General features: G+C 56.4%; 49 protein-coding genes (1 of these 49 cut by a window edge). 37 read left to right on the top strand and 12 right to left on the bottom strand.

Features of this window, described 5'->3' with window-relative positions; genetic code table 11:
* The first annotated feature begins 224 nt into the window (after positions 1 to 224).
* Both mltA and tcdA read left to right on the top strand, forming a co-directional pair.
* On the top strand, positions 225 to 1,322 hold the full coding sequence (gene mltA / locus IM317_RS07325) for a murein transglycosylase A (RefSeq protein WP_033146436.1): 1,098 nt from the start codon (positions 225 to 227) through the stop codon (positions 1,320 to 1,322).
* A gap of 75 nt (positions 1,323 to 1,397) precedes the next feature.
* Positions 1,398 to 2,204 carry a tRNA cyclic N6-threonylcarbamoyladenosine(37) synthase TcdA gene (gene tcdA / locus IM317_RS07320; protein WP_033146435.1) on the top strand — a complete coding sequence of 269 codons (807 nt, stop codon included), beginning with the start codon at positions 1,398 to 1,400 and terminating at the stop codon, positions 2,202 to 2,204.
* Here the strand turns inward: tcdA and csdE are convergent.
* Both csdE and csdA read right to left on the bottom strand, forming a co-directional pair.
* Positions 2,195 to 2,641: a cysteine desulfurase sulfur acceptor subunit CsdE gene (gene csdE / locus IM317_RS07315; protein WP_033146434.1), complete on the bottom strand. Its 447-nt coding sequence runs from the start codon at positions 2,639 to 2,641 to the stop codon at positions 2,195 to 2,197. The two genes, tcdA and csdE, sit on opposite strands and share 10 nt — an antisense overlap.
* Positions 2,641 to 3,846: a cysteine desulfurase CsdA gene (csdA, locus tag IM317_RS07310; RefSeq protein ID WP_033146433.1), complete on the bottom strand. Its 1,206-nt coding sequence runs from the start codon at positions 3,844 to 3,846 to the stop codon at positions 2,641 to 2,643. The genes csdE and csdA overlap by 1 nt, the downstream gene beginning before the upstream one ends.
* A 192-nt stretch (positions 3,847 to 4,038) precedes the next feature.
* Here csdA and IM317_RS07305 point away from each other — a divergent pair, with 192 nt between their 5' ends.
* The 4 genes from IM317_RS07305 (at position 4,039) to rlmM (ending at position 7,061) form a co-directional block, all read left to right on the top strand.
* Positions 4,039 to 4,266 (top strand): YgdI/YgdR family lipoprotein, encoded by a 228-nt coding sequence (locus IM317_RS07305; RefSeq protein WP_008499648.1) that lies wholly within the window; start codon positions 4,039 to 4,041, stop codon positions 4,264 to 4,266.
* A gap of 349 nt (positions 4,267 to 4,615) precedes the next feature.
* A complete protein-coding gene (gcvA, locus tag IM317_RS07300; protein ID WP_023309032.1) occupies positions 4,616 to 5,533 on the top strand; it encodes a glycine cleavage system transcriptional regulator GcvA in 918 nt (305 codons plus the stop codon).
* 39 nt (positions 5,534 to 5,572) lie between these two features.
* Positions 5,573 to 5,968, top strand: a complete 396-nt coding sequence (locus tag IM317_RS07295; protein WP_023309031.1) for a DUF423 domain-containing protein — start codon at positions 5,573 to 5,575, stop codon at positions 5,966 to 5,968.
* Positions 5,961 to 7,061 (top strand): 23S rRNA (cytidine(2498)-2'-O)-methyltransferase RlmM, encoded by a 1,101-nt coding sequence (gene rlmM / locus IM317_RS07290; protein ID WP_023309030.1) that lies wholly within the window; start codon positions 5,961 to 5,963, stop codon positions 7,059 to 7,061. The genes IM317_RS07295 and rlmM overlap by 8 nt, the downstream gene beginning before the upstream one ends.
* A 54-nt stretch (positions 7,062 to 7,115) precedes the next feature.
* Here the strand turns inward: rlmM and xni are convergent, their stop codons facing one another.
* The 5 genes from xni to queF all read right to left on the bottom strand — a co-directional run bounded on the left by xni (position 7,116) and on the right by queF (position 13,550).
* Positions 7,116 to 7,871, bottom strand: a complete 756-nt coding sequence (gene xni / locus IM317_RS07285; protein WP_033146432.1) for a flap endonuclease Xni — start codon at positions 7,869 to 7,871, stop codon at positions 7,116 to 7,118.
* Between the two features lie 112 nt (positions 7,872 to 7,983).
* Positions 7,984 to 9,351: an L-serine ammonia-lyase gene (locus IM317_RS07280; protein WP_033146431.1), complete on the bottom strand. Its 1,368-nt coding sequence runs from the start codon at positions 9,349 to 9,351 to the stop codon at positions 7,984 to 7,986.
* Between the two features lie 65 nt (positions 9,352 to 9,416).
* Positions 9,417 to 10,712, bottom strand: a complete 1,296-nt coding sequence (locus IM317_RS07275; RefSeq protein WP_029741560.1) for an HAAAP family serine/threonine permease — start codon at positions 10,710 to 10,712, stop codon at positions 9,417 to 9,419.
* 514 nt (positions 10,713 to 11,226) lie between these two features.
* Positions 11,227 to 12,591 carry a nucleotide 5'-monophosphate nucleosidase PpnN gene (ppnN, locus tag IM317_RS07270; protein ID WP_023309027.1) on the bottom strand — a complete coding sequence of 455 codons (1,365 nt, stop codon included), beginning with the start codon at positions 12,589 to 12,591 and terminating at the stop codon, positions 11,227 to 11,229.
* A gap of 116 nt (positions 12,592 to 12,707) precedes the next feature.
* Positions 12,708 to 13,550: an NADPH-dependent 7-cyano-7-deazaguanine reductase QueF gene (queF, locus tag IM317_RS07265; RefSeq protein ID WP_033146430.1), complete on the bottom strand. Its 843-nt coding sequence runs from the start codon at positions 13,548 to 13,550 to the stop codon at positions 12,708 to 12,710.
* A 69-nt stretch (positions 13,551 to 13,619) separates the two neighbouring features.
* On the opposite strand from queF, the gene syd reads away from it, so the two are divergent.
* The 8 genes from syd to IM317_RS07225 all read left to right on the top strand — a co-directional run bounded on the left by syd (position 13,620) and on the right by IM317_RS07225 (position 21,933).
* A complete protein-coding gene (gene syd / locus IM317_RS07260; RefSeq protein WP_033146429.1) occupies positions 13,620 to 14,165 on the top strand; it encodes a SecY-interacting protein in 546 nt (181 codons plus the stop codon).
* Positions 14,166 to 14,795: 630 nt separating this feature from the next.
* Complete coding sequence (locus IM317_RS07255; RefSeq protein ID WP_033146428.1) at positions 14,796 to 15,125, top strand: YqcC family protein; 330 nt, start codon at positions 14,796 to 14,798, stop codon at positions 15,123 to 15,125.
* Entirely contained in the window at positions 15,122 to 15,898 is a 777-nt protein-coding gene (truC, locus tag IM317_RS07250; protein ID WP_033146427.1) for a tRNA pseudouridine(65) synthase TruC, read from the top strand. Before IM317_RS07255 ends, truC begins: the two co-directional genes overlap by 4 nt.
* 24 nt (positions 15,899 to 15,922) lie before the next feature.
* Entirely contained in the window at positions 15,923 to 16,372 is a 450-nt protein-coding gene (locus IM317_RS07245) for a flavodoxin (protein WP_023333248.1), read from the top strand.
* Between the two features lie 295 nt (positions 16,373 to 16,667).
* Positions 16,668 to 18,023 carry a galactarate/glucarate/glycerate transporter GudP gene (gudP, locus tag IM317_RS07240; protein ID WP_033146426.1) on the top strand — a complete coding sequence of 452 codons (1,356 nt, stop codon included), beginning with the start codon at positions 16,668 to 16,670 and terminating at the stop codon, positions 18,021 to 18,023.
* Positions 18,023 to 19,363: an enolase C-terminal domain-like protein gene (locus IM317_RS07235; RefSeq protein WP_033146581.1), complete on the top strand. Its 1,341-nt coding sequence runs from the start codon at positions 18,023 to 18,025 to the stop codon at positions 19,361 to 19,363. The genes gudP and IM317_RS07235 overlap by 1 nt, the downstream gene beginning before the upstream one ends.
* Before the next feature lie 15 nt (positions 19,364 to 19,378).
* Positions 19,379 to 20,716, top strand: a complete 1,338-nt coding sequence (gene gudD, locus IM317_RS07230; protein WP_033146425.1) for a glucarate dehydratase — start codon at positions 19,379 to 19,381, stop codon at positions 20,714 to 20,716.
* A 77-nt stretch (positions 20,717 to 20,793) separates the two neighbouring features.
* Positions 20,794 to 21,933 (top strand): glycerate kinase, encoded by a 1,140-nt coding sequence (locus IM317_RS07225; protein ID WP_033146424.1) that lies wholly within the window; start codon positions 20,794 to 20,796, stop codon positions 21,931 to 21,933.
* Between the two features lie 95 nt (positions 21,934 to 22,028).
* Here the strand turns inward: IM317_RS07225 and barA are convergent, their stop codons facing one another.
* On the bottom strand, positions 22,029 to 24,788 hold the full coding sequence (gene barA / locus IM317_RS07220; RefSeq protein ID WP_033146423.1) for a two-component sensor histidine kinase BarA: 2,760 nt from the start codon (positions 24,786 to 24,788) through the stop codon (positions 22,029 to 22,031).
* A 57-nt stretch (positions 24,789 to 24,845) separates the two neighbouring features.
* On the opposite strand from barA, the gene rlmD reads away from it, so the two are divergent.
* The 5 genes from rlmD to eno all read left to right on the top strand — a co-directional run bounded on the left by rlmD (position 24,846) and on the right by eno (position 32,528).
* Positions 24,846 to 26,144 (top strand): 23S rRNA (uracil(1939)-C(5))-methyltransferase RlmD, encoded by a 1,299-nt coding sequence (rlmD, locus tag IM317_RS07215; protein ID WP_033146422.1) that lies wholly within the window; start codon positions 24,846 to 24,848, stop codon positions 26,142 to 26,144.
* Between the two features lie 51 nt (positions 26,145 to 26,195).
* Positions 26,196 to 28,427 carry a GTP diphosphokinase gene (gene relA / locus IM317_RS07210; RefSeq protein ID WP_033146421.1) on the top strand — a complete coding sequence of 744 codons (2,232 nt, stop codon included), beginning with the start codon at positions 26,196 to 26,198 and terminating at the stop codon, positions 28,425 to 28,427.
* 67 nt (positions 28,428 to 28,494) lie between these two features.
* Positions 28,495 to 29,286 carry a nucleoside triphosphate pyrophosphohydrolase gene (gene mazG, locus IM317_RS07205; RefSeq protein WP_033146420.1) on the top strand — a complete coding sequence of 264 codons (792 nt, stop codon included), beginning with the start codon at positions 28,495 to 28,497 and terminating at the stop codon, positions 29,284 to 29,286.
* 223 nt (positions 29,287 to 29,509) lie between these two features.
* Complete coding sequence (gene pyrG / locus IM317_RS07200; protein ID WP_023309013.1) at positions 29,510 to 31,147, top strand: glutamine hydrolyzing CTP synthase; 1,638 nt, start codon at positions 29,510 to 29,512, stop codon at positions 31,145 to 31,147.
* Positions 31,148 to 31,229: 82 nt separating this feature from the next.
* On the top strand, positions 31,230 to 32,528 hold the full coding sequence (gene eno / locus IM317_RS07195; protein ID WP_023309012.1) for a phosphopyruvate hydratase: 1,299 nt from the start codon (positions 31,230 to 31,232) through the stop codon (positions 32,526 to 32,528).
* A gap of 53 nt (positions 32,529 to 32,581) precedes the next feature.
* Here the strand turns inward: eno and IM317_RS07190 are convergent, their stop codons facing one another.
* Together IM317_RS07190 and IM317_RS07185 are read right to left on the bottom strand one after the other, a co-directional pair.
* Positions 32,582 to 33,691: an SDR family oxidoreductase gene (locus IM317_RS07190; protein ID WP_033146419.1), complete on the bottom strand. Its 1,110-nt coding sequence runs from the start codon at positions 33,689 to 33,691 to the stop codon at positions 32,582 to 32,584.
* A 358-nt stretch (positions 33,692 to 34,049) separates the two neighbouring features.
* The gene (locus IM317_RS07185) at positions 34,050 to 34,874 is read right to left on the bottom strand and encodes a MurR/RpiR family transcriptional regulator (protein WP_033146418.1); all 825 of its coding nucleotides are present in this window, start codon (positions 34,872 to 34,874) and stop codon (positions 34,050 to 34,052) included.
* 165 nt (positions 34,875 to 35,039) lie between these two features.
* Between IM317_RS07185 and IM317_RS07180 the strand changes: the two genes are divergently transcribed.
* From IM317_RS07180 to queE, 3 genes are read left to right on the top strand one after another with little or no spacing between them, the layout of a single operon-like run.
* Positions 35,040 to 36,599: a PTS transporter subunit EIIC gene (locus IM317_RS07180; RefSeq protein WP_033146417.1), complete on the top strand. Its 1,560-nt coding sequence runs from the start codon at positions 35,040 to 35,042 to the stop codon at positions 36,597 to 36,599.
* Positions 36,599 to 37,306, top strand: a complete 708-nt coding sequence (locus IM317_RS07175) for an N-acetylmannosamine-6-phosphate 2-epimerase (protein ID WP_033146416.1) — start codon at positions 36,599 to 36,601, stop codon at positions 37,304 to 37,306. Before IM317_RS07180 ends, IM317_RS07175 begins: the two co-directional genes overlap by 1 nt.
* 54 nt (positions 37,307 to 37,360) lie before the next feature.
* A complete protein-coding gene (queE, locus tag IM317_RS07170; protein WP_023333236.1) occupies positions 37,361 to 38,032 on the top strand; it encodes a 7-carboxy-7-deazaguanine synthase QueE in 672 nt (223 codons plus the stop codon).
* Between the two features lie 28 nt (positions 38,033 to 38,060).
* Here queE and queD read toward each other — a convergent pair whose 3' ends face one another.
* Positions 38,061 to 38,423: a 6-carboxytetrahydropterin synthase QueD gene (gene queD / locus IM317_RS07165; protein ID WP_023309002.1), complete on the bottom strand. Its 363-nt coding sequence runs from the start codon at positions 38,421 to 38,423 to the stop codon at positions 38,061 to 38,063.
* 306 nt (positions 38,424 to 38,729) lie between these two features.
* On the opposite strand from queD, the gene cysJ reads away from it, so the two are divergent.
* The 3 genes from cysJ to cysH are packed head-to-tail and all read left to right on the top strand — an operon-like array spanning position 38,730 to position 42,997.
* On the top strand, positions 38,730 to 40,535 hold the full coding sequence (cysJ, locus tag IM317_RS07160; protein WP_033146415.1) for an NADPH-dependent assimilatory sulfite reductase flavoprotein subunit: 1,806 nt from the start codon (positions 38,730 to 38,732) through the stop codon (positions 40,533 to 40,535).
* Entirely contained in the window at positions 40,535 to 42,247 is a 1,713-nt protein-coding gene (gene cysI, locus IM317_RS07155; RefSeq protein ID WP_033146414.1) for an assimilatory sulfite reductase (NADPH) hemoprotein subunit, read from the top strand. The genes cysJ and cysI overlap by 1 nt, the downstream gene beginning before the upstream one ends.
* A 15-nt stretch (positions 42,248 to 42,262) precedes the next feature.
* On the top strand, positions 42,263 to 42,997 hold the full coding sequence (gene cysH / locus IM317_RS07150) for a phosphoadenosine phosphosulfate reductase (RefSeq protein WP_033146413.1): 735 nt from the start codon (positions 42,263 to 42,265) through the stop codon (positions 42,995 to 42,997).
* Positions 42,998 to 43,101: 104 nt separating this feature from the next.
* Here cysH and IM317_RS07145 read toward each other — a convergent pair whose 3' ends face one another.
* Complete coding sequence (locus IM317_RS07145; RefSeq protein WP_033146412.1) at positions 43,102 to 44,145, bottom strand: aminopeptidase; 1,044 nt, start codon at positions 44,143 to 44,145, stop codon at positions 43,102 to 43,104.
* A 237-nt stretch (positions 44,146 to 44,382) separates the two neighbouring features.
* Here IM317_RS07145 and cysG point away from each other — a divergent pair, with 237 nt between their 5' ends.
* The 12 genes from cysG to nlpD all read left to right on the top strand — a co-directional run.
* Complete coding sequence (gene cysG / locus IM317_RS07140; protein ID WP_033146411.1) at positions 44,383 to 45,741, top strand: siroheme synthase CysG; 1,359 nt, start codon at positions 44,383 to 44,385, stop codon at positions 45,739 to 45,741.
* A 9-nt stretch (positions 45,742 to 45,750) separates the two neighbouring features.
* Entirely contained in the window at positions 45,751 to 46,659 is a 909-nt protein-coding gene (gene cysD / locus IM317_RS07135) for a sulfate adenylyltransferase subunit CysD (protein ID WP_010434549.1), read from the top strand.
* 9 nt (positions 46,660 to 46,668) lie between these two features.
* Positions 46,669 to 48,093, top strand: coding sequence for a sulfate adenylyltransferase subunit CysN (cysN, locus tag IM317_RS07130; protein WP_033146410.1), 1,425 nt, complete (start codon positions 46,669 to 46,671; stop codon positions 48,091 to 48,093).
* Complete coding sequence (cysC, locus tag IM317_RS07125) at positions 48,093 to 48,698, top strand: adenylyl-sulfate kinase (protein WP_010434543.1); 606 nt, start codon at positions 48,093 to 48,095, stop codon at positions 48,696 to 48,698. The genes cysN and cysC overlap by 1 nt, the downstream gene beginning before the upstream one ends.
* A 58-nt stretch (positions 48,699 to 48,756) precedes the next feature.
* Entirely contained in the window at positions 48,757 to 49,083 is a 327-nt protein-coding gene (locus IM317_RS07120) for a DUF3561 family protein (RefSeq protein ID WP_033146409.1), read from the top strand.
* A gap of 166 nt (positions 49,084 to 49,249) precedes the next feature.
* On the top strand, positions 49,250 to 49,561 hold the full coding sequence (gene ftsB / locus IM317_RS07115; RefSeq protein WP_008499609.1) for a cell division protein FtsB: 312 nt from the start codon (positions 49,250 to 49,252) through the stop codon (positions 49,559 to 49,561).
* A 19-nt stretch (positions 49,562 to 49,580) separates the two neighbouring features.
* Positions 49,581 to 50,291 carry a 2-C-methyl-D-erythritol 4-phosphate cytidylyltransferase gene (gene ispD / locus IM317_RS07110; RefSeq protein WP_033146408.1) on the top strand — a complete coding sequence of 237 codons (711 nt, stop codon included), beginning with the start codon at positions 49,581 to 49,583 and terminating at the stop codon, positions 50,289 to 50,291.
* Positions 50,291 to 50,770, top strand: a complete 480-nt coding sequence (ispF, locus tag IM317_RS07105; RefSeq protein WP_029741541.1) for a 2-C-methyl-D-erythritol 2,4-cyclodiphosphate synthase — start codon at positions 50,291 to 50,293, stop codon at positions 50,768 to 50,770. Before ispD ends, ispF begins: the two co-directional genes overlap by 1 nt.
* Complete coding sequence (truD, locus tag IM317_RS07100; protein WP_033146407.1) at positions 50,767 to 51,816, top strand: tRNA pseudouridine(13) synthase TruD; 1,050 nt, start codon at positions 50,767 to 50,769, stop codon at positions 51,814 to 51,816. The genes ispF and truD overlap by 4 nt, the downstream gene beginning before the upstream one ends.
* Positions 51,797 to 52,558: a 5'/3'-nucleotidase SurE gene (gene surE / locus IM317_RS07095; protein ID WP_033146406.1), complete on the top strand. Its 762-nt coding sequence runs from the start codon at positions 51,797 to 51,799 to the stop codon at positions 52,556 to 52,558. The genes truD and surE overlap by 20 nt, the downstream gene beginning before the upstream one ends.
* Positions 52,552 to 53,178: a protein-L-isoaspartate(D-aspartate) O-methyltransferase gene (locus IM317_RS07090; RefSeq protein ID WP_023333224.1), complete on the top strand. Its 627-nt coding sequence runs from the start codon at positions 52,552 to 52,554 to the stop codon at positions 53,176 to 53,178. Before surE ends, IM317_RS07090 begins: the two co-directional genes overlap by 7 nt.
* Positions 53,179 to 53,294: 116 nt before the next feature.
* On the top strand, positions 53,295 to 54,394 hold the 5' portion of the coding sequence (nlpD, locus tag IM317_RS07085; protein ID WP_033146405.1) for a murein hydrolase activator NlpD. It continues 25 nt past the right edge of the window; the window shows 1,100 of its 1,125 coding nt (coding positions 1–1,100); the start codon lies at positions 53,295 to 53,297; its stop codon lies beyond the right edge, outside the window.

Genomic DNA, 54,394 nt, shown 5'->3' with positions numbered 1-54,394 from the left:
GCTGCTCCACCCCGCGTCCGTGGATGCGCACTATACTCGGATAGGTTTGTGATGCAACCCCTTTTTCACATAAATCATGATTTTGTATGCAAATTGAACGACATGGCTCTGTTCGGACTATTTTTTGCGCAAAATTTGCCAAAGGGCATGCGATCGCATTTCATTAGCCCTGGCGGTTTGTTATCTTCATCACGCGGAAATGGGCAACTTAAAGACGAGATATAATGAAAGGACGTTGGGCGAAGTATCTGATGGCGGGCGCAATGGTAGCGATTCTTGCGGCCTGTTCTTCCAAACCGACCGATCGCGGTCAACAGTATAAAGACGGGAAGTTATCCCAGCCTTTCTCTTTAGTTAATCAGCCTGATGCCGTCGGCGCACCGATTAATGCCGGTGATTTCTCCGAGCAGGTCTACCAGATCCGCAACGCGTCGCCGCGTCTGTATGGCGCCCAGAGTAGCGTGTATAACGCGGTCCAGGACTGGCTTAAAGCAGGCGGCGATACGCGCAACATGCGCCAGTTTGGTATCGACGCCTGGCAGATGGAAGGGGCCGATAACTACGGCAACGTCCAGTTTACCGGTTACTACACCCCGGTTATCCAGGCACGACACTCGCGTCAGGGCGAGTTCCAGTATCCTATCTATCGTATGCCGCCAAAACGCGGTCGTCTGCCGTCTCGCGCTGAGATCTACGCCGGTGCGCTGAGCGAAAACTACGTTCTGGCCTACAGCAACTCCCTGATGGATAACTTCATCATGGACGTTCAGGGCAGCGGCTACATTGATTTTGGCGACGGGTCGCCGCTTAACTTCTTCAGTTATTCCGGTAAAAACGGCCACGCCTATCGCAGCATCGGTAAAGTGCTGATCGACCGCGGTGAAGTGAAGAAAGAAGATATGTCGATGCAGGCGATCCGCGAGTGGGGCGAGAAACACAGCGAAGCCGAGGTGCGCGAGCTGCTGGAGCAGAACCCGTCGTTCGTCTTCTTCAAACCGCAAAACTTCGCGCCGGTGAAAGGAGCGAGTGCAGTTCCCCTGATTGGCCGCGCGTCGGTAGCATCGGATCGTTCGATTATTCCTGCAGGCACCACGCTGCTGGCTGAGGTTCCTCTGCTGGACAATAACGGCAAGTTCAACGGTCAGTATGAGCTGCGTCTGATGGTGGCGCTGGACGTCGGCGGGGCGATTAAAGGCCAGCACTTTGACATCTATCAGGGCATTGGCCCTGACGCAGGCCATCGCGCGGGCTGGTATAACCACTACGGACGCGTGTGGGTACTGAAGGCAGCTCCGGGAGCTGGAAACGTATTCAGCGGCTGATTGTGGTATTCTGAGCGCAATACGGATTACTGTTCAGGGTGAGGAAAACCTCACCCTTTTTACATCTGAGGTTTTATGTCTGTGGTAATCAGCGACGCCTGGCGCCAGCGTTTTGGCGGGACGGCACGTTTATATGGTGAAAAAGCCCTGCAGCTGTTTGCGGATGCGCACGTCTGCGTCGTGGGCATTGGTGGTGTGGGGTCGTGGGCGGCAGAAGCGCTGGCGAGAACCGGTATTGGCGCAATCACGCTGATTGACATGGATGACGTTTGCGTCACCAACACCAACCGTCAAATCCACGCCCTGCGCGATAACGTCGGCCTGGCGAAGTCTGAGGTCATGGCGGATCGTATTCGCCTGATAAACCCGGAATGTCGGGTCACGGTGATTGATGATTTTGTGACGGCAGATAACGTCGCGGAGTACATGAGCAAAGGCTACAGCTATGTGATTGACGCCATCGACAGCGTGCGGCCAAAAGCGGCGTTGATCGCTTACTGCCGTCGGTACAAGGTGCCGCTGGTCACGACGGGCGGTGCGGGCGGGCAAATCGATCCGACGCAGATCCAGGTGACCGACCTGGCGAAAACGATCCAGGATCCGCTGGCGGCCAAGCTGCGTGAGCGGCTGAAGAGCGATTTTAACGTGGTGAAGAACAGCAAAGGCAAGCTCGGCGTCGACTGCGTGTTCTCGACCGAAGCGCTGGTCTACCCGCAGGCGGATGGCTCAGTCTGCGCGATGAAAAGCACGGCGGAAGGGCCAAAACGAATGGATTGCGCCTCAGGTTTTGGTGCGGCCACCATGGTGACCGCCTCCTTCGGCTTTGTGGCGGTGTCTCACGCCCTCAAGAAAATGCTGGCGAAGGCGGAACGTCAGGCCTGAGCCTGACGTGCGGCATCCAGTACCGCGTCGCTGAGCGCGATCAACCCCTGACCGCGCGAGGCGCTGAGCTGCGCGCGCAGCCCCAGCTCATCAAATAACGCCAGCGGCGAATGTGCCAGCAATTCCGCCGCGCTTTTCCCTTCCACAGCGGTCAGCAATACGGCCAGCAGGCCCCGGACGATGCGGCCTTCGCTGTCGCCGAAGAAGTGCAGCTTCCCGCCGGAGACGCTCACGCCCAGCCAGACGCGGTTTTCACAGCCTGCAATCTCTTTCGCCTGTGCTTTAAGATCGTCTGAAAGGGCCGGGAGCTGTTTACCCAGCAGGATCAGCTGTCGATATTTATCTTCCCACTGCTGGAGCGGGGCGAAGGTCTGTTTTAAGGTCTCTTCTGTGATGACCGTGCCAAACGGATGTCCGGCTAAAGCAGCGCTAGTCATTAATCCACCAGTATTTCAAGGGCGCGGTCAACGGCGGCAACCAGCGCGTCGACATCGCTTTGGGTATTGTACGGCGCAAACGAGGCGCGCAGCGTACCGTTAACGCCAAGCGCCGTCAGCAGCGGCTGGGCGCAGTGCTGTCCGGCACGCAGGGCAATGCCGTACCCGGCCAGCAGCGTCACCATGTCGCTATGGTGAACGCCCGCAAAATCAAAGGCGAGCAGGCTTGAGTCCTGAACGCGGAACGAGCGGAAACCCGGGCGCTTTTTGAGCTCTTCCTCTGCCAGCGTCGCCAGCCCCCGGCTCCAGCTTTCTGCCTGAACGATGTCTGTTTCTGCCAGCCACTCCAGCGCTGCGCTTAAGCCAATCACCCCCGCCACGTTCGGCGTACCGGCCTCCAGGCGATAGGGAACATCCTGAGTTTTGAAGCCATCGAACGACACTTCGGTGATCATTTTGCCGCCACCGAGCCACGGCGTCATTTTTGCCAGCAGTTCTGGCTTGCCGTACAACGCCCCAATACCGGTTGGCCCGTAGAGCTTATGTCCTGAGAAGGCATAGAAATCGATATCAAGCGCCTGCACATCAGCGGGGAAATGCACCACGCCCTGAGCGCCGTCGACCATCACCACCATCCCGCTGGCATGGGCTATGCGAATAGCCTGAGCCAGGTCCGGGCAACCACCCGTGACGTTCGACATCTGTCCGAGCGCCAGAATGCGGCTGCGGGGGGTAATCAGCTCTGGGAGACGGGCAACGTCGGGAAGAAGGTCTGCACCCAGTGGAAGCTTCACCACGCGTGCACCCGTTTGCTCTGCCACCATCAGCCATGGCACCAGGTTGGCGTGATGTTCCGCCTCGCTGACGACGATCTCATCGCCCGGCTGAAGCAGCGGGCGCGCGTAGCACTGGGCCACCATATTGATGGCTTCGGTCGCGCCGCGCGTCCAGACGATGTTTTTCCCGCTTTCGGCATTGATCAGGCGTGCGACCTGATCGCGTGCGGCTTCATAGCGCGCGGTTAATCGCTGCGCTTCGGCAAACTGGCTGCGATGCACGTTCCCGGCGCTCAGGCTGTAGAACTGCTGCGTGGCCTCAATCACCGCCTGTGGCTTAAGGGCGGTGGCGGCGCTATCCAGGTAAATACCGGCATCGGCCAGGGCCGGAAACTGTGCGCGGAACTGCGCAGGACTGAAAGCGTTCATGGGATTCCTCATTTCAATATAGCGATCGTCGCGCAATTTCAGCGGCAGGGCAAGGAGGTTGATATCTATCAGAATTGTCTGCTTATCCTTACGGCCTCAAAAAAGCAGGTTATGCTAAATAGTGTTGGGCGGATGTTTTAGCCTGTTATAAATCGAGGTTTGAATAGCATTAATTGCTAAAGGAGAATAATCATGAATAAGACAGCTGCAATCATTTCTGCCTGTGCGTTTACTTTTGCCCTGAGCGCCTGTTCCGGTAACAACTACGTGATGCACACCAACGATGGTCGTTCTATCGTTTCGGAAGGGAAACCGACTACCGATAATGATACCGGGATGATTTCGTACAAAGATGCTAACGGGAACAAGCAGCAGATCAACCGCACGGACGTGAAAGAGATGAAAGAGATCGAGCATTAACAGATCGCAGGCGAAAAAAAAGCACCGCAAATTGGCGGTGCTACATTAATCACTATGGACAGACAGGGTAAATGTACAGGAAGTGAAAAATTGGTAGCGTTGCTACCGTGGTCTGAATCGCAGACCAATTGCAAACACAACAACACAACATCACAACCGTAAGCCAAAAGCCCTTCAGAACACGCATTCCGAAAAAAGCTCTTCGTTCCGGCTCAGGAAGTGCCGCCACTATAGGTATTTGCTGGTAGTTCCTCAACGGACAAATTATAATGGCTCAGATAAAAAAAACTAATAGGTTAAACGTTGTTTCCTGTTTGTTAAAATCCGTTAACATCTAAGCCAGATAACCATGTCAAAGCGATTGCCACCTCTTAATGCATTACGAGTTTTTGATGCAGCAGCACGTCATCTGAGCTTTACCCGCGCAGCAGATGAGCTTTTTGTGACACAGGCCGCAGTAAGTCACCAAATCAAGTCTCTGGAGGATTTTCTGGGCCTTAAGCTGTTTCGTCGACGCAACCGTTCGTTGCTGTTGACCGAAGAGGGGCAGAGCTATTTTCAGGATATTAAAGAGATTTTTTCCCAGCTTACGGAAGCCACGCGTAAGCTGCAGGCTCGCAGTGCAAAAGGTGCTCTGACCGTCAGTTTATTGCCCAGTTTTGCCATTCATTGGCTGGTGCCAAGACTCTCAAGCTTTAACTCAGCTTATCCGGGGATCGACGTTCGAATCCAGGCGGTAGATCGTCAGGAGGACAAGCTGGCCGATGACGTGGATGTCGCCATTTTTTATGGTCGCGGTAACTGGCCGGGCTTGCGCGTTGAAAAATTATACGCAGAATATCTCCTGCCGGTCTGTTCTCCCCTGCTGTTAACAGGTGAGAAGGCGCTGAAGTCACCCGCCGATCTGGCTCAGCATACGCTTTTGCATGATGCCTCTCGCCGCGACTGGCAAACTTATACCCGTCAATTAGGTCTTACACATATTAACGTGCAGCAGGGACCCATTTTTAGCCACAGTGCGATGGTGTTACAGGCTGCCATTCACGGGCAGGGCGTGGCGTTGGCGAACAACGTCATGGCCCAGTCCGAAATTGAGGCAGGCCGCCTGGTTTGCCCTTTTAATGATGTACTGGTCAGCAAGAATGCGTTTTATCTGGTTTGTCATGACAGTCAGGCAGAACTGGGTAAAATAGCCGCCTTCCGGCAGTGGATACTGGCGAAAGCGGCAACCGAGCAAGAAAAATTCCGCTTCAGGTATGAGCAATAACGTTTGTGTGCCGGGCACGCATCAACTCAGGACTTAAACATGACCAGCCGATTCATGCTGATTTTTGCCGCGGTGAGTGGCTTTATTTTTGTTGCACTGGGCGCCTTTGGCGCACATGTATTAAGCAAGTCTTTAGGCGCAGTAGAGATGGGCTGGATCCAGACCGGCCTTGAATATCAGGCGTTCCACACGCTGGCTATTTTTGGGCTGGCGGTGGCGATGCAGCGTCGTATCAGTATCTGGTTTTACTGGAGCAGCGTGTTTATGGCGCTGGGTACCGTGTTGTTTAGCGGTAGCCTGTACTGCCTTGCGCTCTCACATCTGCGCCTGTGGGCGTTCGTTACACCTGTCGGCGGCTTCAGCTTCCTGGCGGGTTGGGTATTAATGTTTATCGGAGCTATCCGTCTGAAACGCAAGGGCGTTGTTCATGAATAAGGTTGTTTTATATTGTCGCCCGGGGTTTGAGAAAGAGTGCGCCGCGGAAATTACCGATAAAGCGGCGAAGCGCGAAGTCTTCGGCTTTGCCCGCGTAAAAGAAAACGCGGGCTATGTGGTTTTCGAGTGCTATCAGCCTGAAGACGCGGACAAGCTGGCGCGCGAGCTGCCGTTCAGCTCGCTGATCTTCGCTCGCCAGATGTTTGTCGCGGGTGAGCTGCTGAAGGATCTTCCGCCGGAAGACCGCATCACGCCTATTGTCGGCATGCTGCAGGGCGTGGTGGAGAAGGGCGGCGATCTGCGCGTTGAAGTGGCGGATACCAACGAAAGTAAAGAGCTGATGAAGTTCTGCCGTAAGTTCACCGTGCCGCTGCGTGCGGCGCTGCGTGATGCGGGCGTGCTGACGAACTACGAAACGCCGAAGCGTCCGGTGGTGCATATCTTCTTTATCGCACCGGGCTGCTGCTATACAGGCTATTCGTACACCACCAACAACTCTCCCTTCTTTATGGGTATTCCGCGTTTGCGCTTCCCGTCCGATGCGCCAAGCCGTTCCACGCTTAAGCTGGAAGAGGCGTTCCACGTTTTTATCCCGGCAGATGAGTGGGATGAGCGTCTGGCAAACGGCATGTACGCCGTCGACCTTGGCGCTTGCCCGGGCGGCTGGACCTATCAGCTGGTGAAACGCAATATGTGGGTATCGTCCGTTGATAACGGTCCAATGGCGCAAAGCCTGATGGACACCGGGCAGGTTACCTGGCTGCGGGAAGACGGTTTCCGCTATCGCCCGAACCGTAACAACATCTCGTGGATGGTGTGCGATATGGTTGAGAAGCCGGCAAAAGTCGCCGCGCTGATGGCCTCCTGGCTGGTGAACGGCTGGTGTCGTGAGACCATTTTCAACCTCAAGCTGCCGATGAAAAAGCGCTATGAGGAAGTATCGCAGAACCTGGCCTACATTCAGGAGCAGATGGACGAGCACGGTATTAACGTGGAGATCCAGGCGCGTCAGCTGTATCACGACCGTGAAGAGGTGACGGTGCATATTCGTCGCTGGTGGGCTGCGGTTGGCGGACGTCGCGACGAGCGATAGTACGTGCTTTGTTTTGCCCGGTGGCGCTACGCTTACCGGGCCTACAGAAAAGCGTTAACGCTCTAATCTCAACTGCTGTAAATTCCCGTCCAGCTGTAAATCCGTCTGTAGCGTTGCGATTTCCCGGCAGATAAACGCCATCTCTTTATGCGCCTCCAGCTTCTTGCGCCACTTTTCTGGCACCTCATCCAGACGGGCGTAAATCCCTTCCAGACTCTGAAAATCCTTCAGCAGCTGCGCGGCGCTCTTCGGCCCAATACCGGCGACACCCGGAACCTTAGAGCTGCTGATGCCTGCCAGCCCCCAGTAATCCGGCAGTTGCTCAGGCGAGACGCCGAACTCGCTGGCAATAAACGGCGCGTCCAGCCAGCGTTTTTGAAAATAGTCGCGAATGCGGATAGTCGGAGAAAGCAGCTGGCAGTAGCCTTTGTCAGTTGAAACGATAGTGGCCTGATGTCCGGCGCTTGCCACCTTTACGGCCAGGGTGGACGCGAGATCGTCGGCTTCATTTCCCTGTGCACCCCAGCAGGGAACTCCCCGCTGTTCAAATGCAGCGCGCAGCATGGGCAATTCAGCGTGAAGATCGTCCGGCATCGGGGCGCGTCCGGCTTTGTAGTCGGGCAGACGCTGGTGTCGCCAGCCCGTGTTGCGGGCTTCGTCATCAAATACCGCGACCGCGTGGGTGGGTTCACTGTGGCGAATAAGCTGTTCCAGCGCGTGCAGACAGGTGTCTTTACAAGGCGTCCCCTGTACCGCATGGATACGGCGGATCAGGTTAAGAGCATCGACGATAAGTAAATGAACGGCCACAGATAATCTCCCTTCTATCTCATGCGTGAAGGGTAACACTGTCAGCAGCGTGAAACTATGAATGGTGGGGAAAACAGGAAGAAGCCTCGCAAAACGAGGCTTCCTGAGGGGCTTAATCGCAGGTCACGATCTTCATCGCCAGGCCGCCGCGAGAAGTTTCGCGGTATTTGGCGTTCATATCTTTACCGGTTTCGTACATGGTTTCGATAACCTTATCGAGACAGACGCGCGGCTCGCTGGTGCGGCGCAGCGCCATACGTGCCGCGTTCACCGCCTTCACGGAGGCAATCGCGTTACGTTCGATGCACGGTACCTGTACCTGTCCGGCAACCGGGTCACAGGTCAGCCCAAGGTTATGTTCCATGCCGATTTCCGCAGCAATGCACACCTGTGTCGGGCTTGCACCCAGCAGTTCGGCCAGACCCGCCGCCGCCATGGAGCACGCCACGCCGACTTCACCCTGACAGCCCACTTCCGCACCGGAAATAGACGCGTTCATCTTATACAGCGAACCAATCGCACTGGCGACCAGCAGGTAGCGCGCCAGCGAATTCGCGTTCACTTCACGGATAAACTTGTCGTAGTACGCCAGCACCGCCGGAACGATACCGCAGGCGCCGTTAGTCGGCGCGGTGACCACACGGCCCCCGGCAGCGTTCTCTTCGTTCACCGCTAGCGCGAACATGTTGATCCAGTCTACGACGGCCATCGGGTCTGTCGTCGTTTTGTCGGTGCTCACCAGCATACGGCGCAGCGCAGCAGCACGACGCGGCACGCGAAGCTTGCCCGGCAGAACGCCCTCGGTGGTGATCCCTCGCTCGATACCGCCGCGCATCACTTCCCAGACGTTAGTGAAGTGCTGTTCGAGCTCCTCTTTGCTGTGAAGTGCCAGCTCGTTTTTCATCATCAGGCCGGAGAGGGAAAGGCCCGTCTCCTGGCAGTGACGCTGAAGATCCGCCGCCGTTTTGTACGGATACGGCACTTCGACAGAAGAGGTATTGGTTTGACCAAAGTGGTCTTCGTCGACGATAAAACCGCCGCCGATAGAGTAATACGTCTGGCTGTATACCGCTTTGTCGCCGGCCAGCGCGGTAATGCGCATGCCGTTTTCGTGCAGCGACAGGTTGTCCGCATGGAAATTCATGCAGTGGTCAACCGGGAATTCAACCTCATGCTCACCGTTCGCCAGCAGCAGGCGACCGTGGGTGTTCACATCCTGGATGAAGCCAGGGATCGCATCAATATCAACGGTGTCCGGCAGGTTTCCCGCCAGGCCCATGATAATGGCGATATCGGTATGGTGGCCTTTCCCGGTCAGGGAAAGCGAGCCGTATACATCGACAACCACGCGGGTAATGTCATGCAAGATGCCGCGTGCAATCAAGTCATCCGTGAACTGCTTACCGGCTTTCATTGGTCCGACGGTGTGAGAGCTGGAAGGACCAATACCGATTTTGAAGATATCGAATACGCTAATCATGATGCGTCCATTGCTTTCAGTCAGAGAGGGAGGAGTGCGCCATCCGAAGACGGCGCGGGTGATAATCAGAACATGGTGTACAGGGAGTAGAAGATCGCAGAGATTGCGATAAGACCCATGATAACCACAAACACGTTGCTCACATGACCGCTGTACTTGCGCATAGCAGGGACTTTCTGAATCGCGTACATCGGCATCAGGAACAGAATCATCGCGATGACCGGGCCGCCCAGGGTTTCAATCATGCCCAGGATGCTTGGGTTCAGCGTTGCTACCGCCCAGGTGGTGAGCAGCATGAACAGCGCAGTGATTTTGTTCAGCTTGTTGATTTCAATGCTCTTGCCTTTACCGCGCAGAGATTTAATCACCATACCGTTGAAGCCTTCACGCGCGCCGAGGTAGTGGCCCAGGAAGGATTTGGTGATGGCGATAATCGCGATGATTGGTGCCATCCACGCAATGACCGGTGCGTTAAAGTGGTTCGCCAGGTAAGACAGAATAGAGATGTTCTGCTCTTTCGCTGCCGCCAGATCCACCGGGGAAAGGCTCAGTACGCAGCTGAAGACGAAGAACATTACGGTCAGTACCATCATGATGTGAGCGCGCGCCAGGATGCTGGAGCACTTCTTCTCTGCGCCATTACCGTACTCTTCACGTTTCGCCACAGCGAAAGAAGAGATGATTGGAGAGTGGTTGAAGGAGAACACCATCACCGGAATTGCCAGCCAGAGGGTCATCAGCAGGCCGTTACCGGTTGCCGATGCACTGCTCAGGGACAGGGTTTCCAGCGCTGCACCGTTCCACTGTGGGATCAGGTAGCAAGCCAGTACCATCAGAGCAATAACGAACGGGAAGACCAGTACGCTCATTGCTTTCACAATCATCTGCTCACCGAAGCGAACGATGGTCATCATGCCCACGATCAGGATCAGCGACAGAATCGCACGCGGCGGCGGCGTCATGTGCAGCTGGTGCATCATGAAGCTTTCAACGGTGTTGGTGATCGCCACGCTGTAGACCAGCAGGATAGGGTAAATCGCGAAGAAGTAGAGCAGGGTAATCAGTTTACCTGCGCCAACGCCGAAATGCTCTTCAACAACTTCAGTGATGTCCTCGCCCGGGTTTTTACCGGACAGCACGAAGCGGGTCAGACCGCGGTGTGCGAAGAAGGTCATCGGGAAAGCAATGATAGCCATGATGATCAGCGGGATCAGACCGCCGACGCCTGCGTTGATAGGAAGGAACAGTACACCAGCGCCGATTGCTGTGCCGTAAAGGCCAAGCATCCACATGGTATCCGTTTTGCGCCAACCACTTCGGGATTCAATCGAAGCAACGGTGCTGGTTTGAGTGGTTTCCATCTGTATCTCCTGGAGGAAGCAAATTGTCAGGTTTTTAGTCAAATCCGATGAAAAAGTGCCTGACGGTAATATGAAATTCGTTCAGTGACGGTTTTTTAATAATTTTCGCCCGTAACTATTGGCGGGCGGAAAGATACATTCTAGTTATGAATCTATCAGTGATCCTGATCCCAAATGCAATAATCCACTTATGATGTGGGCATCTTTAGACCATTTATCTGTTAAAAAAACGTCAAAGAGAATTTACGGGCGCGAAGGCTACCACCAACGACATGTGAGCTGAAAGACTGGCCCGTGATATAGGTGTCTTTAGCTGTAAAGAAATGGGTTTTTAGTATTTTCTTGCAGGTAATTTGGATTAAGGCTGATAATTTACGGTTGAAAAAACAAGGTAATCGTTTGCGTTTGCGCATAGTTTGTAAAAGACATAAGTGATGCGTATGAATTACCTCGTAATAAAAAAAGCCGGGACGCGCAACAGGGCGACCCGGCTTTGATGAGATGCTGTTGAGCGTTATGTGCAGATTTCGTAGCAAGGAATATAGGCTGAGCCCGGCAGCTTCATGCGGTGCTGAGCGACAAAGCCCTGCAGCATGTCGTCCATGCGACGCATCATCTCCGGGTCGCCGTGGATCTTGTACGGACCGTACTGTTCAATAGCGCGGATGCCCATCTCTTTGACGTTGCCCGCCACAATCCCGGAGAAGGCACGACGCAGATCGGCAGCCAGGACTTCCACCGGCTGGTCCGGATAGAGTTTCAGGTTCGCCATATTTTCGTGCGTTGGCTCGAACGGGATCTGCAGATCCGGCGCGATACGGATTGACCAGTTAAAGCTGTACGCATCGCCGGTATCGCGACGGTTTTCTTTTACCAACGGCATCGCTTTTTTCATCTGGCGCGCCACTTCCGCGGCATCGTCAATGATGATGCGATAGTGACGACGCGCGGCTTCGCCCAGCGTGTGCACGATAAACTCGTCCAGCACGCGGAAGTAGTCGGCGCTCTCTTTTGGACCGGTCAGGATCAGCGGCAGAACCTGATCTTTGTTGGCCGGATTCATCAGAATACCCAGCAGATAGAGCAGCTCTTCCGCTGTCCCCACGCCGCCCGGGAAGATGATAATGCCGTGGGCGATACGGACAAACGCTTCAAGACGTTTCTCGATATCCGGCATGATAATCAGCTCGTTAACCAGCGGGTTAGGCGGCTCAGCGGCAATGATCGACGGCTCGGTCATGCCGATAAACCGTCCCTCTTTGTAACGCTGTTGCGCGTGTCCCACTGCGGCACCTTTCATTGGCGCTTCCATCGCACCCGGACCGCAGCCGGTACAGATATTCAGCTCGCGCAGGCCGAGCTGGGTGCCCACCCGACGCGCATAAAGGTATTCGGTTTCGTTAATGGAGTGACCGCCCCAGCAGACGACCATGTTCGGCGCTTCGCCAACGTGCAGGGCACGGGCGTTACGCAAAATGGAGAACACCAGGTTGGTGATATGGACCGAGCTTTCCAGGTCGAGATGCTGGAAACGGCCTGCGTTGTGGATCTGCCCGTTAACAAACAGGATGTCACGCAGCACGGCAAACAGGTTAGCCTGAAGTGAACGAATGATACGGCCGTCGACAAAGGCCTCTTCCGGCGGGTTGATGACTTCAAGCTTCACGCCACGCTCGCGGCGCAGCACGTTGATATCAAAGCTTTCGAAGCGGGACAGCAGTTCTTTACTGTTATCTGTCAGGCTTCCGGAGTTCAGTACGGCAAGTGAACAGTTACGAAACAGTTGATAAAGATCGCTGCTGGCCGTGCGCTTAAGCATGTCCACTTCCAGCTGCGACAACATATCCATTGAGCCAAGCGGGCTAATATGTGTAATCAAGTGAGCTCCTTACGGGACGATTATCGTCTTTCCCTGTTGATTACAATAGCCCTGGCGCGTGACGTTTCACAACCTAAAGCGCGGAAGATACCGCGCATATTGTGAAAATATTTATATTACTGACGCACCAGCCGCCCCGTTGCTGGCACAAAATCGGTGTTGGTGCGCCACGGGTTGATGTCCAGACCGCCACGGCGGGTGTAGCGCGCGTAAACGCTCAGTTTTTCTGGCTGGCAGAAACGCTGAATATCGCTAAAGATACGCTCCACGCACTGCTCGTGGAATTCGTTGTGATGGCGGAACGACACCAGGTAGCGCAGCAACTTTTCCCGGTCAATTTTCGGGCCTCGGTACTGGATCTGCACCGAACCCCAGTCCGGTTGGTGGGTGATCAGGCAGTTGGATTTCAGCAGGTGGCTGACCAGCGTCTTTTCGACCACCTTTCCGCTCGCCGCGTTTTCGAGGTAATCGGCGCTGAATTCATAATTGTCCACCTCGATATCCTGATCGTCGATGCAGGTCCCGTTAAAATGGGCGACCGGCTGCCCTTCCAGTTCGTGCAGGCGATACAGTGAAACGCTCACCTTTCCCTGCGCGCAGGCGCTTAAATCACGTTCCAGGGTGTGCTGAACGTCGTCCCAGCTGCTGAATTTTGTCTGGTTAAAACTGTTGAGATAGAGCTTAAAGCTTTTGGATTCCACGAGATTAACGCTGGCGTAATCCAGCTCAACGTGGCCCACCGCCACCTGCGGCAGACCGCGCGCGTTAAGCCACGAGAGTTCGTACAGCGTCCAGATGTCACCGCCGACAAACGGCAAGGCATCCGCATGCAGGCCCAGAGGATCGCGGTTCAGGCTGCGCGGCACGCCCTGCAGCAGGCTTGCATCGTAGGTATCGCGGTAATCGGTCGATTTCCCCAGCGTTAAGCCGGTTAACGCCTGATGATTTTCGTAAGACATGTTTCATAGCCACTTTACAGGTACACTTATGGCCTGAGTTTATCCTGTCTGACAAGAAGAGAGAAATCGGTGGACATCGAAACTGCAAATGCCCTCACTGCCTTCACGACCCGCTATTGCGACGCATGGCATGAAAAGGACCAGACATGGCCGCAAAGTGCTGATTTGTATGGCGTAGCTTCGCCGTGCATTATCTCTTCAGTCGACGATTACGTTATCTGGCAACCAAAACCTTTCGACGGCGAGCAAAATGTAAATGCGGTTGAGCGGGCAATGGACATTGTGGTACAACCAGCGGTTCATGCATTTTATACCACGCAGTTCGCAGGGGATATGCCTGCGCGCTTTGCTGATATCACGCTGACGCTGTTGCAGACCTGGAGCGAAGACGATCTGCAGCGTGTTCAGGAAAACCTGATTGGTCACCTGGTCACGCAAAAACGCCTGAAGCTTTCTCCGACGCTCTTTATTGCCGCGCTGGACAGCGAACTGGACGTTATCTCCGTCTGTAACCTGTCAGGTGAAGTGGTTAAAGAGACTATCGGCACCCGCAATCGCGAGACTCTCGCCCCCTCTCTTGCAGATTTCCTTACCCGACTTGAGCCATTTCTGTAATCCATGATGCTATAGCGCGTGTGAGAGATCTCTTACAACGTTTGTGAGAGATCGCTGAAGATTCAGTATTACCTCATTTAATTCAGATTAATATCGCTCTGTTTTTCAATGAATTACCTGTTCATCGTATTGTTTTTAGGGATTTCTTACGGCTTACAACCCAGAAAGGGTGGGTTGTAAGACGAAGCGGAATAGCGGATTCTATTTCTGTCGACAGGACGCCGACACGAGAAACGAACATCAGGATGATGGCGTTTCTCACACAGGACTCGTCAGGATGGCGCTTCAGGAAGGCTTCAGGATGAAGCGAAGTGGATAACGCAGGATGCGTAAGGGACACCTCCAGGAAGGAGAACGAGAGCCGATCAGGATGGTCGGTGGGTCAGGAAGGCCAGGACGTTTCAGGATGAGACAAACACGTCAGGAAGATGTGTGCAGGATGCATCGGCTTACGGATGACCAAGCCTTCGGGCGTCAGGAAAAGTTGTCACGGATGAGCAGGGAGCACGAATTGTAGCTGGAATGCTGCGAAACGAACCGGGAGCACTGTTTTTACAGTGCTCCCTTTTTTTATTTCTGCCTTCCGCAATGCTATGCTGCGCGCCGTTCACTTTTTCAGTTGAGGTTACTATGACGCAACACGATAGCGTTCGTGCTCAGTTGCACGCCATCGAAGCCCTTTTGCGCCAACATCAGCTGTGGCAGGAGACCGCGCCGCAGCCAGAAGCGTTCGCGAGCACTCAGCCCTTCTGCCTGGATACGCTGGCCCCGTTTGAATGGCTGCAGTGGGTGTTAATTCCGCGCATGCACGCCCTGCTTGAGGGCGGTCACCCGCTTCCGCAGGCGTTTGCTGTCTCTCCCTACTATGAAATGGCGCTCGAGACGACCCACCCTGCGCGCGACGTGATGCTGGTCGAACTGGAAAAACTGGATGCCCTGTTTGCCGGTGAAGATGCATGACGCTTGAGATCCTCTATCAGGACGAGTGGCTGGTGGCGGTGAATAAACCGTCAGGCTGGCTGGTACACCGCAGCTGGCTCGATCGCGATGAGAAAGTGGTGGTGATGCAGACCGTTCGCGACCAGATTGGTCAGCATGTTTTTACCGCCCATCGTCTCGACAGGCCGACCTCCGGCGTGCTGCTGATGGGGCTTTCCAGCGAGGCGGGGCGTCTGCTGTCACAGCAGTTTGAACAGCATCAGATGCAAAAGCGCTACCACGCGATCGTGCGCGGCTGGCTGACGGAAGCCGCCACGCTGGACTATCCGCTGGTGGAGGAACTGGACAAAATCGCCGATAAATTTGCCCGCGATGACAAAGGTTCGCAGCCCGCAGTAACGGATTATCGCGGCATGGCGACGACCGAAATGCCGGTTGCAACCAGCAAATTCCCGACCACACGCTACAGCCTGGTTGAGCTTTTGCCTAAAACCGGGCGTAAGCACCAGCTGCGACGCCATCTTGCGCACCTGCGCCACCCGATTATTGGTGACAGCAAACACGGTGATTTGCGCCAGAACCGCAGTGCGGCCGAACACTTTGGCTGCCATCGTCTGATGCTGCACGCCAGCGAGCTGAGCCTGACGCACCCGTTTACCGGCGAACCGCTGACTATCCGTGCGGGGCTGGACGACGTCTGGATGCAGGCGCTGTCACAGTTTGGCTGGCTGGGACAACTCCCCGAAAATGAAAGGGTTGAGTTTGTATCGGGCAACGTTCAGGATGAACGGTAAACGCATTCATTATGGGAAAATATCATGGCTGAAGTAGGCATTTTTGTCGGCACAATGTACGGCAACTCGCTGCTGGTAGCGGAAGAGGCTGAGGCAATACTCGCCAGCCAGGGCCATAAAGCCACGGTCTATGAAGACCCGGAACTGGCAGACTGGGAAAAGTATAAAGATAAATACATTCTGGTGGTGACCTCCACCACCGGGCAGGGCGATCTGCCGGACAGCATCGTGCCGCTGTTTCAGGGCATTAAAGACCAGCTTGGCTATCAGCCGGACGTGCACTACGGCATCATTGCCCTGGGCGACAGCTCTTACGCCAACTTCTGCGGCGGCGGCAAGCAGTTCGATGCACTCCTTCAGGAGCAGAGCGCCCAGCGCGTCGGCGAGATGCTGCTGATTGATGCCGGTGAGCATCCTGAACCCGAAAGCGAATCGAACCCGTGGGTGGAGAACTGGGCAACTCTCCTTAAATAGTTATCCAGGCCGGGTAAGGCGTAGCCGCCACCCGGCGATACACCCCGCACCAAACGCCAATTCCGTGAACCACCTTCCATTCCCCTGGGCTTATGCCATAAACAACCTCTCATACACCCTTTAATACTGTGTTTCTGCACGGTGAGGTGATGAGGCACTCCTTCATATACTTTTCCGGTCACTATAAAACGGCGTCAGGCCGTACCAAAACGACAAAACACCAATCTCATTCTGATTACCCTACCGGTGCTGTACAGAATGAACCAGGCGAAAGCTATGTTTCAGGAGTGCAACAATGAGTACATTAAGCCACGCAGCGAGCAGTGCTGAAAAGCGCACTAATGCCCGCTACTGGATAGTGGTGATGCTGTTTATCGTCACATCCTTTAACTATGGTGACCGCGCCACGCTGTCGATTGCCGGTTCGGAAATGGCAAAAGATATCGGCCTTGATCCGGTGGGCATGGGTTACGTTTTCTCCGCATTCTCATGGGCCTACGTCATCGGGCAAATTCCTGGCGGCTGGCTGCTGGACCGTTTTGGATCTAAACGCGTCTATTTCTGGTCCATCTTTATCTGGTCAATGTTTACCCTGTTGCAGGGTTTCGTCGATATCTTCAGCGGCTTCGGCATTATCGTGGCGCTCTTCACGCTGCGCTTCCTGGTAGGCTTAGCGGAAGCACCTTCCTTCCCGGGGAACAGCCGTATTGTCGCTGCCTGGTTCCCGGCGCAGGAGAGGGGAACGGCGGTGGCGATTTTCAACTCCGCACAGTACTTCGCGACGGTGATCTTCGCGCCAATCATGGGCTGGCTGACGCATGAGGTGGGCTGGTCGCACGTCTTCTTCTTCATGGGCGGGCTTGGGATCGTCATCAGCTTCGTCTGGCTGAAAGTGATCCACGAACCCAACCAGCATCCTGGCGTGAACAAAAAAGAGCTGGAGTACATCGCGGAAGGCGGCGCGCTGATCAATATGGATCAGAAATCGGCAAAAGCAAAAGTCCCGTTCAGCCAGAAATGGGCGCAGATCAAGCAGCTCGTCGGCTCGCGCATGATGATCGGCATCTATCTGGGCCAGTACTGTATTAACGCCTTAACCTACTTCTTCATCACCTGGTTCCCGGTATACCTGGTGCAGGCACGCGGCATGTCGATTCTGAAAGCGGGATTTGTCGCGTCGGTCCCGGCAATCTGCGGCTTCGTCGGCGGCGTGCTCGGCGGAGTGATTTCCGACTGGCTGATGCGCCGCACGGGGTCACTGAACATCGCGCGTAAAACCCCGATTGTGCTCGGCATGCTGCTCTCCATGACCATGGTGTTCTGTAACTACGTCAGCGCCGAATGGATGATTATCGGCTTTATGGCGATGGCCTTCTTCGGCAAAGGCATTGGCGCGCTGGGCTGGGCGGTGATGGCGGATACGGCGCCGAAAGAGATCAGCGGCCTGAGCGGCGGCCTGTTCAACATGTTCGGCAATATCTCCGGGATTGTTACGCCCATCGCTATCGGCTACATCGTCGGCACCACCGGCTCTTTCAACGGTGCGCTAATCTACGTAGGTGTGCATGCGCTGGTGGCGGTGCTGAGTTACCTGGTGCTGGTGGGGGATATCAAACGCGTCGAACTTAAACCTGTTGCGGAGCGTGGATGATGACAACGCAATCGAGCCCAACCGTTACGGAGATGAAGGTTATTCCGGTGGCCGGGCAGGACAGCATGCTGCTCAATATCGGCGGGGCACATAACGCCTGGTTTACCCGTAATATCGTCGTGCTGAAAGACAGCGCAGGGAATACCGGCGTGGGCGAGGCCCCGGGCGGAGAGGTGATTTACCAGACGCTGGTCGATGCCATTCCGCAAGTGGTGGGCCAGGAGGTCGCCCGTCTGAACAAGGTGGTTCAGCGGGTGCATAAGGGCAATCAGTCGGCAGACTTTGATACGTTCGGTAAAGGTGCCTGGACGTTTGAACTGCGCGTCAACGCGGTCGCCGCGCTGGAGGCCGCCCTGCTCGATTTACTGGGTAAGGCGCTCAATGTTCCGGTTTGCGAGCTGCTGGGGCCCGGCAAACAGCGTGATGCGGTTACCGTGCTGGGCTATCTATTCTACGTTGGCGATCGCACTAAGACCGATCTCCCCTATCTGGCTCGATCCACGGGCGATCACGACTGGTATCACCTGCGCCACCAGGAAGCGCTCTCCAGCGACGCGGTGGTGCGGCTGGCCGAGGCTGCGCAGGATCGCTACGGCTTTAAGGATTTCAAGCTGAAGGGCGGCGTGCTGCCCGGCGAGCAGGAGATTGATACGGCCCGGGCGCTGAAAAAACGCTTTGCTGATGCGCGGATCACCGTCGATCCCAACGGCGCCTGGCTGCTGGAGGAAGCGATTAGCCTGTGCAAGGGGCTGGGGGATGTCCTGACCTATGCGGAAGATCCCTGCGGCGCGGAGCAGGGCTTCTCGGGCCGTGAAGTCATGGCTGAGTTCCGTCGCGCCACCGGGCTGCCTGTCGCGACCAACATGATCGCCACCAACTGGCGTGAAATGGGTCATGCGGTGATGCTGAACGCCGTCGACATTCCGCTGGCGGATCCTCACTTCTGGACGCTTTCAGGTGCAGTGCGCGTGGCGCAGCTGTGCGATGACTGGGGGCTGACCTGGGGCTGTCACTCGAACAACCACTTTGATATTTCGCTGGCGATGTTTACCCACGTTGGCGCTGCGGCGCCGGGTAACCCGACCGCCATCGATACCCACTGGATTTGGCAGGAAGGGGAAGCCCGCCTGACGAAAAATCCGCTGGAAATCATCAACGGCAAGATTGCCGTACCGGATGCGCCGGGCCTGGGCGTGGAGATTGACTGGGATCAGATCCATAAAGCCCATGAGGCGTATAAAAAGCTACCGGGCGGCGCGCGTAACGACGCGGGCCCGATGCAGTACCTTATCCCCGGCTGGACATTTGACCGTAAGCGCCCTGTTTTTGGACGTCACTGATAAAAGGATTACACGATGAGTACTTTTACGACCCCTGTCGTCACTTCCATGCAAATCATTCCGGTTGCGGGCCATGACAGCATGCTGATGAACCTGAGCGGCGCGCATGCGCCATTCTTCACCCGCAATATTGTCATTATCAAAGACAATTCCGGGCATACGGGCGTGGGCGAAATTCCGGGCGGGGAGAAGATCCGCCAGACGCTTGAAGATGCCATTCCGCTGGTGGTGGGCAAAACGCTGGGTGAGTATAAAAATGTCCTCAACACCGTGCGCAATACCTTTGCCGATCGCGATGCCGGAGGGCGTGGCCTGCAGACTTTCGACCTGCGCACCACCATTCACGTGGTGACCGGGATTGAATCCGCGATGCTGGATCTGCTGGGTCAGCATCTGGGCGTTAACGTTGCGTCGCTGTTGGGCGAGGGGCAGCAGCGCAGCGAAGTGGAAATGCTGGGCTATCTGTTCTTTGTCGGCGACCGCAGGCTGACGCCATTGCCTTATCAGAGCCAGCCGGGTGAACAATGCGACTGGTACCGACTTCGCCACGACGAGGCGATGACCCCGGATGCGGTGGTGCGCCTGGCGGAAGCCGCGTACGAAAAATATGGCTTTAATGATTTCAAACTGAAGGGCGGCGTGCTTGCCGGTGAGGAAGAGGCGGAAGCCGTTACCGCGCTGGCAAAACGTTTCCCGCAGGCGCGCGTGACGCTGGATCCGAACGGCGCGTGGTCGCTTGATGAAGCGATCAAAATTGGTAAACAGCTGAAAGGCGTTCTGGCGTATGCGGAAGATCCGTGTGGGGCTGAGCAAGGCTTCTCAGGACGTGAAGTCATGGCGGAATTTCGCCGCGCAACGGGGCTGCCGACCGCGACCAATATGATTGCCACCGACTGGCGTCAGATGGGACACACCCTGTCATTGCAGTCCGTCGATATTCCGCTGGCGGACCCGCACTTCTGGACGATGCAGGGGTCGGTGCGCGTGGCGCAAATGTGCCACGAGTTTGGCCTGACCTGGGGCTCGCACTCTAATAACCACTTCGACGTGTCGCTGGCGATGTTCACGCACGTTGCCGCCGCCGCGCCGGGCACGATTACCGCTATCGACACGCACTGGATCTGGCAGGAGGGTAATCAGCGTCTGACTAAGCAGCCGTTTGAGATCAAAGGTGGCATGGTGCAGGTGCCTTCCACGCCGGGGTTGGGGGTTGAGCTGGATATGGACCAGGTCATGAAAGCCCATGAGCTGTATCAAAAACACGGTCTGGGCGCCCGTGACGACGCCATGGCGATGCAGTACCTGATCCCCGACTGGACATTCGACAATAAACGCCCGTGCATGGTACGATAAACGCATTGGGACCGCTCCCACAAGCGGTCTTTTACGTGGTGTATGCTTAACGTAACGACTATGCGTAAGGATGGCTTATGAAAATTGTTATCGCACCGGACTCGTATAAGGAAAGTTTGAGTGCGCTTGAGGTTGCGACAGCGATAGAACGTGGTTTTCGCGAGATCTTCCCCGAGGCGGTTTACGTCAAACTGCCGGTCGCGGACGGTGGCGAAGGGACGGTTGAGGCGATGATCGCGGCAACGCAGGGACGCATTGTGCATGTTCCGGTGACCGGCCCGCTGGGTGAGCGCGTGGAAGGATTTTATGGCTTATCCGGTGACGAGCAGAGTGCCTTTATTGAAATGGCGGCGGCAAGCGGCCTGGAGCTGGTCGTTCCTTCGCAGCGTAATCCCCTGAAAACCACCTCGTGGGGCACGGGCGAACTTATTCGTCACGCGCTGGACGCAGGCGTTAAGCATATCATCATCGGCATTGGCGGCAGCGCCACCAATGACGGCGGGGCAGGGATGGTGCAGGCGCTGGGGGCAAAGCTGCTGGACGACAGCGGGCAGCCCCTTGGGCAGGGCGGGGGCGAGCTGGGAAAACTCGCGCGTATCGACCTGAGCGGGCTGGACAGACGTCTGGCGGAGTGCCGGATTGAGGTCGCCTGTGATGTGACGAATCCGCTCACCGGAAAGGATGGCGCATCAGCCGTATTTGGTCCGCAAAAGGGGGCCACTCCCGAGATGATCGTCACCCTGGACAACGCGCTGGCGCAGTATGCGAGAGTCATTGCCCGGGATCTGGATATCGACGTGCTAAACCTTGCTGGCGGCGGCGCGGCGGGTGGCATGGGGGCCGCGCTGTACGCCTTTTGCGGCGCGGAGCTGCGCCAGGGCATTGAGATCGTGACCGATGCGCTACACCTGGCCGACCAGGTGGCCGATGCGGATCTGGTGATCACGGGAGAAGGCCGCATCGACAGCCAGACGATCCACGGCAAAGTCCCGGTGGGCGTGGCGAAAGTGGCGAAACGCTTTAACAAACCCGTCATCGGCATTGCAGGCAGCCTGACGGCGGACGTTGGCGTGGTACACGATCACGGCATTGATGCGGTGTTTAGCGTGATCTACACCATCTGCTCGCTGGAGGATGCGCTGGAAAATGCCAGCGAGAACGTCAGGATGGCCGCCAGGAATATCGCGGCGGTGCTGAAAGTGGGGCAGGGAATGTAGTTCTCCCTCTCCCTGTGGGAGAGGGGCGGGGTGAGGGCATCAGGCCGCACCCGCAATCATAGGCCCGGTAAGCGTAGCGCCACCGGGCTTTTATCTCAGCTTCCCAGCAACTTCGTCGCTTCCCGCGTTACGTTATCCATCTCATCCAGCAGCTCCAGGAACTCCGGTTCAAGCTCCGATTCCGGCGTGCCGGCACGCAGCTGCTGCTCCAGCAGCTGGCAGAGGTTTTTCAGCCGCGGCACGCCGCTGTACCCGCAGCTGCCGTGCAGCTTGTGGATCGCTTCCAGCAGATCTTCCGGGTTTTCACCCACCAGCTGCTCTTCCACCTTATTGCGAATTTCCGGCAGAAACGCGACCAGCATTTGCAGCATTTCGCGGGCTAAATCGGGTTTACCAGCCGCCTGGCGCAGCGCGAGCTGCCAGTCAAAGGTGGCGTTCTGGTTAACGCTGATTTCAACCGGCTCGCTGGAAACCGTGTACGTCCCGCCAATGTGACCCGGCTTATAGCGTAACAGCAGGTTATGAAGTTTCTCTTCATCGATGGGCTTCGCCAGATAGTCATTCATTCCGGCGCTCAGCAGCTTCTCTTTCTGACCGGCCATCGCGTGCGCGGTGACCGCAATGACCGGGGTTTGCTGCTGGTGCGGCAGCTGGTGGATCAGCTCGCAGGCCCGAATGCCATCCATGCCCGGCATCTGAATATCCATCAGGATTAAATCGAACTGCATCTGCTTCGCCTGTTCAACCGCCTGCGCGCCGCTGGTGCACAGCTCAACGTGCTGAACCTGGTCCTCAAGCAATGCGCCAATCAGCTTCAGGTTGGCCTGATTATCATCCACCGCCATCACGCTCATCGGCAATTTTTGCTCGTCGTCAATCAGAGGGAGAGCATGCTGGCTAAGACGGCAATACTCCGTGAGCGCGGGCAGGAGGCGGGTCGAGGTGAGCGGCTTCAGCAGACACGCGGCGGCTCCGTCGTTTTTCAACTCCTCCGCATTAATCTGGGCGTGGCAGGGTAGCGCCAGCAGCAGATAGTCGGTCATTGACGCGGCTTTCGCCAGCCGCTCCTGCTGCATGGTCAGTTCGCCGGTGAAGGTGACCGGGATCCCCATCAGCAGAATATCGTAATGCTCAACGGCAAGCGCTGAGAAGGTTGGGCTGTAAACCACCTCCAGCGGCGTGGTGCTTAAAATATCGAGCGCGCACTGCGCTGCCGCCGCGTTAGGTTCGACGTAGGCCAGACGCTTGCCTTTCAGGCAGTCCGTCACCGGGCCATCGGTTAGCACGTTCGGGTTGAGGTCCAGATTAATGTGGAACCAGAAGGTTGAACCGCGATTCGGCTGGCTGTGGAAAGAGATATCGCCGCCCATCTCGTTCACCAGGCGCTGCGTGATCACCAGCCCCAGGCCGGTACCGCCATGACGGCGGGAGATACTGGCGTCCGCCTGACGGAACGCCTGGAACAGACGCGACTGATCCCGCTCAGGAATACCGATGCCGGTATCGCGGATCTGGACTTCAATCTGCACCTTATTGCTGCTGATGGAGCGTTTTTCTACCAGAATGTCGATGTTACCGCTTTCGGTGAATTTAATCGCATTCCCGACAAGGTTGGTAATGACCTGCTGCAGGCGCAGCGGATCGCCAATGACGTTATCCGGCACGTCGTTTTTAATGTTGAGCGTCAGCTCAAGGCCCTTGTCGTGCGACGAGTGCGCGAGCAGCGTCACCACCTCATCGAGCGTACTGCGCAGCGGGAACGGAATGCTTTCCAGGATCAGCTTGCCCGCTTCCAGCTTGGAGAAGTCCAGCACGTCGTTGATGATCGCCAGCAGGTTGTTGGCCGAGCGTTCAATGGTGTGCAGGTGATCGCGCTGAGTCGGGTTGAGCTCGCTTTTCAGCGTCAGGCGGGTAAAGCCGATCACGCCATTGAGCGGCGTACGCAGCTCGTGCGACATATTGGCCAGGAATTCCGACTTAATACGTGCCGCTTCCTGGGCGCGCTTTTTCGCCAGATCCAGCTCAACGTTCTGGATCTCCATCTGCTCCAGCGTTTCGCGCAGGTCGGACGTCGCCTGGTCAACGTTGTGCTGCATCTCTTCGTGATACGCCGCGAGCGACATGGCCATTGAGTTGATGCCGTTCTTCAGCATGTCCAGCTCGCCCAGCATAAACCCTTCCACCCGGCTGTCGAGCTGTCCCCGGCGGATGCGGTCAACCGTATTAACCATGTTGCGGATGGGGCCCGTCACGTCGCGCATCAGGCGCCAGCCGAAGATCAGCGCAATGCCAATGCAGAACAGCATCATCACGCCCGAGATGAAAATTTCTTTGTACTGCTGTAGCCGGACCGACTTGAGATCCAGCTCCAGCGCCACATATCCCAGCATATTGTTGCTGGATTTGGCGTCGGATTGCGCTGACTCATCGGGGGAATAGCTTTCCGACACGATCGGCGTGCGCAGGATCATGATATCGCCGCGCCGCAAGACGGTGAGGTGGCGCGGGAATGGTGTACCGTCCGGGATCTTCAGGGCCGCCGGATCGAGATGAAAATTCGAGGTGACAAACAGGCGGTTATGTTCGTCGTAAACGGAAATGGCGCGTACGATGTCCGAGTGACGGCGGTGGAGCACGCTGATTAACTGGCCAATGGATTCGCGGTTTTGCAGGTTCATGCCGTACTCGCTGGAAACGGCAAGCGGTTCGATAATGCTGGCGCCTGCATCCTCAAGCTGTCGCTGCAAATCGTTATAGCGGTGCACAACAAAGAAGATACTCAGCAGCAAACCGATGAGAACGGTGGGGGCGAGGATCAAAATCATCATGCGCGCGCGCAGGCTGTAGTTGGTCATGGCGTTCCGTTATGGGACAATTAAGATAATTATGTTTATGTGAGAAAAATCTCGGCGATGGCGCAATTCTACTCTGCAAAGCGACGCGTGACGACGCGTCAAATCATTACTGTTGAAGCCACGGACCTCGATCCGTTTGGTCAGGGAGTGGCACGTCACAACGGTAAGGCTCTGTTTATAACAGGTTTACTGCCGACAGAACGAGCAGAAATTACGCTGACGGAAGATAAACGCCAGTTCGCGCGCGGACAGGTTAAGCGTCGCCTCAACGATAGCCCGGAGCGCGTGAAGCACCGCTGCCCACATTTTGGCGTTTGCGGGGGCTGCCAGCAACAGCATGCGAGCACAGAATTACAGCAAAAAAGCAAAAGCCGCGCGCTGGCGCGTCAGCTTAAACATGACGTTAACGAAATTCTCGCCGATGTGCCCTGGGGCTATCGTCGACGCGCGCGCCTGAGCCTCAGCTATCAGCCAAAAACGGCGCGGCTGGAGATGGGGTTTCGCAAGGCCGGTTCCAGTGACATCGTCGATGTGCAGCAGTGCCCCATTTTGGTGCCCCATCTTGAGGCATTGCTTCCGGATGTGCGCACCTGTCTCTCCGGGCTGGACGGCGTTCGCCACCTCGGGCATGTCGAACTGGTCATGGCCAACAATGGACCGCTGATGGTGCTGCGCCATACCGCGCCGCTGTCGAAAAAAGATCGCGAAAAACTGGAACGCTTTTCGCATTCCCACGACCTGGCGCTTTTCCTTGCACCACAAAGCGAGATACTTGAGCAGGTTACCGGTGAGGCGCCCTGGTATGCGTCAAACGGGCTACGCTTAACGTTCAGCCCGCGGGATTTCATTCAGGTGAATGATGGCGTAAACCAGCAGATGGTTGAGAAAGCGCTGACGTGGCTGGATGTTCAGAAAAGCGATCGGGTGCTCGATCTGTTCTGCGGAATGGGCAACTTCACGCTGCCGCTGGCGCGAAAAGCGGCCAGCGTCGTCGGCGTGGAAGGCGTTGAGGCGCTGGTGGTTAAAGGGCAGGAGAACGCACTGCAGAACGGCTTGCAAAATGTGACATTCTTTCATCAAAATCTTGAGGAAGATGTCACCCAACAGCCGTGGGCAAAACAGGGCTTTGATAAAATTTTGCTCGACCCGGCGCGTGCCGGTGCCCAGGGTGTGATGGCACATATTATTAAACTCGCGCCAAAGCGTGTGGTCTATGTTTCCTGTAACCCGGCAACGCTTGCCCGGGACAGTGAGGCATTAATCCGCGCGGGTTACCAGATTCAGCGTCTGGCAATGCTGGACATGTTCCCGCACACTGGTCATCTGGAATCGATGGTGTTGTTCGAGCACATCTAATTTGTTTGGCTTGTCGACTTCGACAGGCCCAGGTCCCTAAAGGAGAGGACAATGGTTGCGGTAAGAAGTGCACATCTCAATAAAGCTGGGGAATTTGACCCACAAAAATGGATCGCAAGTCTGGGAATTTCCAGCCAGCAGTCGTGTGAACGCTTAACCGAAACCTGGGCCTATTGTCTGCGCACCACGCAGGGGCATCCCGACGCCGATCTTCTCCTGTGGCGCGGCGTGGAGATGGTGGAAATCTTATCCATGCTGAACATGGATATTGAAACGCTGCAGGCCGCGCTTCTCTTCCCCCTCGCGGATGCGGACGTGGTCAGCGAAGACGTGCTGCGCGACAGCGTCGGGAAATCCGTCGTCGCGCTGATCCACGGCGTGCGCGATATGGCAGCCATTCGCCAGCTGAAGGCCGCGCACACCGATTCCGTCTCCTCTGAGCAGGTCGATAACGTTCGCCGGATGCTGCTGGCCATGGTGGATGATTTCCGCTGCGTGGTCATCAAGCTTGCCGAGCGGATTGCCCACCTGCGTGAGGTGAAGGATGCGCCGGAAGACGAGCGCGTGCTGGCCGCCAAAGAGTGTACAAACATCTATGCGCCGCTGGCGAACCGCTTAGGGATTGGTCAGCTGAAGTGGGAGCTGGAAGATTACTGCTTCCGCTATCTGCACCCGGCGGAATATAAACGTATTGCCAAACTCCTGCATGAGCGCCGTATCGACCGCGAGCATTATATCGACGAATTTGTCGGCGGCCTGCGCCAGGCGATGAAAGAAGAGAACGTGCGCGCCGAAGTCTACGGCCGGCCTAAGCATATCTACAGCATCTGGCGCAAAATGCAGAAGAAACACCTCGCGTTTGACGAGCTGTTTGACGTGCGCGCCGTGCGTATCGTGGCGGAGCGTCTGCAGGACTGCTACGCCGCGCTGGGGATAGTACACACTCACTTCCGTCATCTGCCCGATGAGTTCGATGACTATGTCGCCAACCCCAAACCGAACGGCTATCAGTCTATCCATACCGTTGTGCTTGGCCCTGGCGGCAAAACGGTCGAGATTCAGATCCGCACCAAACAGATGCACGAGGACGCCGAGCTGGGCGTGGCCGCGCACTGGAAATACAAAGAAGGCACGTCCGGCGGAGCGCGTTCTGGCCACGAAGACCGCATTGCCTGGCTGCGCAAGCTGATTGCGTGGCAGGAAGAGATGGCCGACTCCGGCGAGATGCTCGACGAAGTGCGCAGCCAGGTCTTTGACGATCGGGTGTACGTCTTTACCCCAAAAGGGGACGTTGTCGACCTGCCTGCGGGCTCTACGCCGCTCGATTTTGCCTACCACATCCACAGCGATGTGGGGCACCGCTGCATCGGGGCGAAAATTGGCGGACGTATCGTACCGTTCACCTATCAACTGCAGATGGGGGACCAGATTGAAATCATTACCCAGAAGCAGCCCAACCCGAGCCGTGACTGGCTTAACCCGAACCTGGGCTACGTCACCACCAGCCGCGGGCGCTCGAAAATTCACGCCTGGTTCCGTAAACAGGATCGTGACAAGAACATCCTTGCCGGCCGCCAGATCCTTGACGACGAGCTGGAGCATATCGGGATAAGCCTGAAAGAGGCGGAGAAATTCCTGCTGCCGCGCTACAACTTCAACGAGCTTGACGAGCTGCTAGCGGCGATTGGCGGCGGTGATATCCGTCTGAATCAGATGGTGAACTTCCTGCAGGCGCAGTTCAATAAGCCAAGCGCGGCAGAGCAGGACGCGGCGGCGCTGAAGCAGCTGCAGCAGAAAACCTATGCGCCGCAGCAGCGCAGCAAAGACAACGGCCGCGTGGTGGTTGAAGGCGTAGGTAACCTGATGCATCACATTGCCCGCTGCTGCCAGCCTATTCCGGGCGACGATATCGTCGGCTTTATCACTCAGGGACGCGGGATTTCGATTCACCGTTCCGACTGTGACCAGCTTGTCGAGCTGCAGTCGCATGCGCCGGAGCGCATCGTGGAAGCGGTCTGGGGTGAGAGCTATTCTGCCGGCTACTCGCTGGTGGTGCGCGTCACTGCCAACGACCGCAGCGGCCTGCTGCGCGACATCACGACCATTCTCGCCAACGAGAAGGTCAACGTGCTGGGCGTCGCCAGCCGCAGCGATACCCGCGAGCAGCTTGCCACCATCGATATGACCATCGAAATCTACAACCTGCAGGTGCTGGGCCGCGTGCTTGGCAAACTGAACCAGGTGCCGGATGTGATTGACGCGCGTCGTCTGCACGGCGGTTAAACACACTCTTCTGTAGGCCGGGTAAGGCTTTGCCGCCACCCGGCTTGTTTTTTTAATGGAAAACACTATGACTCAAATCGACCGCCTGCTCGGCATCATGAAACGCCTGCGCGATCCTGAAAACGGCTGCCCGTGGGACAAAGAGCAGACTTTCGCCACCATTGCGCCTTATACCCTCGAAGAAACCTACGAGGTGCTGGACGCCATTTCCCGCGAAGATTTTGACGACCTGCGCGGCGAGCTGGGCGATCTGCTGTTCCAGGTGGTGTTCTATGCGCAAATGGCGCAGGAAGAGGGGCGCTTTAACTTTGACGATATCTGCGCTGCCATCAGCGACAAGCTTGAGCGCCGTCATCCCCATATCTTCGGCGATGCCACCGCAGAGAACAGCGCTGAGGTGCTGGCCCGCTGGGAGCAGATCAAAAGCGCCGAGCGGGCGGAAAAATCCCAGCACTCGGCGCTGGATGATATTCCGCTGAGCCTGCCCGCGCTGATGCGCGCGCATAAAATCCAGAAACGCTGCTCCGCCGTCGGTTTTGACTGGGACTCCCTCGGCCCGGTGCTGGATAAAGTGCACGAAGAGATTGACGAAGTCATGCACGAAGCGCAGCAGGCGGTGGTGGATGAAGCAAAGCTTGAGGAAGAAATGGGCGACCTGCTGTTTGCGACTGTCAACCTTTCTCGCCATCTGGGTGTAAAAGCGGAAACCGCCCTGCAAAAAGCCAACCTAAAATTCGAACGACGCTTTCGCGAAGTTGAGCGGATTGTCGCCTCGCGAGGCCTGGAAATGAGCGGAATTGACCTCGAGGCAATGGAAGAAGTCTGGCAGGAAGTAAAGCGCCAGGAATCTGATCTCTAACGAGATTTTGCGATCAAGCGCAATTTGTGTGATTTTTTAAATGACAAGCGCTTGATTTGCGTCAAAAACATTTACCCAAAAGGGGCTATTTTCTCACTCCTTATGTTTGTCATGGCCTGGAATGGAGACGGAGAATGAAAGTTTGTGGCGCTCGCCGTGTTCGGGTATACTACTTTCCCGTCCTGGTTATTCCATCGTTTCACCCTAACTTCTCAGGTTCAGCATGACAACGAACTATATTTTTGTGACCGGCGGGGTCGTATCCTCTCTGGGTAAAGGCATTGCCGCAGCCTCCCTCGCAGCCATTCTTGAAGCCCGTGGCCTCAATGTGACCATGATGAAACTGGATCCGTACATCAACGTCGATCCGGGCACCATGAGCCCAATCCAACACGGGGAAGTGTTCGTTACTGAAGACGGCGCTGAAACCGATCTGGATCTTGGCCACTACGAGCGTTTCATCCGCACCAAAATGACCCGTCGTAACAACTTCACGACTGGCCGCATCTACTCCGACGTTCTGCGTAAAGAGCGCCGTGGTGACTATCTGGGTGCAACCGTTCAGGTTATCCCGCACATCACTAACGCAATCAAAGAACGCATTGTTGCGGGTGGCGAAGGCCACGACGTGGTGCTGGTTGAAATCGGCGGTACCGTGGGTGATATCGAATCCCTGCCATTCCTGGAAGCGATTCGTCAGCTGGCGGTAGATATCGGCCGTGAGCACGCGCTGTTCATGCACCTGACTCTGGTGCCGTACATGGCCGCCGCAGGTGAAGTGAAAACCAAGCCGACTCAGCACTCTGTGAAAGAGCTGCTCTCCATTGGTATTCAGCCAGATATCCTGGTTTGCCGCTCCGATCGCGCGGTTCCGGCGAACGAACGTGCGAAAATTGCATTGTTCTGTAACGTGCCTGAAAAAGCCGTTATTTCAATGAAAGATGTCGATTCCATTTATAAAATCCCGGGCCTGTTGAAATCTCAGGGCCTGGACGATTATATTTGTAAACGATTCAGCTTGAACTGTCCGGAAGCGAACCTGTCTGAATGGGAACAGGTTATTTATGAAGAAGCCAACCCGGCAGGCGAAGTGACTATCGGTATGGTCGGCAAGTACATTGAACTGCCGGATGCCTATAAGTCAGTGATCGAAGCGCTGAAACACGGTGGTCTGAAGAACCGTGTTTCCGTGAACATCAAGCTGATTGATTCGCAGGATGTTGAAACGCGTGGCGTTGAAATCCTGAAAGATCTGGATGCTATCCTCATTCCTGGCGGCTTCGGCTACCGTGGTGTAGAAGGCAAGATCGCCACCGCGCGCTATGCGCGTGAAAACAATATTCCATACCTCGGCATCTGTCTGGGTATGCAGGTTGCGCTGATCGAATTTGCGCGCAACGTAGCGGGAATGGAAAACGCGAACTCTACGGAATTTGTGCCAGACTGTAAGTACCCTGTTGTGGCGCTTATCACTGAATGGCGTGACGAAGAAGGTAACGTCGAAGTCCGTACCGAGAAGAGCGATCTGGGTGGCACCATGCGTCTTGGCGCACAGGCCTGCCAGCTGTCTGACGATAGCGTGGTTCGCAAGCTGTACGGCGAGCCGGTCATCACCGAGCGCCATCGTCACCGCTATGAAGTCAACAACATGTTGTTGAAACCTATTGAAGCCGCGGGCCTGCGTGTTGCGGGCCGCTCCGGGGATGATCAGTTAGTCGAGATCATTGAAGTGCCAAACCATCCGTGGTTTGTCGCCTGCCAGTTCCACCCGGAATTTACTTCAACGCCACGTGACGGGCATCCGCTGTTTGCAGGCTTCGTGAAGGCCGCCAGCGACTACCAGAAGCGTCAGGCGAAGTAAAAAAAGTTAGAACGGCAACGCGTACCTTTGGTACGCGTTGTTTGTCTGGAGTTTTAGTTTAACTTGTACTGAGGAAAATCTAATGTCCAAAATCGTTAAAGTCATCGGTCGTGAAATCATCGACTCCCGTGGTAACCCGACCGTTGAAGCCGAAGTTCACCTGGAAGGTGGTTTCGTTGGTATGGCTGCTGCTCCATCAGGTGCTTCTACTGGTTCTCGCGAAGCGCTGGAACTGCGCGATGGCGACAAATCCCGCTTCCTGGGCAAAGGCGTACTGAAAGCGGTTGGCGCTGTAAACGGTCCGATTGCTCAGGCAATCCTTGGCAAAGACGCCAAAGACCAGGCTGGCATCGACAAGATCATGATCGATCTGGACGGTACTGAAAACAAATCTAACTTCGGTGCGAACGCAATCCTGGCAGTTTCTCTGGCGAACGCCAAAGCGGCTGCTGCTGCGAAAGGTATGCCACTGTTCGAGCACATCGCTGAACTGAACGGCACCCCAGGCAAATACTCCATGCCTGTACCAATGATGAACATCATCAACGGTGGTGAGCACGCAGACAACAACGTTGATATTCAGGAATTCATGATTCAGCCAGTTGGCGCGAAATCCCTGAAAGAAGCGGTACGTATGGGTTCTGAAGTGTTCCACAACCTGGCTAAAGTTCTGAAAGCTAAAGGTATGAACACTGCTGTTGGTGACGAAGGTGGCTATGCGCCAAACCTGGGTTCTAACGCAGAAGCACTGGCCGTTATCGCAGAAGCAGTTAAAGCTGCTGGCTACGAGCTGGGCAAAGACATCACCCTGGCGATGGACTGTGCAGCATCTGAATTCTACAAAGACGGTAAATACGTTCTGGCTGGCGAAGGCAACAAAGCGTTCACCTCCGAAGAGTTCACTCACTTCCTGGAAGACCTGACCAAACAGTACCCAATCGTGTCTATCGAAGACGGTCTGGACGAGTCTGACTGGGCTGGCTTCGCATACCAGACTAAAGTACTGGGCGACAAAATCCAGCTGGTTGGTGACGACCTGTTCGTAACCAACACCAAGATCCTGAAAGAAGGCATCGAGAAAGGCATCGTTAACTCCATCCTGATCAAATTCAACCAGATCGGTTCTCTGACCGAAACTCTGGCTGCGATCAAAATGGCGAAAGACGCTGGCTACACCGCTGTTATCTCTCACCGTTCTGGCGAAACTGAAGACGCTACCATTGCCGACCTGGCTGTAGGTACCGCTGCAGGCCAGATCAAAACCGGTTCTATGAGCCGTTCTGACCGTGTTGCTAAATACAACCAGCTGATTCGTATCGAAGAAGCGCTGGGCGAAAAAGCACCATACAACGGTCTGAAAGAGATCAAAGGCCAGGCATAATTGCTTAAGCCTTAACATGAAAATGCCAGTCGAATGACTGGCATTTTTTTTGGCTATTTAAAATCGACCGCCATTTGCTCCGGAATGGTCAGCCCCTGGGTGGTTTGCACGCAGCGGGCGATGTAATCCGTAAACCGGGGCGGCTTCGGCATCCCCATGCTCAGCAGTTTATCGTTGCTGAAGCGCACGTTAAGCGTGGCAAATGCACCGTATAAACGCATGGCTTTCAGCATCAGACGCTCGTTGCATGGGCCAAAAATATGTTTCAGCTCGCGGCGCATTCTGACCAGCGTTTCGTAGCTGACCTGCGCATATTTATCCCCGACGGGGGCTTTCTCCAGCGCCTGCGCCATTGCCTGATCGATATCCGCAAAGCGAACGCTGTTCTCTTCTCCCGCAGAAATGTGCACCACTTCTCCCGGACGAGCGTTGCTGTTGAGCAGCATTAACATCGCGTCGGCGCAATAATCCACCGGAACAACGTCAATCCGGTCTTCCATTGAGCACATAAACTTCTGCAGCATCAGGCCCATGCTAAAGACCCAGAAAATGCTGCTCGACGGCGTGCAGCCGTGACGGGTATGGCCGACAACGATGGACGGACGGGCGATGAGCAGCGGCAGGTTAGGGCACTCCTGGCGCATCAGCTGTTCGATGGTTGACTTCGAAAACGTGTATTCCACCAGGTGTTCAGCATTCTCTCTGAATTCAGCGCTTTCGGCGACCAGTGAATCCTGCTCCGGCGTGCATGACATTGCGGTGCCGACGTGGAGGAAACGCTGCAGTCCGGTGACCTGCTCCATACGGCGCGCCAGCGCGAGCGTACCTTCAACGTTGACCTTCCAGATCAGCGGGTTATTACCAAATGAGGCGACGGCCGCACAGTTAACCACGTGCGTGACCCGATCCAGACGGGGATCGTTCAGGAAGGCATCCGGCTGGCTGAGGTCGCCAATCAGGATATTATCCACGCCCAGAGAGGCCAGTTTGTCCTCGGGAACGTTGAACTTGCGCATGTTCTCCAGCACGCGATCCAGCCCGCTCTGCGGATCGCTGGCGCGCGCAAGCAAAAGGAGTTTTGCGGGTTGATCGCTGGTCAGGATTTTTTCAAGAACTGCACCGCCCAGAAATCCGGTCACGCCTGTAATCAATAACATCTTCATTAATACCGTCTCATTATGATTGATGAGGCGGATTGTAGGCGTGCAAAAGTAAACGGCATTTAAATAATAAAACGGCGAAACCAATGGCGTCTTAAGCTTATTTTAAGGAAAGGAAATCAGGTGGAGATATTGGACATTATCGCAAGGGTAAAAATTCACTCTATTAAAATTTAAATTTTAACTCATTGAATTTAATGTTTTTTACCTGGGTTTTGCTGAGTGATGAACGTAATTCAAAATGTAATAAATATAATAATTTGTTACACCAAACATTTATTCAATAAATGTTTTAAATACCCCTTAACTCAAATCAGACAACATAAATCGCAGGCCGATTTATTTAGCCTGCGAATGATTTTCAGAGCAAAAGGGGAAGCGTGGCGCTGGCTGTTTGCTGGCTAACGTCGCCGTAATGACCATCCAGCGCAATCATGGACGTGGTCAACAGCTCGACCAGCAGCATCACTCCAACCTTAGCATTGAGCGCGCCTGCACTTAGAGGGCCTTCTGGTTTGGCGGCAACCAGCTGCATGTCGCTCAGAGACGCCAGCGGGCTGCGGGGCGTATTGCTGAGCGCCAGAACCTTAACGCCGCGCTTGCGGGCAAGCTTCACCACGTGGAGTAAATCCCGCGTTGAACCCGAACTGGAGATGGCCACAACCAGCGTATCTTTCGAAAGCGTTGTCGCATTCATGGCCGCGCGGTGCATATCGCTAAACAGCTGTGCGGGTTTTCCCAGCCGCAGCAGCTTGTAATGCAGATACTCGCCGAGGATCGCGCTGGCCGCGACGCCATAAATCTGCACGGATTGCGCCTGATGCAGCGCCAGCGCCGCTTTTTCAAGCAGCGTGCGGTCGAGGAGTCTGGCGGTATCCTGCAAAGCCTGCACCGACTCATCCACGACGTTATCAATCTCATCCCCCGCCTGACGCGCGGGCTGGCCCTGCTGAATATCCAGCGCAAGCGCCATTTTAAATTCGTTATAGCCCTTGCAGCCCAGCGTCCGGCAAAGGCGCGTGACGCTGGCTTCGCTGGTGCGGCTCTCGCGCGCCAGTTCAGTGATCGTCAGGTAGAGCACCCGGGCAGGATCGCTGAGGACAAACTCACCGAGTTTTTGTTGCGTTGGGCTGTACCCGGAAGCCTCCTGGCGGAGCTTCAGCAGCAGATTTTCATGGTCCGACATGTCACGTCCTTAATGTGTTTCGCTGCGACTAGTGTGGCGGAAAGGAGGGGAAAGATGCCAGTCATTTTGAAAAAGTATGATCGGCTTCCTGGTTTTTGATGATAATTTTCACTGAGTAATATTTATATGGTAAAAATTTTCATCGTTTAACGGGGAGATGAAAAAATGATGCAAATGTTCAGTGGTGCTTCTTCGGGGGGATGGTTTGAAAAAGCGCAGCGCTTTGGTAAATCCTTTATGTTGCCCATCGCCGTGCTGCCCGCGGCGGGCCTGCTGCTGGGGATAGGCGGCGCGTTATCGAATCCCAATACGCTGGCGGCTTATCCGTTTTTAGATGTGGGCTGGCTGCAGGCCATTTTCACTATCATGAGCAGCGCCGGTTCAATCGTGTTTGCGAACCTTTCGGTGCTGTTTGCGGTTGGGGTAGCCGTCGGGTTGGCAAAAAGCGATAAGGGCACGGCTGGGCTGGCGGCGCTACTCGCGTTTCTGGTAATGAATGCCACCATCAACGCGCTGCTGATCCTCACCGGCAAACTGGCGCACGAGAACCCGGGCGCAGTTGGGCAGGGCATGACGCTGGGGATCCAGACGCTGGAAACCGGCGTGTTTGGCGGCGTGGTGATTGGTCTGGTGACCTGCACGCTCCATCATCGGTTTAATAAAATTGCGCTTCCGCAGTTCCTCGGGTTCTTTGGCGGGTCGCGCTTTGTTCCCATCATCAGCTCGCTGGCGGCGATACTCGTCGGCGCGCTCATGACGGTGGTCTGGCCGCATTTTCAGAAACTGATTTTTGGTCTCGGCGGGCTGGTGGATGCCACCGGCTATCTGGGCACCCTGCTGTACGGCTTTATTTTACGCATGCTGGGCCCGTTTGGTTTGCACCACATCTTCTATCTGCCGTTCTGGACCACCGCGCTCGGCGGCAGTGAGATTGTTAACGGTCACCTCGTCGAGGGCACACAGCGGATCTTCTTCGCCCAGCTGGCCGACCCGAACACGCAGCATTTCTATGAGGGCACGTCGCGCTTCATGTCCGGGCGCTTTATTACGATGATGTTTGGCCTGCTCGGCGCGTGTCTGGCGATGTACCACACGGCAAAACCGGAGAACAAAAAGCGCGTTGCCGGGCTGCTGCTCTCTGCGGCGTTAACCTCGTTCCTGACCGGGATTACCGAGCCTATCGAGTTTTCCTTCCTGTTTATTGCGCCTGTGCTTTACGTCATTCATGCGCTGTTTGACGGGCTGGCGTTCATGCTCGCGCACATGCTGCATATCACCATCGGGCAAACCTTCTCCGGCGGTTTTATTGACTTCGTGCTGTTCGGCATTTTGCAGGGAGAGGCCAAAACTAACTGGATGTTCGTTCCGCTGGTGGGCGTGCCGTGGTTCTTCCTTTACTACTTCACCTTCCGCTATCTGATTAACCGTTTTGATTTTGCCACGCCGGGTCGGGAAAAGGAGGCGATGGCCAATGAGGTGACCTTTTCGCAGAGCGAGCGCGCCGTTGCGGTGATCGCGGGATTAGGCGGAAAAGAGAATCTGGAAGAGGTGGACTGCTGCGCCACGCGTCTTCGCGTCACGGTGAAGGACGGCAGCAAAGTGAATGACGCGGCGCTGAAAGCCACCGGCGCGCGCGGCGTTATCGTGCGCGGTAACGGTGTTCAGGTCATTTATGGCCCGCACGTCACGATTATCAAAAACGAAGTGGAAGAGATCTTATCGTAATGAAAACTGTACTGGATAACCTGAAGGGAAAACTGGTCGTCTCCTGTCAGGCGCTGGAAAATGAACCGCTGCATAGCCCGTTTATTATGTCGCGCATGGCGCTGGCGGCGGCGCAGGGCGGGGCTGCTGCCATTCGTGCCAACAGCGTGGTGGATATCGAGGCCATTAAGCAGCAGGTCTCTTTGCCTGTCATCGGCATCATCAAACGGGATTACCCGGAAAGCGAGGTGTTTATCACCGCCACGATGAAAGAGGTGGATGAGCTCATGGCCGTCTCTCCGGAAATCATTGCGCTCGATGCGACGGCGCGGGAGCGCCCTGGTGGAGAATCCCTGGAAACGCTGGTCGCGCGCATCCGCTCGCGCTACCCCTCGGTACTGCTGATGGCCGATATTTCCACCGTGGGCGAAGCCGTGACGGCGCAGGCGCTTGGATTTGACTGCGTCGGCACCACGCTTTACGGCTATACGGCGGAAACGGCGGGCCATTCGCTTCCGGAAAATGACTGCGCGTTTCTGAAGGCCGTGCTGGCTGCCGTGACGGTTCCCGTGGTTGCCGAAGGCAACGTGGATACGCCTGAACGCGCGGCCAGATGCCTGGCGCTGGGCGCGCATACGGTGGTGGTCGGCGGCGCCATCACCCGTCCACAGCAAATTACCGAGCGTTTTATGGCGGCGATTGGCGCGCAAAGCACCGATGGAGCATGACCATCCGGCGGGGATCTGCGATACTTATCGTTTATCCCCTTTACTGAGATGACTATGCAGTACCCGATTAACGAGATGTTCCAGACCCTGCAAGGCGAGGGTTACTTTACCGGCGTTCCCGCTATTTTCATTCGTTTACAGGGATGCCCGGTTGGCTGTGCCTGGTGTGATACCAAACATACGTGGGATAAGCTCGCAGATCGGGAAGTGTCGCTGTTTAGCATTCTGGCGAAAACCAAAGAGAGCGATAAGTGGGGCGCGGGCAGTTCAGAAGATCTGCTGGCCATTATTGGTCGTCAGGGCTGGACGGCGCGCCACGTCGTGATCACCGGCGGTGAACCCTGCATCCACGATTTGACGCCGCTGACCGAGCTGCTCGAAAAGAACGGCTACAGCTGCCAGATTGAAACCAGCGGCACCCATGAAGTGCGCTGTTCACACACCACCTGGGTGACGGTATCGCCAAAAGTGAATATGCGCGGCGGGTATGACGTGCTGTCTCAGGCGCTGGAACGCGCGGATGAGATTAAGCACCCGGTTGGGCGCGTGCGTGATATCGAAGCGCTGGATGAACTGCTGGCAACGCTGACGGATGAAAAGCAGCGCGTCATTGCGCTACAGCCGATCAGCCAGAAAGACGACGCGACGCGCCTGTGCATTGAAACCTGTATTGCGCGCAACTGGCGCCTGTCGATGCAGACGCACAAATACCTGAATATTGCCTAAAAAAAAGCCCGGTTTAGCCGGGCTTTTTTTACTCCCCGCGATAGATACAGCCGGCGGTACAGGTCTCTTTAATCATCACCGCGCTCAGCAGCGGTACCAGCGGCTTCATCTGATCCCAAATCCATTTCGCCAGCACTTCGCTGGTCGGGTTTTCAAGGCCCGGGATATCATTCAGGTAGTAATGATCCAGACGATCGTAGGTCGGCTTAAACGCCGCCTTCAGTTCGGCAAAATCCATGATCCAACCGGTATGCGGATCAACTTCACCGGTGATCTCAAGACGCACCATGAACGAATGCCCGTGCAGACGGCCGCATTTATGCCCTTCAGGGACATGCGGAAGGTGGTGGGCGGCTTCGAAGGTGAAATCTTTAAACAGTGTGGTGGACATGATCGCTCTCAGTAATGCGGAAAAAACCGCCGCATAGTACCGGAAAGCACAATTTTTAGCATTAACTAAAACGGCTCTGAAGCCTGGCGTCTCGTTAACAGGCGTTTTTTGATGCTTTTATCGATAATTTTCAGAGGGTTAATTAATCGGTTTTATCGCTAAGTATGACAACTAAAACAGGTTAGTCCATTTGGTTATTTATTATTTCCATCCCTTCTTTAATTGTTATTATCCTCGCCGTTAACCTTATCTTCAGTTTGGATTTATTCGCTTAAAGTCCGCTTGGCTACTGGAACATAACGACGCATGACAACACAGGCCCCACCTTCAAATTTGCTTCCCCTGAACCCGGAGCAACTGGCGCGCCTTCAGGCTGCCACCTCTGATTTTTCTCCCACTCAGCTTGCCTGGGTCTCCGGTTATTTCTGGGGAATGCTCAATCAGCAGCCTGGCGCTGTGGCGGGTGCACCGGTAACGGCCGTTGAAATTCCGGCCATTACCCTGATTTCCGCCTCGCAGACGGGCAATGCGCGCCGCGTGGCCGAAGCGCTGCGTGACGACCTCCTGGCCGCCAAACTGAACGTGAACCTGGTCAACGCCGGGGATTATAAATTTAAGCAAATCGCGTCAGAAAAACTGCTGGTGGTGGTCGCCTCTACGCAGGGTGAAGGTGAACCTGCTGAAGAAGCGGTGGCCCTGCATAAGTTCCTGTTCTCGAAAAAAGCGCCGAAGCTGGATGCCACGGCGTTTGCCGTATTTGGCCTGGGCGATACCTCGTATGAATTCTTCTGCCAGTCCGGTAAAGACTTCGACAGCAGGCTGGCGGAGCTGGGCGCGGAGCGCCTGCTGGACCGCGTTGACGCAGATGTTGAATACCAGACCGCCGCCGCCGAATGGCGTGCGCGCATCGTTGAGGTGTTGAAAGCGCGCGTGCCGAAAGAGACGTCGGCGCAGGCCGCGTTCACCGCGACGGGGGCCGTCAACGACATCCACACCAGCCCGTACACCAAAGAGGCGCCGCTGACGGCGAGCCTGTCGGTGAACCAGAAAATCACCGGACGCGATTCGGAAAAAGACGTGCGCCATATCGAGATCGATCTCGGCGACTCTGGCCTGCGCTATCAGCCGGGCGACGCGCTGGGTATCTGGTATCAGAACGATCCGGCTCTGGTGAAAGAGCTGGTTGAGCTGCTGTGGCTGAAGGGTGACGAGCCCGTCACCGTTGACGGCAAAACCCAGCCGCTTGCAGAGGCGCTGCAGTGGCATTTCGAGCTGACGGTGAACACCCCGAATATCGTCGAAAATTATGCCACCTTAACGCGCAGCGAATCCCTGCTGCCGCTGGTGGGCGACAAAGCGAAGCTGCAGCATTACGCCGCGACGACGCCAATTGTCGATATGGTGCGTTTCTCTCCGGCTCAGCTGGATGCGGATGCGCTGATCGGCCTGCTGCGACCGCTGACGCCGCGCCTGTACTCCATCGCCTCTTCGCAGGCCGAAGTGGAGAGTGAAGTGCATATTACCGTCGGCGTGGTGCGCTACGACATCGAAGGCCGCGCCCGTGCGGGTGGGGCATCAAGCTTCCTGGCGGATCGCGTGGAAGAAGAGGGCGAAGTGCGCGTCTTTATCGAGCACAACGACAACTTCCGCCTGCCGGCGAACCCGGAAACGCCGGTCATCATGATTGGCCCAGGCACCGGCATTGCGCCGTTCCGCGCCTTCATGCAGCAGCGCGCGGCAGATGAAGCGCCGGGTAAAAACTGGCTGTTCTTCGGCAACCCGCACTTTACCGAGGATTTCCTCTACCAGGTTGAGTGGCAGCGCTATGTGAAAGAAGGCGTACTGACCCGCATCGATCTGGCCTGGTCCCGCGACCAGAAAGAAAAAGTATACGTACAAGATAAACTGCGCGAACAGGGCGCAGAGCTGTGGCGCTGGATCAATGACGGTGCCCACATTTATGTCTGCGGCGACGCCAATCGCATGGCGAAAGACGTTGAGCAGGCACTGCTGGAAGTGATTGCCGAATTCGGCGGTATGGATGCCGAAACGGCGGATGAATTTTTAAGTGAGCTGCGCGTTGAGCGCCGTTATCAGCGAGATGTCTACTAATGAGCGAAAAACATCCAGGGCCACTGGTGGTCGAAGGTAAACTGACAGACGCCGAGCGCATGAAGCTGGAAAGCAACTATCTGCGCGGCACCATTGCTGAAGATCTGAATGACGGTCTCACCGGCGGCTTCAAAGGCGACAACTTCCTGCTGATCCGCTTCCACGGCATGTACCAGCAGGACGATCGCGACATCCGCGCCGAGCGTGCCGAACAGAAGCTGGAGCCGCGTCATGCGATGCTGCTGCGCTGCCGCCTGCCGGGCGGGGTGATCACCACCAGGCAGTGGCAGGCCATTGACAAGTTTGCCGGTGAAAACACGATTTATGGCAGCATCCGCCTGACCAACCGTCAGACCTTCCAGTTCCACGGCATTCTGAAGAAGAACGTGAAGCCGGTGCATCAGATGCTGCACTCGGTCGGGCTGGACGCGCTGGCGACCGCCAACGACATGAACCGTAACGTGCTTTGCACCTCGAACCCGTATGAGTCCCAGCTGCACGCCGAAGCGTACGAGTGGGCGAAGAAGATCTCTGAGCACCTGCTGCCGCGCACCCGCGCCTATGCGGAGATTTGGCTCGATCAGGAAAAAGTCGCGACCACGGACGAAGAACCGATCCTTGGCCAGACCTATCTGCCGCGTAAGTTTAAAACCACGGTCGTGATCCCACCGCAGAACGATATCGATCTGCACGCCAACGACATGAACTTCGTGGCGATTGCCGAAAACGGCAAGCTGATTGGCTTTAACCTGCTGGTGGGCGGCGGCCTGTCCATTGAGCACGGTAACAAGAAAACCTACGCCCGTACCGCGAGCGAGTTCGGCTTCCTGCCGCTGGAGCACACGCTGGCCGTGGCGGAAGCGGTAGTAACCACCCAACGCGACTGGGGCAACCGTACCGACCGTAAAAACGCGAAAACCAAATACACCCTGGAGCGCGTGGGCGTTGAGACGTTCAAAGAGGAAGTGGAGCGTCGTGCGGGCATCAAATTTGAGCCGATCCGCCCTTACGAATTCACCGGTCGCGGCGATCGCATTGGCTGGGTGAAGGGTATCGATAATAAGTGGCACCTGACGCTGTTTATCGAAAACGGCCGTATTCTGGATTATCCGGGCCGTCCGCTGAAAACCGGTCTGCTGGAAATTGCTAAGATCCATAAAGGCGAATTCCGCATTACCGCTAACCAGAATCTCATTATTGCCGGCGTGCCGGAGAGCCAGAAGGCGAAGATAGAGAAGCTGGCACGCGATCACGGGTTAATGGATGCGGTTAAGCCGCAGCGTGAAAACTCGATGGCCTGCGTGTCGTTCCCGACCTGTCCGCTGGCGATGGCCGAAGCGGAACGTTTCCTGCCGTCATTCACTGACAAAGTGGAGGCGATTCTGGAAAAACACGGTATTCCGGACGAGCATATTGTTATGCGCGTCACCGGCTGCCCGAACGGCTGCGGCCGCGCGATGCTGGCCGAGCTGGGTCTGGTGGGGAAAGCGCCGGGTCGTTACAACTTGCACCTGGGCGGTAACCGTATCGGCACGCGCATTCCGCGTATGTTCCGCGAGAACATTACCGAGCCGGAAATCCTTGATTCCATCGACGAGCTTGTCGGGCGCTGGGCGAAAGAGCGCGAAGCGGGTGAAGGCTTCGGCGACTTTACGGTGCGTGCGGGCATCATTCGCCCGGTGCTCGATCCCGCAAGGGATTTCTGGGAGTAACCACGAGAGGTAATTATGTCCGTACTCGATCTAAACGCCCTTAACGATCTGCCTAAAGTCGAACGCATTCTGGCGCTGGCAGAAACCAATGCCCGCCTTGAAAAGCTGGATGCCGAAGGGCGCGTGGCGTGGGCGCTGGAAAACCTGCCGGGAGACTATGTGCTCTCGTCGAGCTTTGGTATTCAGGCGGCGGTCAGCCTGCATCTGGTGAATCAGATCCGTCCGGACATTCCGGTGATCCTCACCGATACCGGCTACCTGTTTCCTGAAACCTACCAGTTTATTGACGAGCTGACGGACAAGCTCAAGCTGAACCTCAAAGTGTACCGCGCGACGGAAAGTGCGGCCTGGCAGGAGGCGCGCTACGGTAAGCTGTGGGAGCAGGGCGTTGAGGGCATTGAGAAATACAATGAGATCAACAAAGTCGAGCCGATGAACCGTGCGCTGAAAGAGCTCAATGCGCAGACGTGGTTTGCGGGGCTGCGCCGCGAGCAGTCCGGCAGCCGTGCAACCTTACCGGTGCTGGCGGTCCAGCGCGGGGTATTTAAAGTGCTGCCGATTATCGACTGGGATAACCGTACGGTGTATCAGTATCTGCAAAAACACGGGCTGAAGTACCATCCGCTGTGGGACCAGGGCTATCTGTCGGTGGGCGACACCCACACCACGCGCAAATGGGAACCGGGAATGGCGGAAGAAGAGACGCGATTCTTTGGGCTGAAGCGCGAGTGCGGGCTGCACGAAGGGTGATAACCTTTTTGCCCGGTGGCGCTGCGCTTACCGGGCCTACAAAGGCTTATCCTCCCTCTCCCTGTGGGAGAGGGTTGGGGTGAGGGCATCAGGCCTTAAAAACCTCAGGCTTTCCCCGCTTTCGCCAGCTCCTTCACCAGCGGCAGCATGACCTTCACCACATCACGACTGCGGTGCTCAATCCGCTGCGGCAGCGCGCTGTCAATGTGCTGCTGATTATCCAGCATCACGTTGTGCCAGCTTGTCCCGTCCGGGAAGGCTTTCGATTTAGCGCGTTGCTGATAGCCATCTTTCTTGCCCAATGCCCAGTTTGTCGCTTCCACGTACAGCACCGGAATGCCCGCCTTGTCGAAGACTTCCCCGTCGTTGCAGCAGCCTGTTCCGCGTGGGAAAGCAGAATTCCCGCCCGGATTGGTCGTGGCAAAAACACCATGTCTGCGGGCAATCGCCAGCGCCCGGTCGCGCGTCAGTTTCCGCACGGGTCCCGGCGTACTCTGCCCGCTGTTGAAATAAAGCTTATCGCCGACGATCAGGTTATCGAGGTTGATCACCAGCAGCGTATTTTTCTTCTCCTCAGCGCTCATGCGTTTAAGGAGATTCTCAGCGCCGAGTTTGCCCTCTTCTTCACCGCTGGTGGCCACGAAACGAATACCATACTGGGTTGGAATATCTTTCATCCGCTCGGCCAGTTCGAGCATCACGCCCAGGCCCGCCGCGTTGTCGTCCATGCCCTGCAGCGTCAGCCCGCCGAGGTTGTTATCCGTATCGGCATCGCTCATCGGGGCGTAGGTATCAAGGTGCGCCATGATAATAATCTGTTCAGCCGCGCGACCTTCATGCGCCGCGATAACCGTACTGCCGGTCACGTTATGCCAGTTTTTCGTTTTATTTCGTGAGGTATAGACGTAGCGGCTGTGAAACGACCGGATATCGCTCTGGTAGCCCATCCCGGCAAACTGCTGGCGAAGATAGTCCGCAGAGAGCATCTCCGCAGGCGAGCCGGTCATGCGGCCAGGGAAGACGGTGGCAATATGCCGCGCCTGCATAGTGGCGATTTCACCATAAGGTTGGTTTTTTGCCTGGGCAGGAAGAATAAAGCAAACGCCGAACGCCAGGGCAGCAATACGGTGGCGCGTTGCGGAAAACATAGTGAGTCCTTAAAAACTGAGCAAAATAATAACCCGCCTAGTATGAAACTGTGATCGTCCATACACAATTTGAATTGGTCTTAAATGCCCGAAATTTCGCGTGTTAAGCACTTTTTGGTATTAGCTTTTTCACGGCGTTATTCCATTGAGTAACTACTCATTCCAATTCGTAATTTCATTCGGTCTAAGCCGCCCCCTATAGTCCCTTTATTCCTCGTTGTTAGTGAGTTGTTGCTTGTGGACTATCTGCCCTTATTTGCCGCGATAAAAGAGAAGCCGGTGCTGGTTGTTGGCACGGGTGAAATTGCCGATCGCAAAATCGCGTTTCTGCAACGCGCAGGGGCGCAGGTGCGGGTAGTGGCAGAAGCGGATTTTGACGAATCACAAATCGACAGCGTCGTGCTGGTGATTGCGGCGACCGAAGATCGCGACCTGAACCGGCGGATTTCCGACGCCGCTCAGGCCCGTTACCGCCTGGTGAACGTGGTGGACGACCAGCCGTTATGTTCGTTCATCTTCCCGTCGATCGTTGACCGTTCTCCGCTGCTGGTGGCGATCTCCTCCGGCGGTACCGCACCGGTGCTGGCGCGCGTGCTGCGTGAAAAAATCGAAGCGCTGCTGCCGACCAGCCTCGGGCGCATGGCGGAAAAAGCCAGCTACTGGCGCAACCACCTGAAAACGCGCCTGACCAGCGTAACGGAGCGCCGTCGCTTCTGGGAGCGCGTGTTTCGCGGCCGCTTTGCCAGCCTGATGCATACCGGTAATGAGACGGCAGCGCAGAAAATTCTCGAGGACGAACTGGATAACCCCGGCAGCACGGGCGGGGAGATTATTCTGGTGGGGGCAGGGCCGGGCGATGCCGGGCTTCTGACGCTGCGCGGCCTGCAGGTGCTGCAGGACGCGGACGTGGTGTTCTACGACCATCTGGTCACCGACGGCGTGCGCGAGCTGATCCGTCGCGACGCGGAGCAAATCTGCGTCGGCAAACGGGCTAGCGAGCACTCGGTGCCGCAGCACGACACCAACCAGATGCTGGTTGACGCCGCCAAAGCGGGTAAAACCGTGGTGCGCCTGAAAGGGGGCGATCCGTTCATTTTTGGTCGCGGCGGCGAAGAGCTGCAGGCGGCAGCCGAAGCGGGCATACCGTTCCAGGTGGTGCCCGGCATCACGGCGGCCTCTGCGGTAACGGCCTACGCCGGTATCCCGTTGACCCACCGCGATTACGCCCAGAGCGTGACCTTTGTGACCGGCCACTACAAGGCCGACAGCACGCCGTTCGACTGGTCGCATCTCGCCCAGAGCCGCCAGACGCTGGCGATATACATGGGCACGATGAAGGCGGCGGACATCAGCGAACAGCTTATTCAGCACGGTCGCGAGGCGACGACGCCCGTTGCCGTCATTTCTCGCGGCACGCGCGTCGATCAGCACGTTGCGACGGGCACGCTGGAACATCTTGCAACCCTGGCGAAAGACGCCCCGATGCCCGCCCTGATCGTGGTGGGTGAAGTGGTGCAGCTGCACAGCACGCTCGCCTGGTTCCAACACACAACCGATACAGAAGGCTTTGGTTCTTCTGTCGTAAATTTGGCTTAAGGAACGGTTATGGACCAAAAACGTCTTACACACCTGCGGCAGCTCGAAGCGGAGAGTATCCATATTATCCGCGAAGTGGCCGCCGAGTTTTCTAACCCGGTGATGATGTACTCCATCGGTAAAGATTCCAGCGTCATGCTGCATCTGGCGCGTAAAGCGTTTTATCCGGGCACGCTGCCGTTCCCGCTGCTGCACGTGGATACCGGCTGGAAATTCCGCGAAATGTACGAGTTCCGCGACCGTACCGCGAAAGCCTACGGCTGCGAGCTGCTGGTGCATAAAAACCCGGAAGGGGTGGCGATGGGCATTAACCCGTTCGTGCACGGCAGCGCCAAGCACACCGATATCATGAAAACCGAAGGGCTGAAGCAGGCGCTGAACAAATACGGTTTTGACGCGGCCTTCGGCGGCGCGCGCCGTGACGAGGAGAAATCCCGCGCCAAAGAACGTATCTACTCCTTCCGCGACCGCTTCCACCGCTGGGATCCGAAAAACCAGCGTCCGGAGCTGTGGCACAACTACAACGGTCAGATTAACAAAGGCGAAAGCATTCGCGTCTTCCCGCTCTCCAACTGGACCGAGCTGGATATCTGGCAGTACATCTATCTGGAAAACATTGAAATCGTTCCGCTGTATCTGGCCGCCGAGCGCCCGGTGCTGGAGCGCGACGGCATGCTGATGATGATCGACGACGATCGTATCGACCTGCAGCCGGGCGAAGTGATCAAACAACAGATGGTGCGCTTCCGTACCCTCGGCTGCTGGCCGCTGACCGGGGCGGTGGAATCCAGCGCGCAGACGCTGCCGGAGATCATCGAAGAGATGCTGGTGTCCACCACCAGCGAGCGACAGGGGCGCGTGATTGACCGCGACCAGGCAGGCTCCATGGAGCTGAAGAAACGTCAGGGTTATTTCTAAGGAGCCGCCATGAACACCACTATTGCTCAACAAATTGCCAACGAAGGCGGCGTGGAAGCGTATCTGCACGCGCAACAACACAAAAGCCTGCTGCGTTTTCTGACCTGCGGCAGCGTGGATGACGGGAAAAGTACCCTGATTGGCCGCCTGCTGCACGATACGCGCCAGATTTACGAAGATCAGCTCTCTTCCCTGCATAACGACAGTAAGCGTCACGGCACCCAGGGTGAAAAACTCGACCTGGCGCTGCTGGTGGACGGCCTGCAGGCGGAGCGCGAGCAGGGCATCACCATCGACGTGGCCTACCGCTACTTCTCTACCGAGAAGCGCAAATTTATTATCGCCGATACCCCGGGGCACGAGCAGTACACCCGCAACATGGCGACCGGCGCGTCCACCTGCGACCTGGCGATCCTGCTGATGGACGCGCGAAAAGGCGTGCTGGATCAGACCCGTCGTCACAGCTTTATTTCGACGCTGCTGGGGATCAAACACCTGGTGGTGGCGGTCAACAAGATGGATCTGGTCAACTTCAGCGAAGAGAAGTTCGAGGAGATCCGCCAGAGCTACCTGACCTTTGCCGAACAGCTGCCGGGCAACCTGGATATTCGCTTTGTACCGCTTTCGGCGCTGGAAGGGGATAACGTCGCCTCCCAGAGCGCGAACATGCCGTGGTACAGCGGTCCGACGCTGCTGGAAGTGCTGGAAACAGTTGAAATTCAGCGCGTGGTCGATACCCAGCCGATGCGCTTCCCGGTGCAGTACGTGAACCGTCCAAACCTCGATTTCCGCGGCTTCTCAGGCACCCTCGCGTCAGGTTCCGTGAAGGTAGGTCAGCGCGTCAAGGTGCTGCCATCCGGCGTGGAATCGACTATCGCCCGCATTGTCACCTTCGACGGTGACCTGCAGGAAGCGGGTGCCGGTGAAGCCGTAACGCTGGTGCTGAAAGACGAAATTGACATCAGCCGGGGCGACCTGCTCGTCGACGCGCAGGAAACGCTGGCGGCAGTGCAGGGGGCTTCCGTGGACGTGGTGTGGATGGCCGAACAGCCGCTGACCGCTGGCCAGAGCTATGACATCAAAATTGCCGGCAAGAAAACCCGCGCCCGCGTGGACGGTATTCAGTTCCAGGTGGATATCAACAACCTGACCCAGCGTGACGTCACCGAGCTGCCGCTGAACGGCATTGGTCTGGTCGATCTGACCTTCGACGAACCGCTGGTGCTGGATCCGTATCAGCAGAATCCGGTCACGGGAGGTCTTATCTTTATCGACAGGCTGACCAACGTTACCGTCGGGGCCGGTATGGTTCGCGAACCGATTAAACAGGCTGCCGCGACGTCTGAATTCAGCGCCTTCGAGCTGGAACTGAACGCGCTGGTGCGTAAACACTTCCCGCACTGGGGTGCACGCGACCTGCTGGGAGGCAATTAATGGCCGCCCATGATGAGAACGTCGTCTGGCATCCTCATCCGGTCACCGTCGCCCAGCGCGAACAGCTCCACGGTCACCGTGGGGTTGTGCTGTGGTTTACCGGGCTGTCCGGCTCGGGTAAATCGACGGTGGCAGGCGCGCTGGAAGAGGCGTTGCATCAGCAGGGCGTAAGCACGTACCTGCTGGATGGCGACAACGTGCGTCACGGCCTGTGCAGCGATTTAGGGTTTAGCGACGATGACCGCAAAGAGAACATCCGCCGGGTGGGCGAAGTCGCCAGCCTGATGGCTGACGCCGGGCTGGTGGTGCTGACCGCGTTTATCTCTCCGCACCGCGCCGAGCGCCAGATGGTGCGCGAACGCGTGGGCCAGGATCGCTTTATCGAGGTGTTTGTCGATACGCCGCTGGAGATTTGCGAAGCGCGCGACCCGAAAGGGCTATACAAGAAAGCGCGTGCCGGAGAACTGCGCAACTTCACCGGAATTGACGCGGTATACGAAGCGCCTGAATCGCCTGAAATTCACCTGGAAGGTCAACAATTGGTAACAAATTTAGTAAGCCAATTATTAGACCTGCTCAGACGGGACGATATTATCAGATCCTGAGGCGGTATCGTTCGGGAGCTGTCTTCCCGAACGATCAGTCACGGTCACAGGATTAGCTATGCGCAACAGTGAACATTACATCACCACCACCGGGTCGGAGCCGCTAGCGACCGACGACGAAACGACCTGGTCATTTCCTGGGGCCATCATTGGCTTCGTCTCATGGCTGCTGGCGCTTGGCATTCCGTTTCTCATCTACGGCGGCAACACGCTGTTCTTCTTTCTCTACACCTGGCCTTTCTTTCTGGCGTTGATGCCCGTGGCGGTTGTCGTCGGCATTGCGCTGCACTCGCTGCTCAACGGTAAGCTCCTGTACAGCACCGTGGTCACGATTGTGACGGTGGTTCTCATTTTTGGTCTGTTATTTTTGTGGCTCATGGGCTAACTTCAGCCATAATTCAAACCGTAACCAACTGTGTAACGATATTGAGCAGGACGATTCTGCGGAAAAAATGTGGTACATTTGCCCGCGATGTTGCGGCATCTCTGTTACCCCGGCGTAGTGCTCTGGGGAAGTCTTGGGATGATGATGCCGTTTTTCAGGGGGCAGGATGGGTAAACTAACGCTGCTGTTGCTGGCTTTGCTAATCTGGCTGCAATATTCGCTGTGGTTCGGTAAGAACGGACTGCACGACTATAGCCGGGTGAGCGATGACGTCGCGGCTCAGCAGGCAACAAACGCCAAACTTAAGGCGCGAAACGATCAACTCTTTGCTGAAATTGATGACCTCAATGGCGGGCAAGAGGCGATTGAGGAACGCGCACGCAATGAACTCAGTATGACTAAGCCGGGCGAAACCTTTTATCGTCTGGTTCCGGATGCGTCTAAACGCAATCAGGGCTCAGCACAAAACAATCGATAATCAGGCCCAGGATTACGACATGGCAGTAACTTTTTCGGACGTATGCGCCGTGGTGCCGGCCGCAGGTTTTGGCCGGCGCATGCAGACAGAATGTCCCAAGCAGTACCTCTCTATTGGCGATAAAACGATCCTCGAGCACGCCGTGGCGGCGCTGCTGGCGCACCCGCGGGTGACGCGTGTGATCATCGCTATCAGCCCTGGCGATGCGCGCTTCGCGCAGCTGCCGCTGGCAAATCATCCACACATTACCGTCGTTGACGGTGGCGCCGAACGCGCCGATTCCGTGCTGGCGGGCATTCAGGCCGCCGGAAACGCGTCGTGGGTGCTGGTACATGACGCAGCGCGTCCGTGCCTGCATCAGGACGATCTTGCGCGCCTGCTGGCGCTAAGCGAAACAAGCAAGGTTGGCGGGATTCTGGCCGCGCCGGTGCGCGACACCATGAAGCGCGCCGAGCCGGGCAAACAGGCTATCGCCCACACCGTCGATCGCGTCGATTTATGGCACGCGCTGACGCCACAATTTTTCCCCCGCGAATTACTCCACGGCTGCTTAACGCGAGCGCTTAAAGAAGGTGCGACCATCACGGACGAAGCCTCCGCGCTGGAGTATTGCGGTTTCCACCCTGAGCTTGTTGAAGGACGCGCTGATAATATTAAAGTGACGCGTCCGGAAGATTTACAGCTTGCGGAATTTTATCTTACCCGTTCGACCCATCAGGAGAAGGCATAATGCGAATTGGACACGGTTTTGATGTACACGCCTTTGGCGGAGAAGGCCCAATTATCATTGGCGGCGTGCGCATTCCCTATGAAAAAGGACTGCTGGCGCATTCTGATGGCGACGTGGCACTGCATGCGCTGACCGACGCGCTGTTGGGCGCTGCCGCGCTGGGTGATATCGGCAAGCTGTTCCCGGACACCGACCCGGCATTTAAAGGGGCGGACAGCCGCGAACTGCTGCGCGAAGCGTGGCGACGCATTCAGGCGAAAGGCTACACCCTCGGCAACGTCGACGTGACGATTATTGCCCAGGCCCCGAAAATGCTGCCGCATATTCCGCAGATGCGCGTGTTTATTGCAGAAGATCTGGGCTGCCATATGGACGACGTGAACGTTAAAGCGACGACGACCGAGAAGCTGGGCTTTACCGGGCGTGGAGAAGGAATTGCCTGTGAAGCCGTGGCGCTGCTGCTGAAGGCGAGCAAATGACAGACTTCGACAACCTGACATACCTGCACGGTAAACCGCAGGGGAACGGGGTGCTGAAAGCCAGCCCGGAAGATTTCCTCGTGGTGGAGGATCTGGGCTTTGAGCCGGATGGCGAAGGCGAACATATCCTGGTGCGTATTCTGAAAAATGGCTGCAATACCCGCTTTGTGGCCGACGCGCTGGCAAAATTCCTCAAAATCCATGCCCGCGAAGTGAGCTTTGCCGGACAGAAAGATAAACACGCCGTCACGGAACAGTGGCTCTGCGCGCGCGTTCCCGGCAATACGATGCCTGATTTAAGCAAATTTGAGCTTGAAGGCTGTAAGGTACTGGAATTCGCCCGCCACAAGCGCAAACTGCGTCTGGGGGCGTTGAAGGGGAACGACTTTACGCTGGTGCTGCGTGAAGTGTCTCACCGCGAAGACGTTGAAAAACGTCTGAACGCGATCAGTGAACGCGGTGTACCGAACTACTTTGGCGCGCAGCGCTTTGGCATTGGCGGCAGCAACCTGCAGGGTGCGCTGCGCTGGGCGCAAAGCGATGCCCCGGTGCGCGACAGGAATAAACGCAGTTTTTGGTTGTCGGCGGCCCGCAGCGCGTTGTTTAATCAGATTGTGAGCGAAAGGCTGAAAAAACCGGACGCGAATCAAGTTGTTGTTGGCGATGCGCTACAATTAGCGGGACGCGGAAGCTGGTTTGTGGCAACGGCCGAAGAAATGGCCGATGTGCAGTCGCGCGTGGACGCAAAAGCGCTGATGATTACCGCCGCGCTGCCCGGTACGGGCGACTGGGGAACGCAGGGCGACGCGCTGGCTGCCGAGCAGTTAGCCGTAGCGGATGCGCCAGAATTGCAATCCTTGCTGGTGCGGGAAAAAGTCGAGGCGGCACGCCGCGCGATGCTGCTCTACCCGCAGCAGTTAAGCTGGAACTGGTGGGATGACGTGACCGTCGAGTTACGCTTCTGGCTACCGGCAGGTAGCTTTGCCACCAGTGTTGTCAGGGAACTTATCAACACCTCGGGTGATTATGCGAATATTGCTGAGTAACGATGACGGTATCCACGCGCCAGGCATTCAGACCCTGGCGAAACACCTCCGCGAATTCGCGGACGTGCAGGTCGTGGCGCCCGATCGTAACCGCAGTGGAGCGTCTAACTCACTGACGCTGGAGTCGTCGCTTCGCACCTTTACCTTTGAAAATGGCGATATTGCCGTGCAGATGGGCACGCCAACCGACTGCGTTTTTCTGGGCGTGAACGCGCTGATGCGGCCGCGTCCGGATATCGTTGTTTCCGGCATTAACGCCGGTCCTAACCTCGGCGATGACGTGATTTACTCCGGCACCGTGGCGGCCGCAATGGAAGGGCGCCATCTGGGGTTCCCGGCGCTGGCGGTCTCGTTAAACGGCCACACGCACTACGACACCGCCGCCGCGGTGACCTGTTCGATCCTGCGGGCGCTCGGCCGCGAGCCGTTGCGTACCGGGCGCATCCTCAACATCAACGTGCCGGATCTTCCTCTCGATGAAATTAAAGGCATTCGCGTCACCCGTTGCGGAAGCCGACATCCTGCCGATCAGGTGATCCCGCAGCAGGATCCTCGCGGCAACACGCTTTACTGGATTGGCCCTCCCGGCGATAAGTGCGATGCGGGTCCGGATACCGACTTTGCCGCCGTGGAGGAAGGCTATGTTTCGGTTACCCCGCTGCACGTAGATTTAACCGCGTATAGCGCGCATGATGTAGTAACGAGCTGGCTGGAACGCGCAGGAGTGAACGCGCAATGGTAAACAAACGTGTACAAACTCTTCTGGAACAACTCCGCGCGCAGGGGATCCGCGACGAGCACGTGCTTGAAGCGCTTGCTCAGGTTCCGCGTGAGAAATTTGTAGATGAGGCGTTTGAACACAAAGCGTGGGAAAACGTGGCGCTGCCCATCGGACAGGGCCAGACGATTTCGCAGCCTTACATGGTGGCGCGCATGACGGAGCTGCTGGAGCTGACGCCTGACTCCCGCGTGCTGGAGATTGGCACCGGGTCGGGGTATCAGACCGCGATCCTGGCGCATCTGGTTCATCATGTATGCTCCGTTGAGCGGATTAAAGGTTTACAGTGGCAGGCGCGTCGTCGCCTGAAACAACTTGATTTACATAATGTTTCGACACGACACGGTGATGGATGGCAGGGTTGGAAGGCGCGCGCGCCGTTTGACGCGATCATCGTGACGGCGGCCCCGCCTGAAATTCCTGCGGCCCTGTTGTCGCAGCTGGATGAGGGGGGCATTCTTGTTCTGCCCGTCGGGGACGAGCAGCAGCTTTTGAAGCGCGTTCGTCGGCGCGGCGGCGAGTTTATTATCGACACCGTGGAAGCCGTGCGCTTTGTGCCTCTGGTAAAGGGGGAGTTGGCCTGAGACTCGGAATTATCCAGGGTTATTAAGGCAAATTCAGCGTATGGTGTGGCGCGAAAGATTCGTGCCATCACGGTAAATTTTAAGTCACTGGTAGTTAACACATTCCTGGGGGATAAATGAGCGCGGGAAGCCCTAAATTCACCATCAGCCGTGTTGCGGCATTATCACTGGTTTCGCTCTGGCTGGCAGGCTGTACAAGTTCTAATAACGCGCCTGCGCCCGTCAGTTCTGTCGGCGGAAACAGCGGCTCGGGTAACACGTCCGGCGGAATGTTGATCACTCCTCCGCCTAAAATGGGTACCTCTACGGCGCAACAAAATCCGCCAATCCAGCCGGTTCAGCGTCCAATGACGCAGCCGACGCAGATTCAGCCAGTGGAACAGCCTGTTCAGACCCAGAATGGCCGCATAGTCTATAACCGTCAGTATGGGAACATTCCGAAAGGCAGCTATACCGGTGGCAGCACCTATACCGTGAAACGCGGGGATACGCTGTTCTACATTGCGTGGATTACCGGGAACGATTTCCGTGACCTCGCGCAGCGCAATAACGTCCAGGCCCCATACGGTCTGGAAGTCGGGCAAACGCTCCAGGTTGGCAACGCGACGGGCACGCCGCTTACGCCTGGCAACACCGTTTCAGCGGCCGATGTGACGGCTCAAAATAACAGCGTTAAGCCTGCACAAAAATCCACCACGGTGGTTGCTTCACAACCTGTAATTACGTATTCTGAGGATTCAGGTGATCAGACTGCTAACAAAATGTTGCCGAATAATAAAGGTACTGCGACTGTTGTCACAGCACCGGTTACGGCACCTGTGGTTAGCTCTACTGAACCGACTGCCAGCAGTATGACCTCCAGTTCGCCAATTTCTGCATGGCGCTGGCCAACTGACGGCAAGGTTATCGAGAACTTCTCTTCCTCCGAGGGGGGAAATAAAGGGATCGACATCGCAGGGAGTAAAGGACAGGCTATCATCGCGACCGCAGACGGGCGCGTTGTGTATGCCGGTAACGCTCTGCGCGGTTACGGTAATCTTATTATCATCAAACATAACGATGATTACCTGAGTGCCTACGCCCATAACGACACAATGCTGGTCCGGGAACAACAAGAAGTTAAGGCGGGGCAAAAAATCGCTACCATGGGTAGCACCGGAACCAGTTCTACACGCTTGCATTTTGAAATTCGTTACAAGGGGAAATCCGTAAACCC

The organism is Enterobacter cloacae complex sp. S3, from assembly GCF_014930495.1.
GTDB lineage: Bacteria > Pseudomonadota > Gammaproteobacteria > Enterobacterales > Enterobacteriaceae > Enterobacter > Enterobacter asburiae_B.
This window is presented reverse-complemented; position numbering and strand designations above follow the sequence as displayed.

Coding starts and splice junctions, on each gene's coding strand:
- mltA (WP_033146436.1), top strand. CDS start 225: ATGAAAGGACGTTGGGCGAAGTATCTGATGGCGGGCGCAATGGTAGCG.
- tcdA (WP_033146435.1), top strand. CDS start 1,398: ATGTCTGTGGTAATCAGCGACGCCTGGCGCCAGCGTTTTGGCGGGACG.
- csdE (WP_033146434.1), bottom strand. CDS start 2,641: ATGACTAGCGCTGCTTTAGCCGGACATCCGTTTGGCACGGTCATCACA.
- csdA (WP_033146433.1), bottom strand. CDS start 3,846: ATGAACGCTTTCAGTCCTGCGCAGTTCCGCGCACAGTTTCCGGCCCTG.
- IM317_RS07305 (WP_008499648.1), top strand. CDS start 4,039: ATGAATAAGACAGCTGCAATCATTTCTGCCTGTGCGTTTACTTTTGCC.
- gcvA (WP_023309032.1), top strand. CDS start 4,616: ATGTCAAAGCGATTGCCACCTCTTAATGCATTACGAGTTTTTGATGCA.
- IM317_RS07295 (WP_023309031.1), top strand. CDS start 5,573: ATGACCAGCCGATTCATGCTGATTTTTGCCGCGGTGAGTGGCTTTATT.
- rlmM (WP_023309030.1), top strand. CDS start 5,961: ATGAATAAGGTTGTTTTATATTGTCGCCCGGGGTTTGAGAAAGAGTGC.
- IM317_RS07280 (WP_033146431.1), bottom strand. CDS start 9,351: ATGATTAGCGTATTCGATATCTTCAAAATCGGTATTGGTCCTTCCAGC.
- IM317_RS07275 (WP_029741560.1), bottom strand. CDS start 10,712: ATGGAAACCACTCAAACCAGCACCGTTGCTTCGATTGAATCCCGAAGT.
- queF (WP_033146430.1), bottom strand. CDS start 13,550: ATGTCTTACGAAAATCATCAGGCGTTAACCGGCTTAACGCTGGGGAAA.
- IM317_RS07255 (WP_033146428.1), top strand. CDS start 14,796: ATGACGCAACACGATAGCGTTCGTGCTCAGTTGCACGCCATCGAAGCC.
- truC (WP_033146427.1), top strand. CDS start 15,122: ATGACGCTTGAGATCCTCTATCAGGACGAGTGGCTGGTGGCGGTGAAT.
- IM317_RS07245 (WP_023333248.1), top strand. CDS start 15,923: ATGGCTGAAGTAGGCATTTTTGTCGGCACAATGTACGGCAACTCGCTG.
- gudP (WP_033146426.1), top strand. CDS start 16,668: ATGAGTACATTAAGCCACGCAGCGAGCAGTGCTGAAAAGCGCACTAAT.
- IM317_RS07235 (WP_033146581.1), top strand. CDS start 18,023: ATGACAACGCAATCGAGCCCAACCGTTACGGAGATGAAGGTTATTCCG.
- gudD (WP_033146425.1), top strand. CDS start 19,379: ATGAGTACTTTTACGACCCCTGTCGTCACTTCCATGCAAATCATTCCG.
- IM317_RS07225 (WP_033146424.1), top strand. CDS start 20,794: ATGAAAATTGTTATCGCACCGGACTCGTATAAGGAAAGTTTGAGTGCG.
- barA (WP_033146423.1), bottom strand. CDS start 24,788: ATGACCAACTACAGCCTGCGCGCGCGCATGATGATTTTGATCCTCGCC.
- rlmD (WP_033146422.1), top strand. CDS start 24,846: ATGGCGCAATTCTACTCTGCAAAGCGACGCGTGACGACGCGTCAAATC.
- relA (WP_033146421.1), top strand. CDS start 26,196: ATGGTTGCGGTAAGAAGTGCACATCTCAATAAAGCTGGGGAATTTGAC.
- mazG (WP_033146420.1), top strand. CDS start 28,495: ATGACTCAAATCGACCGCCTGCTCGGCATCATGAAACGCCTGCGCGAT.
- pyrG (WP_023309013.1), top strand. CDS start 29,510: ATGACAACGAACTATATTTTTGTGACCGGCGGGGTCGTATCCTCTCTG.
- eno (WP_023309012.1), top strand. CDS start 31,230: ATGTCCAAAATCGTTAAAGTCATCGGTCGTGAAATCATCGACTCCCGT.
- IM317_RS07190 (WP_033146419.1), bottom strand. CDS start 33,691: ATGAAGATGTTATTGATTACAGGCGTGACCGGATTTCTGGGCGGTGCA.
- IM317_RS07185 (WP_033146418.1), bottom strand. CDS start 34,874: ATGTCGGACCATGAAAATCTGCTGCTGAAGCTCCGCCAGGAGGCTTCC.
- IM317_RS07180 (WP_033146417.1), top strand. CDS start 35,040: ATGATGCAAATGTTCAGTGGTGCTTCTTCGGGGGGATGGTTTGAAAAA.
- IM317_RS07175 (WP_033146416.1), top strand. CDS start 36,599: ATGAAAACTGTACTGGATAACCTGAAGGGAAAACTGGTCGTCTCCTGT.
- queE (WP_023333236.1), top strand. CDS start 37,361: ATGCAGTACCCGATTAACGAGATGTTCCAGACCCTGCAAGGCGAGGGT.
- queD (WP_023309002.1), bottom strand. CDS start 38,423: ATGTCCACCACACTGTTTAAAGATTTCACCTTCGAAGCCGCCCACCAC.
- cysJ (WP_033146415.1), top strand. CDS start 38,730: ATGACAACACAGGCCCCACCTTCAAATTTGCTTCCCCTGAACCCGGAG.
- cysI (WP_033146414.1), top strand. CDS start 40,535: ATGAGCGAAAAACATCCAGGGCCACTGGTGGTCGAAGGTAAACTGACA.
- cysH (WP_033146413.1), top strand. CDS start 42,263: ATGTCCGTACTCGATCTAAACGCCCTTAACGATCTGCCTAAAGTCGAA.
- IM317_RS07145 (WP_033146412.1), bottom strand. CDS start 44,145: ATGTTTTCCGCAACGCGCCACCGTATTGCTGCCCTGGCGTTCGGCGTT.
- cysD (WP_010434549.1), top strand. CDS start 45,751: ATGGACCAAAAACGTCTTACACACCTGCGGCAGCTCGAAGCGGAGAGT.
- cysN (WP_033146410.1), top strand. CDS start 46,669: ATGAACACCACTATTGCTCAACAAATTGCCAACGAAGGCGGCGTGGAA.
- cysC (WP_010434543.1), top strand. CDS start 48,093: ATGGCCGCCCATGATGAGAACGTCGTCTGGCATCCTCATCCGGTCACC.
- IM317_RS07120 (WP_033146409.1), top strand. CDS start 48,757: ATGCGCAACAGTGAACATTACATCACCACCACCGGGTCGGAGCCGCTA.
- ftsB (WP_008499609.1), top strand. CDS start 49,250: ATGGGTAAACTAACGCTGCTGTTGCTGGCTTTGCTAATCTGGCTGCAA.
- ispD (WP_033146408.1), top strand. CDS start 49,581: ATGGCAGTAACTTTTTCGGACGTATGCGCCGTGGTGCCGGCCGCAGGT.
- ispF (WP_029741541.1), top strand. CDS start 50,291: ATGCGAATTGGACACGGTTTTGATGTACACGCCTTTGGCGGAGAAGGC.
- truD (WP_033146407.1), top strand. CDS start 50,767: ATGACAGACTTCGACAACCTGACATACCTGCACGGTAAACCGCAGGGG.
- surE (WP_033146406.1), top strand. CDS start 51,797: ATGCGAATATTGCTGAGTAACGATGACGGTATCCACGCGCCAGGCATT.
- IM317_RS07090 (WP_023333224.1), top strand. CDS start 52,552: ATGGTAAACAAACGTGTACAAACTCTTCTGGAACAACTCCGCGCGCAG.